This window comes from Janthinobacterium sp. SUN120, assembly GCF_030397735.1.
In the GTDB taxonomy this organism is placed as follows: Bacteria; Pseudomonadota; Gammaproteobacteria; order Burkholderiales; family Burkholderiaceae_D; genus Janthinobacterium; species Janthinobacterium kumbetense.
The window spans coordinates 284,533-342,203 of sequence record NZ_JAPUBW010000004.1; the positions used below are offsets into that span (position 1 = coordinate 284,533).

45 protein-coding genes (2 of these 45 only partly in view) are annotated in these 57,671 nt (G+C 62.8%); 18 read left to right on the top strand and 27 right to left on the bottom strand.

All coding sequences use genetic code 11. The features are described from left to right. Positions 1-925 carry the 3' portion of an iron-containing alcohol dehydrogenase gene (locus tag O0879_RS21915; RefSeq protein WP_289918722.1) on the top strand. The gene continues 233 nt to the left of window position 1, outside the view, so 925 of the gene's 1,158 nt are visible here — the last part of the coding sequence; its start codon lies beyond the left edge, outside the window; it ends in the stop codon at positions 923-925. Between the two features lie 65 nt (positions 926-990). Here O0879_RS21915 and O0879_RS21920 read toward each other — a convergent pair whose 3' ends face one another. The 7 genes from O0879_RS21920 to O0879_RS21950 all read right to left on the bottom strand — a co-directional run bounded on the left by O0879_RS21920 (position 991) and on the right by O0879_RS21950 (position 9,726). Further along, positions 991-3,051, bottom strand: a complete 2,061-nt coding sequence (locus O0879_RS21920) for a 3-hydroxybutyrate oligomer hydrolase family protein (RefSeq protein WP_289918724.1) — start codon at positions 3,049-3,051, stop codon at positions 991-993. 76 nt (positions 3,052-3,127) lie between these two features. Then, on the bottom strand, positions 3,128-4,108 hold the full coding sequence (locus tag O0879_RS21925; protein ID WP_099665951.1) for a branched-chain amino acid ABC transporter permease: 981 nt from the start codon (positions 4,106-4,108) through the stop codon (positions 3,128-3,130). 31 nt (positions 4,109-4,139) lie between these two features. After that, positions 4,140-5,024 carry a branched-chain amino acid ABC transporter permease gene (locus O0879_RS21930; protein ID WP_034752662.1) on the bottom strand — a complete coding sequence of 295 codons (885 nt, stop codon included), beginning with the start codon at positions 5,022-5,024 and terminating at the stop codon, positions 4,140-4,142. Positions 5,025-5,183: 159 nt separating this feature from the next. After that, positions 5,184-6,392, bottom strand: coding sequence for an ABC transporter substrate-binding protein (locus O0879_RS21935; protein ID WP_289905993.1), 1,209 nt, complete (start codon positions 6,390-6,392; stop codon positions 5,184-5,186). 76 nt (positions 6,393-6,468) lie between these two features. After that, positions 6,469-7,197: an ABC transporter ATP-binding protein gene (locus O0879_RS21940; protein ID WP_289918728.1), complete on the bottom strand. Its 729-nt coding sequence runs from the start codon at positions 7,195-7,197 to the stop codon at positions 6,469-6,471. Further along, positions 7,197-7,967: an ABC transporter ATP-binding protein gene (locus O0879_RS21945; RefSeq protein WP_034752653.1), complete on the bottom strand. Its 771-nt coding sequence runs from the start codon at positions 7,965-7,967 to the stop codon at positions 7,197-7,199. The genes O0879_RS21940 and O0879_RS21945 overlap by 1 nt, the downstream gene beginning before the upstream one ends. A gap of 133 nt (positions 7,968-8,100) precedes the next feature. Continuing rightward, positions 8,101-9,726, bottom strand: a complete 1,626-nt coding sequence (locus O0879_RS21950) for a GMC family oxidoreductase N-terminal domain-containing protein (protein ID WP_289918747.1) — start codon at positions 9,724-9,726, stop codon at positions 8,101-8,103. A 1,477-nt stretch (positions 9,727-11,203) separates the two neighbouring features. On the opposite strand from O0879_RS21950, the gene O0879_RS21955 reads away from it, so the two are divergent. Beyond that, positions 11,204-11,962 carry a 5'-methylthioadenosine/adenosylhomocysteine nucleosidase gene (locus tag O0879_RS21955; RefSeq protein ID WP_289918749.1) on the top strand — a complete coding sequence of 253 codons (759 nt, stop codon included), beginning with the start codon at positions 11,204-11,206 and terminating at the stop codon, positions 11,960-11,962. 164 nt (positions 11,963-12,126) lie between these two features. On the opposite strand, the gene putA is transcribed toward O0879_RS21955, so the two are convergent. Continuing rightward, positions 12,127-15,780 (bottom strand): trifunctional transcriptional regulator/proline dehydrogenase/L-glutamate gamma-semialdehyde dehydrogenase, encoded by a 3,654-nt coding sequence (gene putA, locus O0879_RS21960; RefSeq protein ID WP_289918751.1) that lies wholly within the window; start codon positions 15,778-15,780, stop codon positions 12,127-12,129. A gap of 206 nt (positions 15,781-15,986) precedes the next feature. On the opposite strand from putA, the gene O0879_RS21965 reads away from it, so the two are divergent. Beyond that, entirely contained in the window at positions 15,987-16,442 is a 456-nt protein-coding gene (locus O0879_RS21965) for an Lrp/AsnC ligand binding domain-containing protein (RefSeq protein ID WP_010393827.1), read from the top strand. Positions 16,443-16,646: 204 nt separating this feature from the next. Next, a complete protein-coding gene (locus O0879_RS21970; protein ID WP_289905999.1) occupies positions 16,647-18,206 on the top strand; it encodes a methyl-accepting chemotaxis protein in 1,560 nt (519 codons plus the stop codon). A 49-nt stretch (positions 18,207-18,255) separates the two neighbouring features. Here the strand turns inward: O0879_RS21970 and O0879_RS21975 are convergent, their stop codons facing one another. Then, complete coding sequence (locus O0879_RS21975) at positions 18,256-19,236, bottom strand: LysR family transcriptional regulator (protein WP_034783859.1); 981 nt, start codon at positions 19,234-19,236, stop codon at positions 18,256-18,258. Between the two features lie 192 nt (positions 19,237-19,428). On the opposite strand from O0879_RS21975, the gene O0879_RS21980 reads away from it, so the two are divergent. Continuing rightward, positions 19,429-19,734, top strand: a complete 306-nt coding sequence (locus O0879_RS21980; RefSeq protein ID WP_034752641.1) for a hypothetical protein — start codon at positions 19,429-19,431, stop codon at positions 19,732-19,734. 66 nt (positions 19,735-19,800) lie between these two features. Here O0879_RS21980 and O0879_RS21985 read toward each other — a convergent pair whose 3' ends face one another. The 5 genes from O0879_RS21985 to O0879_RS22005 all read right to left on the bottom strand — a co-directional run bounded on the left by O0879_RS21985 (position 19,801) and on the right by O0879_RS22005 (position 23,047). Continuing rightward, on the bottom strand, positions 19,801-20,409 hold the full coding sequence (locus O0879_RS21985; protein ID WP_289918753.1) for a chalcone isomerase family protein: 609 nt from the start codon (positions 20,407-20,409) through the stop codon (positions 19,801-19,803). Positions 20,410-20,521: 112 nt separating this feature from the next. Then, the gene (locus O0879_RS21990) at positions 20,522-20,788 is read right to left on the bottom strand and encodes a YfhL family 4Fe-4S dicluster ferredoxin (RefSeq protein WP_077398358.1); all 267 of its coding nucleotides are present in this window, start codon (positions 20,786-20,788) and stop codon (positions 20,522-20,524) included. 14 nt (positions 20,789-20,802) lie between these two features. Beyond that, positions 20,803-21,300, bottom strand: a complete 498-nt coding sequence (coaD, locus tag O0879_RS21995) for a pantetheine-phosphate adenylyltransferase (RefSeq protein WP_034752633.1) — start codon at positions 21,298-21,300, stop codon at positions 20,803-20,805. Between the two features lie 112 nt (positions 21,301-21,412). After that, positions 21,413-22,072, bottom strand: coding sequence for a 16S rRNA (guanine(966)-N(2))-methyltransferase RsmD (gene rsmD / locus O0879_RS22000; RefSeq protein ID WP_289906005.1), 660 nt, complete (start codon positions 22,070-22,072; stop codon positions 21,413-21,415). 69 nt (positions 22,073-22,141) lie between these two features. Continuing rightward, positions 22,142-23,047 carry a DUF6279 family lipoprotein gene (locus O0879_RS22005; RefSeq protein WP_289918755.1) on the bottom strand — a complete coding sequence of 302 codons (906 nt, stop codon included), beginning with the start codon at positions 23,045-23,047 and terminating at the stop codon, positions 22,142-22,144. Positions 23,048-23,072: 25 nt separating this feature from the next. Here O0879_RS22005 and glmU point away from each other — a divergent pair, with 25 nt between their 5' ends. Then, positions 23,073-24,449 carry a bifunctional UDP-N-acetylglucosamine diphosphorylase/glucosamine-1-phosphate N-acetyltransferase GlmU gene (gene glmU, locus O0879_RS22010; protein ID WP_289918757.1) on the top strand — a complete coding sequence of 459 codons (1,377 nt, stop codon included), beginning with the start codon at positions 23,073-23,075 and terminating at the stop codon, positions 24,447-24,449. A 433-nt stretch (positions 24,450-24,882) separates the two neighbouring features. On the opposite strand, the gene O0879_RS22015 is transcribed toward glmU, so the two are convergent. The 3 genes from O0879_RS22015 to O0879_RS22025 all read right to left on the bottom strand — a co-directional run bounded on the left by O0879_RS22015 (position 24,883) and on the right by O0879_RS22025 (position 34,413). Continuing rightward, a complete protein-coding gene (locus tag O0879_RS22015; RefSeq protein ID WP_289918759.1) occupies positions 24,883-26,553 on the bottom strand; it encodes a ShlB/FhaC/HecB family hemolysin secretion/activation protein in 1,671 nt (556 codons plus the stop codon). Between the two features lie 34 nt (positions 26,554-26,587). Next, complete coding sequence (locus O0879_RS22020; protein ID WP_289918760.1) at positions 26,588-32,071, bottom strand: YDG domain-containing protein; 5,484 nt, start codon at positions 32,069-32,071, stop codon at positions 26,588-26,590. A gap of 329 nt (positions 32,072-32,400) precedes the next feature. Continuing rightward, entirely contained in the window at positions 32,401-34,413 is a 2,013-nt protein-coding gene (locus tag O0879_RS22025; RefSeq protein WP_289918763.1) for a sensor histidine kinase, read from the bottom strand. A gap of 80 nt (positions 34,414-34,493) precedes the next feature. Here O0879_RS22025 and O0879_RS22030 point away from each other — a divergent pair, with 80 nt between their 5' ends. Beyond that, positions 34,494-35,192, top strand: coding sequence for a response regulator transcription factor (locus O0879_RS22030; RefSeq protein ID WP_289918766.1), 699 nt, complete (start codon positions 34,494-34,496; stop codon positions 35,190-35,192). Between the two features lie 315 nt (positions 35,193-35,507). On the opposite strand, the gene O0879_RS22035 is transcribed toward O0879_RS22030, so the two are convergent. Next, positions 35,508-35,981, bottom strand: a complete 474-nt coding sequence (locus tag O0879_RS22035; protein ID WP_289912580.1) for an Lrp/AsnC family transcriptional regulator — start codon at positions 35,979-35,981, stop codon at positions 35,508-35,510. A gap of 161 nt (positions 35,982-36,142) precedes the next feature. On the opposite strand from O0879_RS22035, the gene glmS reads away from it, so the two are divergent. Continuing rightward, on the top strand, positions 36,143-37,972 hold the full coding sequence (gene glmS, locus O0879_RS22040; RefSeq protein ID WP_099665965.1) for a glutamine--fructose-6-phosphate transaminase (isomerizing): 1,830 nt from the start codon (positions 36,143-36,145) through the stop codon (positions 37,970-37,972). 54 nt (positions 37,973-38,026) lie between these two features. Here the strand turns inward: glmS and O0879_RS22045 are convergent, their stop codons facing one another. Beyond that, a complete protein-coding gene (locus O0879_RS22045) occupies positions 38,027-38,911 on the bottom strand; it encodes a methylenetetrahydrofolate reductase (RefSeq protein WP_289918769.1) in 885 nt (294 codons plus the stop codon). Positions 38,912-38,924: 13 nt separating this feature from the next. Then, a complete protein-coding gene (locus O0879_RS22050) occupies positions 38,925-39,824 on the bottom strand; it encodes a LysR family transcriptional regulator (RefSeq protein ID WP_251349607.1) in 900 nt (299 codons plus the stop codon). 129 nt (positions 39,825-39,953) lie between these two features. Here O0879_RS22050 and msuE point away from each other — a divergent pair, with 129 nt between their 5' ends. The 3 genes from msuE to O0879_RS22065 all read left to right on the top strand — a co-directional run bounded on the left by msuE (position 39,954) and on the right by O0879_RS22065 (position 42,639). Then, positions 39,954-40,535, top strand: a complete 582-nt coding sequence (msuE, locus tag O0879_RS22055; protein ID WP_289918770.1) for an FMN reductase — start codon at positions 39,954-39,956, stop codon at positions 40,533-40,535. 70 nt (positions 40,536-40,605) lie between these two features. Then, positions 40,606-41,583 carry a DUF1852 domain-containing protein gene (locus tag O0879_RS22060; RefSeq protein WP_289906017.1) on the top strand — a complete coding sequence of 326 codons (978 nt, stop codon included), beginning with the start codon at positions 40,606-40,608 and terminating at the stop codon, positions 41,581-41,583. Positions 41,584-41,610: 27 nt separating this feature from the next. Continuing rightward, positions 41,611-42,639 (top strand): methionine synthase, encoded by a 1,029-nt coding sequence (locus O0879_RS22065; protein WP_289918773.1) that lies wholly within the window; start codon positions 41,611-41,613, stop codon positions 42,637-42,639. 112 nt (positions 42,640-42,751) lie between these two features. Here the strand turns inward: O0879_RS22065 and O0879_RS22070 are convergent, their stop codons facing one another. Next, positions 42,752-44,431 carry a methyl-accepting chemotaxis protein gene (locus tag O0879_RS22070; protein WP_289918774.1) on the bottom strand — a complete coding sequence of 560 codons (1,680 nt, stop codon included), beginning with the start codon at positions 44,429-44,431 and terminating at the stop codon, positions 42,752-42,754. Between the two features lie 268 nt (positions 44,432-44,699). On the opposite strand from O0879_RS22070, the gene O0879_RS22075 reads away from it, so the two are divergent. Continuing rightward, positions 44,700-47,129 carry a DUF3772 domain-containing protein gene (locus O0879_RS22075; protein ID WP_289918776.1) on the top strand — a complete coding sequence of 810 codons (2,430 nt, stop codon included), beginning with the start codon at positions 44,700-44,702 and terminating at the stop codon, positions 47,127-47,129. Here O0879_RS22075 and O0879_RS22080 read toward each other — a convergent pair. After that, positions 47,126-47,614: a DUF2938 domain-containing protein gene (locus O0879_RS22080; RefSeq protein ID WP_289918777.1), complete on the bottom strand. Its 489-nt coding sequence runs from the start codon at positions 47,612-47,614 to the stop codon at positions 47,126-47,128. The genes O0879_RS22075 and O0879_RS22080 overlap by 4 nt on opposite strands. 59 nt (positions 47,615-47,673) lie before the next feature. On the opposite strand from O0879_RS22080, the gene O0879_RS22085 reads away from it, so the two are divergent. The 4 genes from O0879_RS22085 (at position 47,674) to O0879_RS22100 (ending at position 51,693) form a co-directional block, all read left to right on the top strand. Beyond that, the gene (locus tag O0879_RS22085) at positions 47,674-48,318 is read left to right on the top strand and encodes a metalloregulator ArsR/SmtB family transcription factor (RefSeq protein ID WP_099665973.1); all 645 of its coding nucleotides are present in this window, start codon (positions 47,674-47,676) and stop codon (positions 48,316-48,318) included. After that, positions 48,318-48,830 carry a ClbS/DfsB family four-helix bundle protein gene (locus O0879_RS22090; RefSeq protein ID WP_289906023.1) on the top strand — a complete coding sequence of 171 codons (513 nt, stop codon included), beginning with the start codon at positions 48,318-48,320 and terminating at the stop codon, positions 48,828-48,830. The genes O0879_RS22085 and O0879_RS22090 overlap by 1 nt, the downstream gene beginning before the upstream one ends. Before the next feature lie 95 nt (positions 48,831-48,925). Further along, the gene (locus tag O0879_RS22095) at positions 48,926-50,641 is read left to right on the top strand and encodes an NAD+ synthase (RefSeq protein ID WP_289918780.1); all 1,716 of its coding nucleotides are present in this window, start codon (positions 48,926-48,928) and stop codon (positions 50,639-50,641) included. Further along, a complete protein-coding gene (locus tag O0879_RS22100; protein ID WP_289918781.1) occupies positions 50,638-51,693 on the top strand; it encodes a bifunctional nicotinamide-nucleotide adenylyltransferase/Nudix hydroxylase in 1,056 nt (351 codons plus the stop codon). Before O0879_RS22095 ends, O0879_RS22100 begins: the two co-directional genes overlap by 4 nt. Before the next feature lie 23 nt (positions 51,694-51,716). On the opposite strand, the gene O0879_RS22105 is transcribed toward O0879_RS22100, so the two are convergent. Then, positions 51,717-52,526 carry a hypothetical protein gene (locus O0879_RS22105; protein ID WP_289918782.1) on the bottom strand — a complete coding sequence of 270 codons (810 nt, stop codon included), beginning with the start codon at positions 52,524-52,526 and terminating at the stop codon, positions 51,717-51,719. A 139-nt stretch (positions 52,527-52,665) separates the two neighbouring features. Next, positions 52,666-53,568, bottom strand: a complete 903-nt coding sequence (locus O0879_RS22110; protein ID WP_251349621.1) for a LysR family transcriptional regulator — start codon at positions 53,566-53,568, stop codon at positions 52,666-52,668. Between the two features lie 127 nt (positions 53,569-53,695). Here O0879_RS22110 and O0879_RS22115 point away from each other — a divergent pair, with 127 nt between their 5' ends. Together O0879_RS22115 and O0879_RS22120 are read left to right on the top strand one after the other, a co-directional pair. After that, positions 53,696-55,117 (top strand): MFS transporter, encoded by a 1,422-nt coding sequence (locus tag O0879_RS22115; RefSeq protein ID WP_289918784.1) that lies wholly within the window; start codon positions 53,696-53,698, stop codon positions 55,115-55,117. Next, a complete protein-coding gene (locus O0879_RS22120) occupies positions 55,114-55,512 on the top strand; it encodes a DUF4440 domain-containing protein (RefSeq protein WP_289918785.1) in 399 nt (132 codons plus the stop codon). The genes O0879_RS22115 and O0879_RS22120 overlap by 4 nt, the downstream gene beginning before the upstream one ends. A 1-nt stretch (position 55,513) precedes the next feature. On the opposite strand, the gene O0879_RS22125 is transcribed toward O0879_RS22120, so the two are convergent. The 3 genes in view from O0879_RS22125 to O0879_RS22135 are tightly spaced (at most 25 nt apart) and all read right to left on the bottom strand, a layout consistent with a single transcriptional unit that may run on beyond the window. Then, entirely contained in the window at positions 55,514-56,089 is a 576-nt protein-coding gene (locus tag O0879_RS22125; RefSeq protein WP_289918787.1) for a DUF1349 domain-containing protein, read from the bottom strand. 25 nt (positions 56,090-56,114) lie between these two features. Then, complete coding sequence (locus tag O0879_RS22130) at positions 56,115-57,503, bottom strand: TolC family protein (protein WP_289918788.1); 1,389 nt, start codon at positions 57,501-57,503, stop codon at positions 56,115-56,117. Further along, positions 57,500-57,671, bottom strand: partial view of a MexW/MexI family multidrug efflux RND transporter permease subunit gene (locus O0879_RS22135; protein ID WP_289918789.1) — the 3' end only. Its footprint extends 2,927 nt past the window's final position; the window shows 172 of its 3,099 coding nt (coding positions 2,928-3,099); the start codon falls outside the window, past its right edge — the gene reads right to left on this strand; its stop codon occupies positions 57,500-57,502. Before O0879_RS22135 ends, O0879_RS22130 begins: the two co-directional genes overlap by 4 nt.

The window sequence follows — 57,671 nt, forward strand, 5'->3', positions numbered from 1 at the left end:
CGTGCTGGCAGGCGTGGCCCAGGCCCGGATGTTTCACGTGGAACTGATTATCGGCCTCGGTGGCGGCAGCTCGCTGGACGTGGCCAAGCTGATCGCCGTGCTGGTCCCCGGCCACCAGGAGCTGGCCCAACTGTACGGCATCGGCAATGTCCACGGCCAGCGCCTGCCCCTGGTGCAATTGCCGACCACGGCGGGCACGGGCTCGGAAGTGACGCACATCGCCATCGTCACCACGGGCGCCACCAGCAAGATGGGCGTGGTCGCGCCGCAACTGTATGCGGACCTGGCCATCCTCGACGCCCGCCTGACCCTGGGCTTGCCGCCCGCCGTGACGGCTGCCACCGGCATCGATGCCATGGTGCATGCGATCGAAGCGTACACCAGCCGCCTGCTGAAAAATCCCTTGTCCGACATGCTGGCCATCCAGGCGCTGTCGCTGCTGTCCGGCAATCTGCTCACGGCCTGCCGCGATGGCAGCCACTTGCCGGCGCGCCAAGCCATGCTGCTGGGCGCAATGCTGGCCGGCCAGGCGTTTGCCAACGCCCCCGTGGCCGCCGTGCATGCGCTCGCCTATCCCATCGGCGGCCTGTTCCACGTGCCACATGGCCTGTCGAATGCGCTGGTGCTGCCACACGTGCTGCGCTTTAATCTGTCCCACGCGGCGCCCCTGTACGCGCAACTGGCAGCCATCGTGCAGCCCGGCATTACGGGCAGCGACGAGGCGCGGGCGAATGCCTTGATCGACGCCATGCAGGAGATTGCCTCGGCCACGGGCATCGCCCGCACCCTGCGCGAGGTGGGCATCGCGGCCAGCGACCTGGACCGGCTGGCCGATGAAGCCATGCTGCAGACGCGCTTGCTGGGCAACAATCCCCGTCCCGTCACGCGCGGCGATGCGCGCGCCATCTATGCGGCCGCGCTGTAAAAACATACAAGACATAAAAAAAGCCACGCATGGCGCGTGGCTAGCCTTGCGACCACGAGCAGCCGCTAGTTGGGAATATCCACCACCGTGCCCGTCACGCTGATGACATTGCCGGCCGCCGGCGTTGCCGCAATGGCCGGCACGTTGACATTCGTGATCAGGGTCGACGCATCGGCGCGCGTCACCGTGCGCACCACCTGCGATGGCGGCAAGGCTTGCTTGGCGTTCAAGTGCGCATACATGGCGTCCAGCGCCCGGTTCAGGTACACGTGCAGGGGCACGATCAGGGTCGGCAAGGCGCTGCTGAAGGAATCGAAGTGGTTCGCGTTGGTCACCTCGATATAACGCAGGCGGCTATTCGTCCCTTCCACCGCTGCGTTCAGCCCCAGATAGGCGCGCGAGGCGTGATTGACGGGAATCAAGGTGTCGCTGCGGCCATGCACGATGAGGGCCGGTTTGCCATTGAGTTTGCCCGTCGCCTGCACCTCGGCCATGCCTGCCCGTACGCGCACGCTTTGCGCGGCCAGCGTACCCTGCAAGTTGGCGTTGCTGACGGCATCGCGTCCCGTCGCCAGGCTGCGCAGGCACAGGAAGCCGTCGAGCGACTGGTCCGCCAGGCTGCTCGACGGCGAGACGCCGGCCGTGTACACCCTGGCGCCGCCCACGCTGTTTTCGTACACGACATTGCCCACGATGCCGCTCTGCGCGGCAAAGCTGACAGCCTTTTGCGCCGTGGTAAACGCGATCGGATTGCCGCTGAGATCCGTCTGCGCAAACGTGAAACCGCACACTTTATCGGTCACGGAGAATTTGCCGTAGGCATACGCATACGTGACGGCCACGAGGATATTCGTGCCCGCGTGCGCCGCCTGCAGCGGATCGGAATCCGCTAACCAGCCATACGCGCGCAAGCGCTGCTTCGCGTCCGCCTGCTGCGCCGCCAGGTCGGCGCCGTTCAGCATGCCCTTGCTCACCAGCGCCGTGCAGCGGCCCGCATTGCCCACCACGGAAGCGATGCATGGCTGGTACAGGGCGGCATAGGTGGCGTAGTCGAACAGCGCGCGGCCGGGATTGGCCACCACCGCCCCGCCCTGGCGCACGCTGTAGGCAGTCGATGGCGCCGGCTGGACTTGCGGCTCGCTGGCCGCCACGCCGCCGATCAAGCCCTTGCTATCCTGTTCCGCCGCCAGCAAGGCCGAGCCGGCGCCGTTGGAAATGCTGGAGGCAATCGTGATCGTGTTCTTCGGCGTCAGCCGCACGACGCGCGAACTGCCGTCGCGGGCCAGCACCCCATAGCGCTCGTTCAACACGTAATACGCCATCTCGATGGCCTGCAGGGTGACCTTGCCCCAATCCTTTTCCGGATTCTGCTGCGAATGCGCGTGCTTGAAGGCGATGCGGTTCGGGTTGGCAGCGGCCCAGGCCAGCCGGTCGGCATCGCTCAAGTCCGGCGCGAAGAGCGCGTTCTTGCCGGCGGCCACCCTGCCCGCGCGCACGCCGTTCTGCAGGTTGACGCTGTCATCTTCAAACACATACAGACCCGTGCCGGAACCCTTGTCGGCATACGCCACGGCACAACCCTTTTTCAGCCCCCATTCGCCCGAGCTGCCGATGGCGCCGTAAATGCCGCGCGAGCCGCTGGACGTGCCCGTGACGATGCAGGCATGGTCCGGGTCGAAGCTGGCCGGCACCTGCACCATCAAGGTGACATTCCTCTTGCCCGTGCCATCGTCGGCATACGCGATGTATTCGCTGCCGGCGATCAGTCCTTCGCCCGTACCCACGGTCCCGGACGCATCCACGTTCGGTCCGTACAAGGTGCCGTAGCCGCTGTTGGCGGCAATGTCGAGCACGGCGCGGTAATTGGCGTAGATCGCATTGCGGCGCAATTCGACCGGCGTCGGCTGCTCCGCGTTCGCATACGCGGGAGTCGCTCCCGCCAGCCCCGTCTTGCCCAGGCCGGCCGTCAGCAGATCGTTCGTCTTGCCGTCGTAGTCGGTCCGCGTGATGGTGCCCAGGTAGCCCGGTATCTGGTTACGTTCTTCCGGTGCATGATTGCTGCCGCAGGCTGCCAACGCCAGCAGGGTGCACAGGCTGCTCCCCGCGCGCGTGATCGTCGTTTGCATGGTGGTTCTCTCCGTTAAGGTAACAGTGGACGCACAATGAAAAACGCCGGACGATCCGTCCGGCGTTGCTTGAAAATCAGACAGCGGCTTTGGCTGGCCTGCCGCCGAAGCGCGCGATGGCTTCGCCGACGATGCCGCGCCGGAACATCAGCACGCAGATGACGAAGATCACGCCGGTCACCATGCCCACCGATTCGCCCAGGGTGCCGAACCACTCGATGCCCGTGTGCGTGGCCAGGTAGGTGCCAACATCGCCCAGCTTGTTTTCCAGCGCGATGATCAACACGGCGCCGAGGATGGGGCCGGACAAGGTACCCATGCCGCCGACCAAGGTCATCAGCACGACCAGGCCCGACATGCCCCAGTACACGTCGGTGAGGGTTTCAAAGCCCAGCACCAGCGTCTTGGTGGCGCCGGCCAGTGCGGCCAGCGAAGCGGACAGCACGATGGCCATCAGCTTGTACTTGTTGACGTCATAGCCCAGCGAGATGGCGCGCGGTTCGTTTTCCTTGATCGCCTTGAGCACTTGTCCGAACGGCGAGTGGATGGTGCGCACGATCAGGGCGAAGCCGGCGACAAAAATGGCCAGCACGACGTAGTACAGGACGGTGTCATTGCCCAGGTCTATCGTGCCCAGCAAGGTTCCACGTGGAACACCCTGCAAGCCATCCTCTCCCCCCGTGAACGGCAGGCGCAAGGCCAGGAAGTACACCATCTGCGCCAGTGCCAGGGTGATCATCGTAAAGTAGATGCCCTGGCGGCGGATCGCCAGGCCGCCGATCACCAGGCCCAGCAAGGCGCCCGTGACGACGCCGGCCAGCAAGCCAAGCTCGGTCGGCCAACCCCAGGTGCGCAGCGCATAGCCGGTGACATAGCCGGCGCCGCCGAAGAAGGCCGCATGGCCGAACGACAGCAAGCCCGTATAGCCGATCAGCAAGTTGAAAGCGCAGGCAAACAGGGCAAAGCACAGCAACTTCATCAGGAAGACGGGATAGCCGTAAAACGGGGCCGCCAACGCCAGCAGCAAGGCAATGGCGTAGCCTACATTCTTATTCATCGTGGTAGCTCCAATACATGACTGATGAGGATTACTTTTCTTTGCCGAACAAGCCGGCGGGACGCAGCAGCAGCACGATGACCATCACCACGAACACCACGGTGGCCGAGCCTTCCGGGTAGAACACGCGGGTCAGGCCCTCGATCACGCCCAGGCCCAGGCCCGTCAGGATGGAGCCCATGATGGAACCCATGCCGCCAATCACCACCACGGCAAACACGACGATGATCAGGTTCGAGCCCATCAGCGGCGAGACCTGGATGATGGGCGCCGCCAGCACGCCGGCGAAACCGGCCAGGGCCACGCCGAAGCCGAACGTCAACGTCACCATCAGCGGCACGTTGATGCCGAACGCTTCCACCAGTTTCGGGTTTTCCGTCCCGGCCCGCAGGTAGGCGCCCAGCTTGGTTTTTTCGATGACGAACCAGGTCGCCAGGCAGACGGAGAGCGAGGCGATGACCACCCAGGCGCGGTAGTTCGGCAAGATCATGAAACCGAGGTCCGTCGCGCCGGCCAGTGCTTCGGGCACGGCATACGGCTGGCCCGACACGCCGTAGAAGGAGCGGAACACGCCTTCCATGATCAGGGTGATGCCGAAGGTCAGCAGCAAGCCATACAGGTGGTCGAGTTTATACAGCCAGCGCAGCATGGTCTTTTCGATCAGGATGCCGACCAGGCCGACGAGGATCGGGGCGATGACCAGCATGGCCCAGTAATTAATGTCGAAATAGCTGAGGCCCATCCAGGCCAGGAAGGCGCCCATCATGTACATGGCGCCGTGCGAGAAATTAATCACATTAAGCAAGCCGAAGATGACGGCCAGACCGAGGGACAACATGGCATAGAACGAGCCGTTGACGAGACCCAGCAGCAGCTGACTCATCATCGCTTGTATTGGAACGCCGAAAATTTCCATGGCATCACAGTATAAAAAGCACCGCCGGGTAGCGGTGTGGTATCAAGGGAAACGCGTCACCGCAAACGGGAGCGGCGGCGCAAGGCGAACCCTGCGGGCGAAGCGTGCAGGACAGAGCACCCGCGCAGCGGCGGGCACTCTGTAGAGATTGCTACAGCATTACTTCCACAGCGAACACTTCGACTCGGCCTTGGTCACATACGCTTGCGCGCCGGGCACGGTGGCGATCACCTTGTAGTAATCCCATGGGTACTTCGACTCGGACGGTTTCTTGACTTCCATTAAATACATATCGTGCACCATGCGGCCATCGGGGCGCACTTCGCCATTCTGGGTAAACATGTCGTTGATCTTGGTCTTTTTCAGATAAGCCATGACCTTTTCCGTGTCGTCCGTGCCCAGCGCCTTGACGGCCTTCAGGTAGTTCGCCGCGGCCGAATAGTCGGCCGCCTGCAGCATCGACGGTTCCTTCTTCATCTTGGCGAAATAGCGTTTCGACCAGGCGCGCGTCTCCGCATTCAAGTCCCAGTACCAGCCGTCCGTCAGGTACATGCCCTGCGTCAAGTTCAAGCCCAGCGAATGGATGTCATTGATGAAGATCAGCAAACCGGCCAGCTTCATCGATTTCGTCAGGCCGAACTCGTTGGCGGCCTTGATGCTGTTGATGGCGTCACCGCCGGCATTGGCCAGGCCGAGGATTTGCGGTTTTGCCGCTTGCGCCTGCAGCAGGAAGGAAGAGAAATCGGAAGCGCCCAGCGGATGCTTGACGCTGCCCAGCACCTTGCCGCCGGCCGCCTTGACGACCTCGGCCGTGTCTTTTTCCAGCGAATGGCCAAACGCATAGTCGGCCGTCATGAAATACCAGTTCTTGCCGCCCTGCTTGACGATGGTGCCGCCCGTGCCGCGCGCCAGCGCCACCGTGTCATACGCGTAATGCACGGTGTACGGCGTGCATTCCTCATTCGTCAGGCGCGACGAACCGGCGCCGATGGCAATGAAAATTTTCTTCTTTTCCGCCGCCACCTTGGCCATGGCCAGGCTGGCGCCGGAATTGGTGCCGCCGATCAGCATGTCGACGCCCTGCTGGTCGAACCATTCGCGCGCCTTCGAGGCGGCGATGTCGGCCTTGTTTTGATGGTCGGCGGAAATGAATTCCACCTTTTTACCGGCCAGCACCACGCCGGCATCGGCGATCGCCATCTTGATGGCTTCCGCGCCACCGAGGCCGTCGACGTCGGAATACACGCCCGACATGTCGGAAATAAAACCGATCTTGATGGTGTCGCCCGATACCTGGGCGTGCGCGGCGCTGGACAAGCCCAGGGCGCAAAGAGTGGCGGTGGCAATGGCGATAGCGTTACGTTTCATAGTGTCTCCGTTGGGATTATTGTTTGCTATTCAGTCGATTGCTGGACGATGACGAGTACAACAGACTACATGGGGACTACACGCCAAGCAGCTCGGTCAATACCGGCATCTTGGCCTCCAGTTCGGATGCAGCAAAAGTCTCGACGATCTGACCGTGCTCCATCACATAAAACCGGTCCGCCAGCGGCGCGGCAAACCGGAAATTCTGTTCCACCATGACGATGGTGTAACCCTTCGCTTTCAGGGTGGTGATCATGCGCGCCAAGCCTTGCACGATGACGGGCGCCAGGCCTTCGGAAATTTCATCGAGCAGCAGCAAACGCGCGCCCGTGCGCAGGATGCGCGCCACGGCCAGCATCTGCTGTTCCCCGCCCGACAGGCGCGTGCCCTGGCTGTGGCGGCGTTCCTGCAAGTTCGGGAACATGGCGTAGATTTCCTCCACCGACATGCCCTTCTCGCCGCTGGCCAGGGTAGGCGGCAGCAACAGGTTTTCCTCCGTCGACAGCGAGGAAAAAATGCCGCGCTCTTCAGGACAATACCCGATGCCCAGGTGGGCGATTTTGTGCGTGGCCAAACCTATCGCTTCGACGCCGTTGACTTTGATGGAGCCCGTGCGTGCGCCCGTCAGCCCCATGATGGCGCGCAAGGTGGTGGTACGGCCGGCGCCGTTGCGGCCCAGCAAGGTCACCACTTCGCCCTGCTCCACTTTCAGGTTCACGTCGTGCAGGATGTGCGATTCGCCATACCAGGTGTGCAGTTGTGCAATTTCCAGCGCGGGTGCGCCGCCATTCGCTCGTGTCGCCATCAATGCGCCCCTTCCAGTTCCGCGTGGGTGGTGCCCATGTACGCTTCCATCACTTGCGGATTGCGCGACACTTCCGCGTAACTGCCTTCGGCCAGCATGGCGCCACGCTGCAGGACGGAAATCTTGTCGCAGATGCCGGACACCACGCTCATATTGTGTTCCACCATCAAAATCGTGCGGCCAGCCGACACTTTTTTGATCAGTTCCGTCACGCGGTGCACGTCTTCATGACCCATGCCTTGCGTCGGTTCGTCGAGCAGCATCATTTCCGGCTCCATCGCCAGGGTGGTGGCAATTTCCAGCGCCCGCTTGCGGCCATACGGCATGTCGACCGTGATGGTGTCGGCAAACTCCGTCAGGTCGACTTCGGCCAGCAAGGCCATGGCGCGGTCGTTGAGCTGGTTCAATGCCCGTTCGCTTTGCCAGAAGTGAAACGAGGTGCCGAGCTGGCGCTGCAAGCCGATGCGTACATTTTGCAGCACGGATAAATGCGGGAAGACGGCGGAAATCTGGAAGGAACGGATCACGCCCATGCGCGCGATCTGGGCCGGCTTGGCGGCCGTGATATCTTTCCCATTGAACAGGATCTGTCCGGAAGTGGGGACCAGGAATTTGGTGAGCAAGTTGAAACACGTGGTCTTGCCGGCGCCGTTCGGACCGATCAAGGCGTGGATATGGCCCCGCTCTACCTTCAGGTTCACGTCGCTCACAGCGGTGAATCCCTTGAATTCCTTGGTCAAATTTCTTGTTTCCAAGATTACGTTTGACATCGTGTCTCCTAGTTGTACTTTTTGTACTACTTAGTCATTTTTATAATACACAACTTAAATTTAACGCACAATACAGTATAACTACGGGGATTTTTCGCCGGCCCGAATGGCGCAAACTCGCACGCTTGCCCAGCTATTTCCAGGCCGCGTGTATCATTTGCGCCGCTTTTTCCGCGATCATCACGGTGGGCGAGTTCGTATTACCAGAAGTAATGTACGGCATGATGGAAGCATCGACGACGCGCAAACCAGCCACGCCGAGCACGCGCAGCTGGCTGTCGACCACGCTCAAGGGATCGCTGGCCAGGCCCATGCGGCAGGTACCGACCGGGTGAAAGATGGTGGTGCCGATCTGGCTGGCCGCCTGCGCCAGTTCTTCCTGGCTCTGGAATTGCACGCCGGGCTTGTATTCCTGTGGCGCAAACTTACTTAACGCCGGCGCGGCAGCGATGGCCCGCGTCAGGCGCAAGGCGTCGGCCGCCACGGCGCGGTCTTGCTCGGTACTCAGGTAATTGGGCACGATCTTCGGCGCCGCATAACTGTCGCCCGACGCGATATGCACGTGGCCGCGCGAGGTGGGGCGCAGATTGCACACGCTGGCCGTAAACGCGGGAAAAGAGTGCAACGGTTCGCCGAATTTATCCAGCGACAGCGGCTGCACGTGATATTGCAGGTTCGGCGTGGCTTGCTGCGGATCGGACTTGGCGAACGCTCCCAGCTGCGACGGCGCCATCGACATGGGCCCGCTCTGGAACAGCGCATATTGCAAGCCGATCTGCATTTTTCCCACGATATTGCTGGCCATCACATTCAAGGTTTTCACGCCCTGCACCTTGTAAACCATGCGCAGCTGCAAATGATCCTGCAAATTGCCACCCACGCCAGCCGCATCGAGCACCGGCACAATCCCATGCTGCTGCAGCAAGGCGGCCGGGCCGATGCCGGACAATTGCAGCAATTGCGGCGAACCGATGGCGCCCGCCGTCAGCAGGGTTTCCCGCCGGGCCGTCGCCTGCCACTGCGTGCCGCCGCCCGTAAACACGATGCCCGCGCAGCGCGGTCCCGCGTCCGTCGTTTCCAGCAGCAGACGTTCCACGTGGCAACCCGTCATGATGGTCAGGTTCGGGCGGCGCGATGCCGGTTTCAAGAACGCTTTCGAGGTATTCCAGCGGATGCCGCGGCGCTGGTTGACGTCGAAATATGCGCTGCCGCTATTGTCGCCGCCATTGAAATCGCTGGTTTTCGGGATGCCGACCTGCTGCGCCGCATCGCGGAATGCATTCAGGATATCCCAGGACAGGCGCTGTTTTTCCACGCGCCACTCGCCGCCCACGCCGTGGTTTTCCGAGGCGCCGCCGTAGTAATCCTCGCTTTGTTTAAAGAGCGGCAAGACCTTGTCCCAGCGCCAGGAAGCGTCGTCCGTCAGGTCGGCCCAGTGGTCGTAATCGCCGGCCTGGCCGCGCATGTAGATCATGCCGTTGATGGAAGAGCTGCCGCCCAGCACTTTTCCGCGTGGATAGATCAGGCTGCGCCCGCCCAGGCCCGCATCCGCCTGCGTGGAATACAGCCAGTCCGTGCGGGGATTGCCGATGCAATGCAGATAGCCGACGGGGATGTGGATCCACACGTAATCGTCCTTGCCGCCCGCTTCCACGAGCAAAACGTTGGCGTCCTTGTCGCGCGTGAGCCGGTTGGCCAGCACGCAACCTGCCGTGCCGCCGCCCACGATGATGTAGTCGTATTCGCCTGCCGATTCCAATGAAGCTCCTTTCGGTATGCCATCAAGCTGTCGCGCGGCGTGTCTCCCCGCCGCGTCCCTGTACCAGAGTCTGTCTTTCTTCATGCATGCATGGCTGCTGAGCCGCCTTGAGATTACCACCAGTGCCGGGCCAGGGCGACATTAATCGTGGCCCGCGATACGGCCGAGCATCACGGCAAGCTCAAAAACAGGGTCGCCAAGCTGTGGATAACCGTATGGATATCCACAGGTACGATATGTGCGTAAACGAAAATTTTTTTGGACGCCTTTTTTTTATCCCAAAACCATCCCCGGCAGATACAACCCTTACTCAGCGTTTATCCGTACGCCAAGCGATTGTTTACAAGGATAAATCCGGACTTATCCACAGAAGATGTCGCCGTTAACTACTATTACTATTCTTGTATACGAACTTGTTAAGGTAAACCCGACAACGCGCGCTTTGCCTACCCTTCGCCGTCAAGAAGCTACGCCAGGCTGTCTGCAAAAAAAAAACCGGCAAGCTGCTTTGACTGACAAAAAAAAAATGGCGCCAACAACTGCGCGACGAAAACCGGCACGGCCGGCATCACGCGCACAGCACTGCCAAACCGTTTTGCAAAATGGAAACGTCAACAGGCTTGAGCAGGCACAGTGCCAGCAAGCGGTTCGATGTGAAAAAGAGGGGGAATTTGAGACGATTGTGGATAAGTCACTTGATATCCACAGGATGACTTGTGCGTAAACACGAACTTTTGCGCAGGCCCGCATTTTATACAATTTTGCTCCTCGCGTGATACAGCGATTATGCACGCTTTATTTTTCGCGTAAACGATTGATCCTGTTGAAAAAAAGCGACTTATCCACAGAAAAAAACGCGTTTACTATTACTACTATTTTTATATATAGATCTATTGTAAACCGATAAAAAAAGCGAAAGTCCGGGGATATTTCCAAAAAGCATGCAAAAACCGCCAAAAAAAAAGCCAACGGCGACAGTCAAAGCCACTGCCAAACCGTCTTCCAGGAATCGCTTGAACGCATACGTCCATGCAAGAACCGCGCTCGTGGCTGCTCAAAATGGATTGCCGGACAACAACAGCGGTATGCAAAGCACGTCAACCATGTCACGACAGCAAGAAAATCCGTGATTTCTGCTTGCTGCTGTGGATAAGTGCCTGCATATCCACAGGATGAGATGTGGGAAAAGTCGATCTTTGTCCACAGCCCGATTTTTATCCCAAACAAGTCCTCCGTAGATACAATGCTTGTGCGCCTACTTTTTTGTGCGCCAAGTCGATGATTTTTATACGGTATACCGACTTATCCACAAAAAAATGGCCGTTTACTATCACTACTATTTTTATGTATACATCTTTATTTAAAACACAGAGACAAACGCGAACGATGGAAAAGTCACCGAAATAGCTGTTTTCACCCTGTAAACCGTTTGGCAATCCAAAAAACCTGTAAAAACAGCATGAATTCACACAAAAAAATGCGTTTAGGCATCATCAGTGCCTTGCACGAAGAACAGCAAGGGCTGGTAGAAGCCATGCAAGGCCCCCAGAGGCGTTCGCACGGCATGCGCGACTACACCCTGGGAACCCTGTGGAATATTGACGCTGTGTGCGTCCTGTCGCGTCTGGGCAAGGTTGCCGCCGCCATGACAGCTTCTATCCTTGTGGAAAAGTACGGAGTTACCCACATCGTCTTCACCGGCGTGGCCGGCAGTGGGGATAAACACGTGAAAGTCGGCGATATCGTCGTGGCCGAAGCGCTGTTGCAGCACGATATGGATGCCCGTCCTTTGTTTCCCCGCTTCGAAGTGCCGCTGACGGGACTGCAGCGCTTTGCCACGGACATGCAACTGAGCACGCAACTGGCTGCCGCCGCGGAAGATTTCCTGCGTGACGATGTGTCCAGCGTGCTCAAGGCGGCGGATATTGCGCAATTCAGCCTGCAGCACGCGCAAGTGCATCGCGGCCTGATCGCCAGCGGCGACCAGTTCATCAGCAGCGCCGCGCATATGAACCAGCTGAAAGAAGATATCCCCGACCTGCTGGCCGTCGAAATGGAAGGCGCGGCCGTGGCGCAAGTGTGTTTTGAACTGGGCGTGCCGTTTACCGTCATGCGCACCATTTCCGACAACGCCAACGAAGAGGCTGCCGTCGACTTCATGCGCTTCGTGCAAACCGTCGCTTCGCCGTACGCGTTGACGGTGATCCAGCAGCTGTGCCAGCGCCTGGCTAACTGATTTTTCAGCTAGCGTGCATAAAAAAAGGGCAGAACCACTGGTTCCGCCCTTCTTATTTCAATAAAGGAGCCTGAAAAATGTTCAGGGCTAGGCGCCTTGCCGCAGGCAGTACGAATGTACGGCCAGGCAAGGCAACAATGCCATGGACTTTTTCTCGGGTTCCTTTAGACGCTGAGCATCATCAGACTGGCGTTACCGCCGGCCGCCGTCGTATTCACGCACAGCGCCCGCTCAGCGACCAGGCGCCACAGGGGGATGACACCCTCTTGCGTGGTGGCGATGGTGCCCACCAAGGCCCCTTCCCGTGCCGCCAGCAGCGGCTTGAGCTGGCCATCGAGGCAAGGCTCGATCATGGCGATCTGGAAATCATGCTTGACGGACGCCAGGCTGCTGACGACCTGGATGCGGTCCTTCAGCGCGGCCGGCAAGTCGCCGGGGATCAGATCCGGCGCTTGCGCCAGCACGAGGGCCTGGTTACCGGTGGCCAGCACGGCCGCCAGCTGGTTCATCAAGGTGCCGGAGGTGGCGGCCGCGCACAGAATCGTGCCGCGCGCGGCAAAACTCAGGGTATTGCGCTCCCCCGTCGGGCCTGGCAAGACGGTGGTGCTGCCCAGCAAGGTGGTGCGTGCATAGTCCTGCGCCAGTTGCTGCACCTGGTCGTGGCCATGCATCTTCGCCCACACGGTGAGCGCATCCAGGGCCGGCGGCGCCTGGCGCTGGTGCTGCGCGCCGGTCGGCGCATTGCGCTGCAAGCGTTTCAGGTACAGGGGGCCGCCCGCCTTGGGGCCGGTGCCGGACTTGCCTTCGCCGCCGAACGGTTGCACGCCGACGACGGCGCCCACGATGTTGCGGTTCACATAAATATTGCCCACGTGCGCGCGCTTGGTGATGAAATCGATGGTTTCATCGATGCGCGTATGGATGCCCAGGGTCAAGCCGTAACCGCTGTCATTGATCGATTGCACCAGTTGCGGCAGTTCGGACCGCTTGTAGCGGATCACGTGCAGCACGGGGCCGAAGACTTCCTGCGTCAATTGCGCCAGCGACTTGATTTCCAGCACGGTCGGGGCGACAAACGTGCCTTTGACGGTCGGCAAATCGAGCGAATAATGGTCGATGGCCATGGTTTTCATCTTGTTGATGTGCGCCAGCAAGTTACCTTGCGCTTCCGCATCGATGACGGGACCGATATCCGTGGCCAGGCGGTCAGGGTTGCCAACGCGCAATTCCTGCATGGCGCCCTTGAGCATGTGGATGGTCTTGTCGGCGATTTCCGCTTGCAGGAACAGCACGCGCAAGGCCGAGCAGCGCTGGCCGGCGCTGTCGAAAGCGGACGACATGACGTCCTGCACCACTTGCTCCGGCAAGGCGGACGAATCGACGATCAAGGCATTCTGGCCACCCGTTTCGGCGATAAGGGGAATGTCGATGCCTTCGGCCACGGCACGCGCGGTCAGGTTGCGGTTGATCAATTGCGCCACTTCCGTCGAGCCCGTGAAAATCACGCCTTTGACGCGCGTGTCATTGCACAGGCCGGCGCCGACGATCTCGCCGCTGCCGGGCAAGAATTGCAGCGCGCCGCGCGGCACGCCCGCCGCATGCAGCAATTGCACGGCGCGGTGGGCGATCAGCGGCGTTTGCTCGGCCGGCTTGGCCAGCACCACGTTGCCCGCCGCCAGGGCAGCGGCCAGCTGGCCCGTAAAGATGGCCAATGGGAAATTCCACGGGCTGATGCAGGTGACGGGCCCCAGCGCCAGGGTATTCGGCGCGTGTTCCACCTGCGCCGCGTAGTAACGCAGGAAGTCGACGGCTTCGCGGATTTCCGCGATCGCGTTCGGCAGGGACTTGCCCGCTTCGCGCACGGCCAGGGCCATCAGCTCGATATGGTGTTCCTCGAACAGGTCGGCCGCACGCAGTAACGCTTGCGCACGGAGCGACGGTTCCGTGGTTTGCCAATCCATGGCAAAGGCGCTGGCGCTGGCCAGGGCCGTTTCCACGTCGGCCTGACCGGCTTCCATGACCTTGCCCACGACGTCGTCGTGCTGGGCCGGGTTGTGCAGCATGTGCGTGGGGCCGTTCAGGCTGACGGCGCCATCGATCAGCGGTGCCGCCTGCCACGTCTGCTGCTGCGCCAGGCCCGTGGCCAGGGTGCGCAAGGTGTCTTCATTCGACAGGTCCAGGCCGGCCGAGTTCCTGCGTTCGCTGCCAAACATGTCCAGCGGCAATGGAATCGACGGGTGCGGCAAGCCGCCCTGCAGGCGCGCCTGTTCCAGCGGATCGCGGATCAGGCTATCGATGGCCACGCTTTCGTCGACGATCTGGTTGACGAAGGACGAGTTGGCGCCGTTTTCCAGCAGGCGGCGCACCAGGTAGGCCAGCAGGGTTTCATGCGAGCCGACGGGGGCGTAGATGCGGCACGGCTTGTCGAGGTTGTCGGGGCCGACGACCTGGTCGTACAAGGTTTCGCCCATGCCGTGCAGGCACTGGAATTCGTAGTCGGTAATGCCGTCGCGTTTCGCCCACGTGTAGATGGTCGACAGGGTTTGCGCGTTATGCGTGGCAAACTGTGGATAGATCAGGCTGCTGGCCGCCAGCAGTTTTTGCGCGCACACGAGGTAAGAGACGTCCGTGTAGACCTTGCGCGTGTAGACGGGATAGCCTTCCTGGCCGTCGACTTGCGCGCGTTTGACTTCCGCATCCCAATACGCGCCCTTCACCAGGCGCACCATGAACTTGCGGCCGCTGCGGTGCGCCAGGTCGATCAGGAAATCGATGGCGAACGGGCAACGCTTCTGATACGCCTGCACCACGTAGCCGATGCCGTCGAAGCCGGCCAAATCTGTATCAAAGGCCAGTGCTTCCATCAGGTCGAGCGACAGTTCCAGGCGGTCCGTCTCTTCCGCATCGATGTTGAAGCCGATGTTGTACTGTTTGGCCAGCAACAGCAGCGCTTTGACTTTCGGCAACAATTCTTCCAGGACGCGGGCACGCTGGGCGCGGCTGTAGCGCGCGTGCAGGGCCGACAGTTTCACGGAAATGCCGGGGCCGTTGCGGATGCCGCGGCCGTTCGAGGCCTTGCCGATGGCATGGATCGCCGTTTCGTACGAGGCGTAGTAGTTGGCTGCGTCCTGCTGCGTCAGGGCCGCCTCGCCCAGCATGTCGTACGAGTAGCGGTAGCCGCGCGTTTCGTTGTCGCGGCTGTTCTTCAACGCTTCCTCGATGGTCTGGCCAGTCACGAACTGGTTGCCCAGCATGCGCATGGCCAGGTCGACGCCCTTGCGGATCAGCGGTTCGCCGCCTTTGGCGATGAGCTTGGTCATGGCCGAACCGAGGCCCGATTCGCTGCTGGTACTGACCAGTTTGCCCGTGATCAGCAAGCCCCAGGTGGCCGCGTTGACGAACAGCGACGGCGATTCGCCCAGATGTTTCTTCCAGTCGCCCTTGCTGATTTTGTCGGCGATCAGACGGTCGGCCGTTTGACTGTCGGGTATACGCAACAGCGCTTCAGCCAGACACATCAATGCAACACCCTCTTCCGACGATAGCGAGAACTCGTGCATCAGTGCATCGACGCCGGAGGCGCGTGTGCGTTTTTGGCGCACGTTCGAGACCAGGCGGTGCGCCAGGGCTTGCCCTTCGGCTATCGTTTCGGTGCTGCTGGGGCGCACTTGTTGCAACAGCCACTGCACGGCGGAAACCTCATCGCGCCTATAGGCGGCGGTGACGGCGGCGCGTTGTGGTGTCGCTTCGGGCAGGATTTCTGCCTGGAACGCAGCAAAAGGAATCGGGGTAAAAGCCGAGGGGCCTGCAGGGTGCATAAGTGCTCTTTACAAGGAAAAGGGGACGAAAACTGACGTAATTCTTGCTCTTTTTTGGTGCAAAAAAATACAGAAAGTCGGACGTTAAGATGATTCGATTGTAAAGGGGATTCTTATGGATTAATTCTGGTAATACAGGGGACTAGCAATAGATAGTTTTTGATGCGACAATTTAACCAAATAATATTAATTTGGGGGTGATGGTAATGCTGGACAAGATCAGTAAGAAAATCTTGATGGAATTGCAGAGCGATGGACGCATCAGCAATGTGGAGCTGGCCGCGCGCGTGAACCTGTCGCCGGCCGCCTGCCTGGAGCGCGTGCGCAAGTTGCACGAATCCGGTTACATCATGGGCTATACGGCCCAGTTGAACCCGCAGCTGCTCGACGTGTCGCTGCTGGTGTTCATCGAAGTGGTGCTCGATCGCACGACACCGGAAGTGTTCGACGCCTTCAAGCATAGCGTACAAATCATTCCAGAGGTACTGGAATGTCACATGGTGGCCGGCGGTTTCGATTACCTGGTCAAGGCGCGCGTCAAGGACATGGCCGCCTACCGCGAATTCCTGGGCAAGACGCTGTTGCAGAAAGGTGTGCGGGAAACCCACACTTATGCCGTCATGGAAGAGGTCAAAAACACGACCAAATTGCCAATTAAGTGACCCTGGTGTAGCCGCCCCACTTTTCTGATTGAGCTATCGGAACAAATGTTGTAGGGTAGAACTACAATTCTGCTATCCGGTAGCCGCCTGAAACGCCGCGCAGACGGTCACTTCAGGGTGCAAAGTGGGCAATCGTGCCCACCCGCATACGGTTACGGCACGTCCCTTTCGCGGGACGTGACGGGTTCGCGCAGCGGGGGACAAATGAAGCAGTTGCAGCATCAGCTGGTGCGTTTCTTTGTATTCACGATCCTGGCCATGGCCGTCGCCTGTTGCCTGGCCTATCTGTTGTTGCTCTCGGGCGGCGACCATCCCTATCTGATTGCTTGCGTGGCCGCCGCCATCGGCGCCGCGCTGCTGGCGTTTGCCGGCCGTCCGCGCGGCGAGCCGGGCTTGCACCAGTTCGCCGACACGGTGGGCAACGCCATCGATGCCATCATGATCGGCGCGGCGGAAACCTCGTATTTTGTCGATTCCGTCAAACAGAAGGTGGAACTCGATGTCCGCACGGCCAGCGACATCGCCGACAGTTCCGTACAAAATGCCGCGATGACGGAAAAGATCGCCGCCAATGCGGAACGGGCCGCCAAGGTGGCCGCCGGCGTGCGCGTGGAAAGCGTGGCGGCGCGCGCCGAAGTGGACCAGGGCTTGCAGCGCATCAATAACGCACGCGAGGAAGCGCAAGGCGCTTCCAGCAACATGCTGAGCTTGCAGGAAAAATCCAAACGCATCACGGGCTTTACGGAAGCCATTTCCGATATTTCCGCGCGCACCAACTTGCTGGCGCTGAACGCCGCCATCGAAGCGGCGCGCGCCGGCGAACACGGGCGCGGTTTTGCCGTGGTGGCCGGGGAAGTGCGGCAATTGGCGCAGCGCACCAAGGAAGCCTCCGATGAAATCAGCGTGATGGTGCGCGAAATCAATGAACAGTCGGAAAAAGCCGCACGTGGCATGAGTTCGCTGGCGGCCGGCGTCACGGAAGCGGCGCGCAATGTGCAAAGCGTGCACGCCTCGCTCAGCCATATCGAGCAGTCATCGGGCGAGTCCGAGGACGAGATCGGGCAAATCGCCCGCGCCTCGCGCGAACACGTCGAGACGACGCAAGTGATCGCCGACGCCATCGGGCAAATCCGCGACAGCATGCTGTCGACGAATGCCGAATTGCCGCGCGCCACGCAATCGGCCATGGCCCTGGCCGAGCGGGCCGAAGTGATCGCCGGCGCCCTGGGCGAATCGAGCGTGGCCACGCCGCACGACGAGATCCGCGAGGCGGCCCAGCGCGCCGCGCGCGACGTGGGCAAACTCTTCGAGCAAGCGATCGCCTCGGGGCGCATCACGCGCGACGCCCTGTTCGACCGCCATTACCGCCCCATCCCGAATACCGATCCGCCCAAGCACAACACGAAATTCGACGCGTTCACGGACAAGGTGCTGCCCGACTTGCAGGAAGGCGTGCTGGCGGCATTGCCCCACCTGGCGTATGCGGGCGCCGTCGACAACAATGGATATTTTCCAACGCACAACAAGAAGTTTTCTCAGCCGCTGACGGGCGATTACGCCACCGATATCGTAAATAACCGCACCAAGCGCATCTTCAGCGACCGCACGGGCAAGCGCTGCGGCAGCAACACCAAGGCGTTCCTGTTGCAGACCTATAAACGCGACACGGGCGAAGTCATGCACGATTTATCCGTGCCCATCCACGTCGAGGGCAAGCACTGGGGCGGTTTTAGAATCGGTTACAGGTCCAGCAGCCACGCATAAAAAAAACGCCTGATGAGATATCAGGCGTTTTTTTGTCCTGTCGCAAGTCTTACTCGACGTGCGGCTTGGGCGCCACGCCGCCGCCGGCCGCCGTGGCCGTGCGCAGGGTGGGCGTGTTCATGCTTTCCAGGTGGTTGCGCAGCCATTTGTGGGCGGGGCTGCGGGCGTCGCGCTCGTGCCACAGCATGTCCAGGTGGACGGCTGGCAAGGTCAACGGCAAATCCTTGTACAGCAGCGATTCCGTCATGCCCGTCGAGGCGATCAAATGGCGCGGCAAGACCGTGATCAGGTCGGAATTGGCGACGACTCTTCCGGCCGTGAAGAACTGGTTGACCGTCAACAAGATGCGCCGTTCGCGGTGGATCTGCGACAGCGCCTCGTCGATCAAGCCATGCGCGCGGCCGGAAAAGCTCACCAATAAATGGTTCGCCGCGCAGTAGTTATCCAGGGTCAATTCCTTGTCGGCCAGCGGATGGCCGCGCCGCATCACGCACACATACTTGCCGGAATACAGGCGCTCGTGGCGGATGGGCGAACCCGTTTCACTCGACAATTGTGCCGCCACGCCGGGAAAAAAGCCCACGGCCAGGTCGATGTCGCCGCGCAGCAGCATGGGACGCGGTTCGCGCGTGGTCAGCGGCATCATGCGTACGTTGACGCCGGGCGCTTCCCGTTCGATCGAGCGCATCAGCGAAGGCAGCCAGAACGCGGCCGTCGCATCGGCCATGGCCATGCGGAAAGTGGCATGTGTTTTCGATACGTCGAAGGTTTCCGGCGTGACAGCCGCTTCCAGGCTGGCCAGGGCCGAGCGCACGGACGGCCACAGCGCTTCGGCGCGGGGCGTGGGTTTCACGCCATAGGCCGTGCGGATCAGCAATTCATCACCGAGGCTCTCGCGCAGGCGTTTGATGGCGTTCGATACCGCCGGCTGCGTCATCGCCAGGTGGCCGGCTGCGCGCGTCAGGTTTTGTTCCGTCATGACGGCGTCGAAAACACGCAGCAAGTTCAGATCCAGCGTCAGAAAACTCATGGAAAGCCCAAGATAAAAGTTGAATTGATTACTTAAGAGTGTAAACCGCGCCGGGCACGAATATTTTCACTCGTAAAAAAATATTACAGTTTTCCATTCACGATTCATATAATTGGTATCAAGAAATGGAATTAGATTTATATGTTGCACTGCACTATAGTACTGGCAAATTCTATAATGCACTGGAACACTATGTCTACCTTCGCCTCCGCCCTGTACGCAGTATCCGCACCCGTGCTGGAGATTTCCCTGCTGAACGCCCTGCAACTCGTGCTGGTGATCGTCGCCGTGGGCGCCTTCGCCCTGCTGTTCAAGCCTTTGCTGGTCGGCATCGCCCGCGCCATGATGCTGGTGGTGCGTCCCAAGCTGAGCCGCGAAGAGCGCCTGGCGCGCCAGCAGATGCGCGAAGCGCAAGCCTTGAAACGCACGCTCGGCAAGATGGATGGCGTATCGCCAAGCAATGCCGCCGAATTGCGCGCCCTGTCGACGCGTGCGTGAGCGAGCAACTGTTGCAGAATGACAAGCCGGCCTGCGCCGGCTTTTTTTACGCCAGCCGCCAGCCGATTACGCCATGTCGCCCAGCAAATGCGCGCGCAACATGGTGTCGGCCGGATGGGCACCTATCCAGATTTTCAGCAGCGCATTATAGAAAGCCAGGTCCGGCACCGTGTCGCCCACCTGCTTGCCGTTCAGCTTGCACAACGTTCCCTCTTCCGGCAGCCAGTCCACGGTGAGGATGTCGCCCTTCTTCAGGCCGGGCACCATTTCGAACATGGCGCCGAACTGCATCGTTTGGCTCAGCAGGCGCGTGCGGTCGGCCTGGTCGGAACTGCGCTTCAAGCCTTGCATGAAGGCTTGCCCCAGCTCGTCGGAAGTGATGTCGCGCAGCATGACGATTTCCAGGCGGCGCGGTCCGGGCAGCGCCAGGATGTCGGCCAGCTGGGTTTTCTTTTCCGGCAGGTACAGCGCGATCGTGTACACCTTGAAGATGACCTTGTAGCGCACACCGGCGCCGTTGAGTTTTAATTCGCGGCTGGCCAGCTGCACCGTGTCGTCCAGCTTGACGCCGCCCACCTCGACGGCGAGCGCTGGTCGTGCCACGGCGGTGCACAGGCTGGCGCACAGGCAGGCGGTGGCCAGGGAGCGGCCCAAACGGGATGTGCTTATTTGCATCTTCTACCTCCGTGGAAACCATGGGCTGTGGATAAGTCAGCACACAGTGTAGAACAGTTGGCAGAAGCTGGCGCCACGCAGACGTGGCCCGGGAGTGGCGCGGAAGAAAAGCTCAGGCTTTGGCGGCGGGCAGTTCCGCCTGCAGGCGTTCGTACTTGGCCATCAATTGCTCCGGGCTTTCGCGCCAGGCGGGATTGAAGGGGATGCAGCTGACGGGGCACACTTGCTGACATTGCGGCTCGTCAAAGTGGCCCACGCATTCGGTGCACTTGTTAGGATCGATTTCGTAGATTTCCGCGCCCATGTAGATCGCGTCATTCGGGCACTCGGGCTCGCAAATGTCGCAATTGATGCATTCGTCGGTGATCAGTAATGCCATGATTTCACTCTTACTTATTGCGATGAGGCAGCGTTGGCGGCAATCTTGTTTTGCAGCCAGCGGTTCACCGAGGGGAAGACAAACTTGGAGACGTCGCCGCCCAGCGCCGCGATTTCGCGCACGATGGTGCCCGAAATGAACTGGTACTGGTCGGATGGCGTCAGGAACATGGTTTCGACATCGGGCAGCAGGTAGCGGTTCATGCCCGCCATCTGGAATTCGTATTCGAAGTCGGAGACGGCGCGCAAGCCGCGCACGATGACCCGCGCTTCATGCTTGCGCACGAAATCCTTGAGCAAGCCGGAAAAGCTTTCCACTTGCACATTCGGATAGTGGCCGAGCACTTCGTTGGCGATTTCCAGGCGTTCGTCGAGCGAGAAAAACGGTTGCTTGTTCTTGCTGTCGGCCACACCGACGATCAGCTTGTCAAACAGACCCGATGCGCGGCGCACCAAATCTTCATGACCGCGCGTGAGCGGATCGAATGTTCCTGGATAAACGGCTACAACCATTGCGGCTCCCTGACGATGCACCAATATAGACGCGCATTATGCCTGAAATTGGTGACCACCTTGGTGTTGCGCCTCGGGCCAGGGAGCTTTTTTGCCTCATTTATAGGCAGATTCAGGCAGTAGCCGGCACTTTGTTGTAAGTTAGCAAATGATAATAAACGGTGCCCGCCTTGTCGGCGCGGATGACTTCCCACGGCGCCATCCACTCCGGTTTTTCCAGAGCGCTGGTTGCATCGAAGACGAGCGGCAAGCCCGATTCCGCATACACCATGCCGCCTTCCTTGAGCAGGTTGGCGCACAGCGGCAACACTTTCGCCAGGAAATCCTGCTGGTAGGGCGGATCGAGGAAGATCAGGTCGAAACGCTGGCCGCGCGATGCCAGGCCTTGCGCCGTCAGCAAGGCGTCGCCGCGCAGCAGCTGGACATTGTCGGCGCGCAATTTCGTCTTGTTTTCTTCCAGCTGGCGGATCACGGGCGTATGGGTGTCGACCATGGTGACGGCGGCGGCGCCGCGGCTGGCCGCCTCGAAGCCGAGTGCGCCGCTGCCGGCGAACAGGTCCAGCACCTGGGCATCGGTCCAGTCGCCGTCGCGCAAGTGGTTGATCCAGTTAAACACGGTTTCGCGCACGCGGTCCGGTGTCGGGCGCAAGCCCAGTGCCTGCAAAACAGGCAGCACGGAGCGCTTCCACTGGCCGCCGATGATGCGCACCTGGTTCGGTGGCGGCGCGTGGTGGACGGGGACTTTGGCGGGTTTCTTTATTTTCTTTTGCATGGGTATTTCTTCAATTCGATGGGGGCCACTATAGCATATGGCCCCCTCCCCCCTGCTGGCGCTGCCTGGCTATTTGGCTTGCGTGGCGAGGGAATTGAAATCGTCGATCCAGCCCTGCATGCGCTTGACGGCATGGGCTTTTTGCGCCGGCGTGGCGATCTTGATCACCGTCATGACCATCTGCGCCGTGCTGCTTTCGTAGGCATCGAAGAAGGCCTTGCGCTCGGAATGCTCGAGGCGCTCGAAACTGTCCTTGATCAGGGTGTTGATCAAGGTCACGGTGGCTTCCTTGCCGAGTTTTTCCTGGTGAACTTTCTTGACCAGGCTCAACACGTTCTGCTGGCGCCGCATGCGTTCGTCGAGCCAGATCTCGTTGTTCAGCGGACGCGCATCGGACGCCTTGCGGATGAGGGCTTCCTGCTCGCTGCTGAAGCTGCCGAACCACAGTTCGAATTGCTCCATGGCTTTCTTGTAGCGCAGTTTCTGGCGTTTCTCCTGGTCGCCGCTCAGGTATTTCTTGCGGTAATCCTCATTGTTCGACTTGAACTTCTTTTCCATCTGCGCGATCTGCTCGGGCTTGAGCGAGCGCGCCAGGTCGGCCAGCTCGGGCGCCGCCTTCAGCAACAGCGCCTGGGTGCGCTGCTTGATCTCGCTGTAATCCGCCAGCAGGTCCGCCTGCGTGGCATTGCCTTGCAACTGCTTCTGGCCCGTGCGCAGGATTTCCACGTAATCCTTCAATTGCGTCTTGCGGTGCCAGTCGAACAGCTTGTCGATATCGTCGCGCACCCAGCCCTTCTGGTCGCGGTCCAGGTCGACATACGCGTTCAGCCACCAGTACAGCACGGTATCGCCATTGTTGTAGGCCAGGCGCAAGCCGCTGCAACCGGCCATGACGACGAGCAGGATGGCCAGTAAGGCATACATCAAGCGGCTGGAAGACGTGGAAGACGGGGCCTGCGTGTTAAACTTTTTCATATTCTTAACTTATAAAAGACGGTCTATGAACGTTGTCATTCTCGCTGCCGGTATGGGCAAACGCATGCAGTCGGCACTGCCCAAGGTATTGCACCCGCTGGCGGGCAAGCCGCTGTTGTCGCACGTCATCGACACGGCGCGCGGCCTGGCGCCGTCCCGATTATGCGTGATTTACGGGCATGGGGGCGCAGCGGTGCTGAAGTTGCTCGACGGCTACAAGGTGAACCATGGCGTGCAGATCGACGCCGCCGAGCAGGCGCAGCAGCTGGGCACCGGCCATGCCGTGCAGCAAGCGCTGCCTTTGCTGGATGACAGCGTGCCGACCCTGATCCTGTACGGCGACGTGCCGCTGACCAGCGCCGCTTCCCTGCAGCAACTGGTGCAGGCGGCCGGCAAGGACAAGCTGGCGATCCTGACCGTGGAACAGGACGAGCCGTTTGGCCTGGGCCGCATCGTGCGCGAGCACGGCGCCATCGTGCGCATCGTCGAGGAAAAGGATGCCACGCCCGCCGAGCGCGCCATCCGCGAGATCAACAGCGGCATCATGGTCGCGCCCACCGTGCAGCTCAAGCAATGGCTGTCGGCCTTGTCGAATGACAATGCCCAAGGGGAATACTATCTGACCGATATCGTCGCCCAGGCCGTCGCCGATGGCGTGGCCGTCACTTCGGCCCATCCGGCCGCCGTGTGGGAAGTGGCGGGCGTCAACAGCAAGGTGCAGCTGGCCCAGCTGGAACGCATCCACCAGAACAATATCGCGCAAGCGCTGCTGGAACGGGGCGTGACCCTGCTCGATCCGGCCCGCATCGACGTGCGCGGCGAACTCATTTGCGGCCGCGATGTCACCATCGACGTGGGCTGCGTGTTCGAAGGCCGTGTGGAACTGGGCGACGGCGTGCGCGTAGGCGCCAACAACGTCTTCATCAACGCCACGGTGGCCGCTGGCGCGCACATCAAGCCCTTCTGCCATATCGAGGACGCCATCGTCGGCGCCGCTTCCATCATCGGCCCCTACGCGCGCCTGCGCCCGGGCACGGTCCTGGCGGAAGACGTGCATATCGGTAACTTCGTCGAAGTGAAAAACAGCCAGATTGCCGCGCACAGCAAGGCCAATCACCTGGCCTATATCGGCGACGCCACCATCGGTTCGAAGGTCAACATCGGCGCCGGCACGATTACCTGCAACTACGATGGCGTGAACAAGTTCCGCACGGTCATTGAAGACGACGCCTTCATCGGCAGCGACAGCCAGCTGATCGCGCCCGTCACCGTCGGCAAGGGCGCCACCCTGGGCGCGGGCACGACCTTGTCGAAAGATGCACCGGCCGGCAAGCTGACCGTGTCGCGCGCGCGCCAGGTGACCATCGACGGCTGGACGCGTCCCGTGAAAATCAAGAAGTAAGCGGCGCAGTCAGCCCTTGCACACAGGCAGGCCGCATGGCCTGCCTTTTTTGTATGTGGATAACTCTGTGGGCAAGCCGCTGCACAAGTGGCGCATAAGCCTGTGTGCAAGCCTGCGTATAAGCTGTAGGCAAGTTTTTCAATCTGGCCCGCCATGCGCGTGTCGCTGCCTTTTCCGCTGATTCCAGCGGCTTGCCAGCGATGCAATCGCCTTTTCCTGCGGATTGTGGATAACTCTGTGTGTAAGCCTGCGGATAAGCGCTGGATAGCGTTGGTACAAGTGGGGATAACTGCAGTTTTGTCACCTGCTTCCCACATATTGCTGTGGGTAAGCCTGTGGAAAAGCCGTGCACAGACGGTGGATAGCTGGTGGGTAAGTCTTGCGTTGGATCAAGCAACAGCCGAAAGTCGGGCTTCCGGCTGTTGCCGCCGCATCAGAAGCGGCGATTGAGTTCGACCCACAGGCGGGCCGAACTGCGCGCCGCCAGCAGGACGGGCGTGCCGCCGATGGGCTTGGCGACGTACGCGCGGGCATTCCACTGCTGCCCGTCCGCCCAGTTCACGCCCAGTCCGGCGCCGTGCAGGCGTGCGCTGTTCGGTCCCGGCGTCCAGCGCTGCTGGTTCACCGTCACGCGTGCGCTGTCGACGAAGGCCACGGCTTGCCATTGTCCCGCGTCGCTGGCGCTCAGTTCATGCCGCCATTCGGCGCTGCCGAAATAGCCGAGGTCGCCAGCTGCCGCGCCCACGTCATACGCGCGTACCGTGTACGGGCCTCCCACGCTCATCTTTTCGGAGGAATCGAGGTTGCTGTCCGCCCACTGTCCCGCGAAGGCCAGGTACACGGCGTTGCGCTGGTCCAGGTTTTGCAGGCGCGACAGGTTGACGTTCCATTTCGCAAAATTGCCATGGCTGCGGGCGCTGAAGGCATCGTTCAGGCGCGTCAGCGGGTCGCTGATGTCGAGCTTGCCAGCCGTCGCGGCCACGCTCCAGCTGGTGATGGCGCCAGCGAAGGCGGCATCGTGCACGTCGCCGCCCAGGGTGGCGCTCAGGTTGTCCAGGCGGCGGTCGCTGCGCATGGCGCTGGCGTCGATGCGGTCGCGCAAGTGCACCTGGTCATATTGCAGCTGGATCGACATGTTCGCATCGCGGCTGCGCAGCAGCGGATGGCGCAGCCAGGCACTGGCGACCTGGGCCGTGCCATGTGCGTGCAGCGGGCGCATGGCGCCTTCCAGGCGGTAGCGCAGGGCGGACATGGCCACCCCGGCGCGCGTGCCGGCGCCGTTCAGCAGCAGGTCATAGCCGAGCCGCGCATACGACATGCCCGTGCCCGAGCTGAGCACGCTGGCGCTGGCCACGTCGCCCTGGTGCAGCTGGTTGTACAGGTACACGGTGGCGCCAAGGCGGGCGCGGCCCGTGTAGCGGTTGCCATTGTTGTCGAGGAAGGCAGCGCCAGCCATGCGAGGACCGGACCAGGCATCGACCAGCAGGTCGGAGCCGCCCACTTCGGCGCCGGGCGTGAGCGTGGCCGTGATGGCGACATTCGGTATGTCGGACAGCAACAGCAAGCTGCGGTCGAGTTCCGCCTGGCTGATGGTCTGGCCCGTTTGCAGCGGCGCCAGCGTGGCGTGCAGCAAGGCGTCGCTGACGTCGCTGCGGTTGTCGATGCCCACCTTGCCGTAGCGCGCCTCGAGCACGTCGATGCGCACGATGCCCTGGCGGATGGTCTGGGCGGGCACGATGGCGCGCGCCAGCGGATAGCCATGGGCGCGGTAGTAACTGGTGATGCGGGCCGCCAGTTCTCCCAGTTGCTCAAGGGACAAGGTCGTGCCATGGGCGCTGGCGACGAGCGCCTGCAAGGTGGCCGCATCGAACGCACTGTTGCCGGCGATGTCGATCTGCGTGACGAGAAAGGGCGCGCTGGCGGGCAGCGGCGCGCCCTCTTTCTGTTCGATGCGCAGCGCCGGCGCGCCGGGAGCAACATTGGCGGGCGTGGCTGGCTGCAACTGGCGCAGGATGGCGCCCGCATCGGGCACGACCGGGGTGGTTTGTGCTATGGCGCATGGCGCAAAGGCCAGCAGCAGCAGGGACAGCAACGGTTGTTGCATCAGGTGTCGCGGAGTCAAGGAATGAGTCATGGTGTTATTGATTTACGTTAAGCATGTTGGCGGGCAGCTTGACGCCGCCCAGGACGACTTGCAGGGCCGGGCCGCGGCTGCCGATCTGCATGCTGGTGTTTGGCAAGGCATTGCTGGCGGCGGCAGTGCCGGCCGGGGCATCCGTCTGCGTGACGGTAATGGTGGGTGCGGCGGCCAGCGTGCCGGGACGCGTGTCGGCAAAGCTGCCCAGCACTTGCGCCTGCAGTTGCACCACGGCTGCCTGGGCTGGTGGTGGCAGGCTGGCCGACTTCAAGGTCAGGGCGCCGGCATTGCCCTCGGCTTGCACGAAGGCATAGTCGTTTGAAGCCAGGCCGCTACCCGTGATGGCGTAGGTGCCGGCCGGACTGCGGGCCGTGGCCGGGCTGATCCAGGCCAGGGTGCCGCTGGTGGCGTCCCCCAGGGTGTCGCTGCCCAGCAGGCCGCTGACCTTGCCGCTTAACTGTTCTGGCGTGCGGCCACCCGTCAGGCTGGTGGCCGTGGCCGTCAACAGCAAGCTGGCCTTGGCAATATCGGCGGTGATGTTGCCCGGTTGCACGAGTGCATAGTTGCCCGCATCCGCACCCTGCAAGGTGTAGCCGTCGACGATGACGTTTTTCCCTGTTCCGGCGTGCTTGTCGGCAAAGCGGGCAGTGCCGCCGGCCACGCTCAATTGGTCGTCGCCCAGCGCCAGCACGCTGGCCGTGCCTGTCAGCGTGGCGCCCGTGGTGGCGTCATACACTTTATTTGCCGCACCCACGCCGCTCACGCTGGCAGTAGCTTTACTGATGTCGGCCGTGACCTTGCCCGGCTGCACGAGGTCATAGTTGGCCGCATCGGCGCCTTGCAAGGCAAAGCCGCTCAGGGTGACGGTCTTGCCCATGCCCGCGTTCTTGTCGGCAAAGCGGGCCACGCCGCCGGTCACGCTCAACTGGTCACCGCCCAGCGCCTGCACGCTGGCCTTGCCCGTCAGGGTGGCGCCCGTGGTGGCGTCATACACTTTGTTTGCCGCACCCACGCCGCTCACGCTGACAGTAGCTTTACTGATGTCGGCCGTGACCTTGCCCGGTTGCACGAGGTCATAGTTGGCCGCATCCGCGCCTTGCAGGGCAAAGCCGTCGAGGGTAACGGTCTTGTCCATGCCCGCGTTCTTGTCGGCAAAACGGGCGGTGCCTCCGCTTACGTTCAGCTGGTCATCGCCCAGCGCCTGCACGCTGGCTTTGCCTGTCAAAGTGGCGCCCGTGGTGGCGTCATACACTTTATTTGCCGCACCCACGCCGGCGACGACCACGCTGGCCTTGCCGATGTCGGCCGTGATGTTGTTCGGCTGCACCAGCACATAGTTGCCCGCATCCGCACCTTGCAGGCTGTAGCCATCGACGATGACGGCCTTGCCCTTGCCTGCGTTCTTGTCGGCAAAGCGGGCCACGCCGCCGGCCACGCTCAACTGGTCGCCGCCCAGCGCCTGCACCTTGGCCTTGCCCGTCAGGATGACGCCGGTGGTGGCGTCATACACCTTGTTCGCCGCACCCACGCCGGCGACGACCACGCTGGCCTTGCCGATGTCGGCCGTGATGTTGTTCGGCTGCACCAGCACATAGTTGGCCGCATCCGCGCCCTGCAAGGTAAATCCGTCGAGAGTGACGGCCTTGCCCATGCCGGCGTTCTTGTCGGCAAAACGGGCGGTGCCTCCGCTTACGTTCAGCTGGTCGTCGCCCAGCGCCTGCACGCTGGCCTTGCCCGTCAAGGTGGCGCCCGTGCTGGCGTCATAGACTTTATTGGCCGCCCCCACGCCCTGCACATTCAGCGTGGCGCGGTTGACGGTGGCGCTGTGCCTGCCGCCTTCCAAGGTGTAGTTGCTGGCCTGGCCCGTGCTGCCGTCAGCCAGCGTCAGCGTGCCGTTGGCCATGGTCTTTTTTCCACCCGCGTTTTTGTTGTCGAGGATACCGTTACCCGACAGCAACAGGCTCTCGCCTTGCACCAAGCCGTTCAGTGTCAGCAGACCGGCCGCCATGCTGGCGCTGCCGTCATAGGTGCGCGTGCCGTTCAGACTGATGACGGCCCGGTTGATCGTCAGGGCGCCCGCCTGCAGGTCGATGTCATACCCTTGTTGGCCGGAATACAGGTAGGTGCCGGCGGCGTTGTAGAGACCGGCATCGCGAATGGCGCCGTACACGCTGTTGCTTGAGGAAAAGACTTGCCCGGAGTCGGCAGCGCCAGCGATCGAGTAACGGGCATTGGACAGGCCCCCCGCATAGCTTTGGCCATCGTAAGTCTTGCTGACCGCATCCGAGGTGACGGTCAGGGCGGTCAGGAAACTGCGCAGCAACGGCGCCGTCTGGCCTTCATAGATGCGCCAGATGGCGCCGCTGCCGGCGTTCGTGGCCATGTCCCAGCCACCGAAACTCGATTTCGAGTGCAGTTGCGCATCGCTCAAGGCGTGCACGTTCGACTGTGAGCCGCCACCGCTGCCGATGCCCGAGACGCCGTCAGTACTGGTCCAGAAGCTGTTGTTTACCTGGCTGAAGTTGGTGCCGATCAACGCGCCCTTGCTGGTTTCGCCCTTGACCATGCCCGTCGCGTACGTGTTTTCGACGATACCGCTCATGTTGAGGCCGATCAAGCCGCCCACGGACGTGCTGCCGCTGACGGCGCCGCTGGCGTAGCTGTTGTTGATATTGCCGTCGTTCGTGCCGAGCAAGCCGCCAACGGACTCGCGGCCATTGACCGTTGCGCTACTGTAGCTGTTGGAAATGAGGCCCCTGCCGTAGCCTGCCAGGGCGCCGACGTGGATGACGCCGCTGATGCTGCCGCCCAGTAAGCCGATATTGCTGATGACGGAGGAGCTATCCGCATAGCCGAACAAGCCGACGATATCGAAGTCGGACGCGATGGTCAGTCCGCTGATGGTATGGCTCTGGCCGTTCAAGCTGCCGGTGAAGATATTTTCTATGCCGCCGCCCAGGCCGTTTGCCATGCCGACAGGAATGAATCCATTCCTGCCCCAGACGCCCTTGCCGCCCGCCGTGGCGCTGGCATCGATGTTGGCGCCCAGCACGTAGCTGCCATTGAGTGCCATGGACATCAATTGCAGCTGGTGCGCATTGTAGATCGTTGTGGAATACTCGGATGCCAGCATGGGATAGGTCCCGCCTTCGCCATGGCCGGCATTATTCAAGTTGCCGTCCACGTTGACCAGCACCCAGTTATTGCCCTGCGCGCCAGGCGTGGTGGTGAAATTGAATCCCGTAAAACTGCTGGCCGTGCGCATCTGCGTGTCCGTCAGGCCGGTGCCGCCCTTGGAGGTCGCCTGGCCCGTACCGTCGATAGACCAGAAACTGTTGCTGATTTGCTGGGGCGCGCTGTTGCTGCCGATCAAACCGCCGAAGTTGGTGCCGCCGTCGGCGATGAGCAGGCGCCCCGCCGCGTAGCTGGTATTGACGGATCCAGCTCCCCAGTTGGTGCCCACCAGGCCGCCGATCTCGGTCTTGCCCGCCACGCTGCCCGTGGCATAGCTGTTGCTGATCGTTCCCTGGTTGATGCCGACCAGGCCGCCGCTCTGGGTATTGCTGCTGACGGCGCCCGAGGCGTAGCTGTTGACGATGGTGCCGCTGTTGCGCGCCACCAAGCCGCCGCTGATGAAGCCATCGGCGATGACGTCGAGCGCCGCATAGCTATTCTTGATCGTGCCCTTATTGTCGCCCACCAGGCCACCGGCGTAATAGTGGGTCTTGATGCGGCCGCCATTCAAGCCCACATTCTGGATCAGGGCATCCTTGGTGGTAATGGAAAACAAGCCGCTGCCGCCGCCGGACCCGGACATCATGCTGAGCTGATTGATGGAATGGCCGAGACCGTCGAAGATGCCGCCAAAGGCCGCATCCCTGCCCAGCGGCACGAAGCCCGCATCCCACCAATTGGGGTTCCAGGCGGCCGAGGCGGTGGCCGAGGCGTCGATGTCGGCGCCGAGCACAAAATTGCCGTTCAGTTTGCCATTGATCCCTTGCAAGTCGGTGCCCGTGACACTGCGGTAAGCGCCCAGCTGGGTAATCACCGTGTAGCCGGTGCGCACGCCGTCCGCGCCCAGCTTGGTGCTGAAGTTTTGCCCGGCGGGCAAACTCACCTGTGCGCCGTTGCCCAGCTGATACACGGCCGTGTTGCCGGCAGCGGCGGCGCCCTGGCCGTATTCCAGCGCCAGGCTGGCCGTGCCGGAACCGTTCAGGTTGGCGTTGATATTGATGTTGCGCTGCGCATTCAAGGTCAGTTCATTGGCCGACCAGCTGACCTGGTCGTTGACGTGCACGTCGCCGGCCGTGCCGTGGCTGCCTTGCGTGCTCTGGATCACGACATTGCCGTTGCGCAAATTGGCCGTCAGGGCGGCGCCGCTGATATCGCCGCCGCTGGCGGCGATGGTGAAGTCGACGGGGTCGATCAGCCAGGTGCCGGCGCGGCCCTGGGCAGCGGCCGTGCTGATGCGGGTATCGTTGCCGATCTTCACGTGGGCGGCGCTCGTTTCGATGAAGCCGCCATTGCCGCCCGCGGGGGCGCTGGCGTCCAGGGTGCCGCTCACATGGGTGGTGCCGGCGGCCATGCCGCCGAGCAAGATGATGCTGCCATCGCGCTGCTCCACGCTGCGCGCCTCGATGACGCCCGTGTGGTTGACGACGCTGGCCAGCAGCGAATCGCGGGCGCCTGCGCTCATCAGCACCTGGCCGCCATCGGCGCGGATCAGTCCGCCGTTCTCGGCCAGGTTGTTCAGGGTGCTTTGCTCGATGCGCAGTTGCAGCAGGCGCGCGCCGTCAAAGCTCAGGGTGGCGGCGCTGCCGGCGCCCAGGGCGACCGTGCCCAGGCGGGCCGAGATGGCGCCCTGGTTGCTCACTTGCCGGCCCAGCAGGGCGACATAGCCGCCATCGGCCGCGCGCAGCGTGCCTTCGTTGACGACCTTGCCAGTACCTTGGCCGCCGAACGCGTGTTTCGAACCGCCCAGGCTGGCGCTGTCGACGTCGAGCGTCGAAGCCACCAGGCCGCCCACGTTGACTTGCGCGCCGCGGCCGAACAGCACGCCGTTCGGATTGATCAGGTACACCTGGCCATTCGCGTTGACTCTGCCGAGGATCTGCGTGCCGTTGCTGTCGAAGATGCGGTTGACGGCCAGTGCGCTCGCCGAAGGCTGGACGAAGTTGACGGTTTCCTTGGCGCCCACGTTAAAACTGTTCCAGTTCAGCGCGGCCTGCGCGCTGAACTGATGGATGGTGGTGGTGCCGCCTTGCTGGCTGATGCTGGCCGTGCCGCTCACCACCTGCCCGCCCGTGGGCGCGGCCTGTGCCGGCCCTCCCAGCGCCAGCGCCGTCATGGCGGCCGCTGCCGCGGCCAGTTTGCGGCGGCTGCCCTTGCCGCGTCCGCGCGAGGTTTCCGCGACGGCGACCCAGGCGTTCAAGACGTGGCTCCAGACGAGGCGGTAGATGTGGTTCAACGATCCGTGACGGTGCATGCGATGTCCTTGTTGAGATGAATAGGGAGACGCCCGCGCGCCTGCGGACCTGGCCGGGCTGGCGCGAGCGGGAAATGGGGAAAGAACGGGTCAGGAAAGCGGCGCGAACAAGGAGGGGCCGGTGAGGTGGCTGGCGAGTTGGTTGCGGTGCATGTTTTCCCTGTGCTGTGCGTGGACGGCGTCCGTTGCGGCTTTTGTTGCTTTTTTAAATATAAACGTTATAAAAAGCTACAAAGATTTCTGAACGGAAAGATATCAGAACGGGGAAATTTAAAATTGAGCAAACCTGAGCGATTCCCGACTGATTTAGTCGGGAATGCGCGCGGGCGTCAGACGGGCAGGCGCAGGGCGAAGCTGATGGTGCCGTTGTTGCCGGCGCTGGCCAGTATCACCTGGCCGCCGTGCAATTCGGCGATGCGCTGCACCAGGTACAGGCCCAGGCCGGCGCCAGGCTTGTGCTGGGCGATGCGGCCACGGAAGTATTTCTGGAACAGGCGCGGGATTTCATCGGCGGGCAGCGGCTCGCCTTCGTTGCTGACGGCGATCTGCACGCGGCCGTCCTCGAGCGTGCCGGCCTGCACGCGGATCGCCAGGGCTTGCGGCGCGTGCCGGTCGGCATTGCTGAGCAAGTTGCGCAGGGCCACGCGCAGCAGGCTGGCGTCCACCACGGCGCTGGCGGGCAGCGCCTGCACGCTCGCTTCGATGCGGCCCGGCGGCCATTCGGCCAGCACTGCCGTCAGCAGCGCGGGCAAGTCGCATGGCAGGGGCCGGAAGGTTGCCGCGCTCGTTTCCATGCGGTCGGCGCTCAGGTATTCATCCACCAGCGCCGTCATGCGGCCGCTCGCTTCGCGCAGGTTCTGGCAGCGCTGCAGGGTTTTTTCCCGCGGCGCGTCCGTGTTGCGGGCAATTTGCTGGGCCGTGGTATTGATGATGGCCAAGGGCGTGTGGAATTCATGCGACACCATGGCAACGAAATCCTGCTGCTCTTCGCGGGTGCGGGTTTCCACTTCCAGCGCGGCGCGCAATTCGCCTTCGAGCACGGCGCGCCGGCCGATTTCCTGCCGCAGCGCCACGGTGCGCAGCGCCACCTGCTCTTCCAGGCGTTCATTCAGGGCGCGCACGGCGCTGACGGCCTCCGCCTGTGCCCGGTCCTTGGCGCGGCGCAATTCGGCGTAGCGGCGGTTGAGGCGCAGGCTCATCAGCATCATGTGCACGAAGGCGCCCAGGGTGGCCGCATGGTTGGTCCAGAAGTTCGGCGGCACGATGGCCATATTGCGCAGGAAACTGATCACCACGCCCGCGTAAAAGATGCCGAAGATAAACAGGAAAGCGTGCGCCGGACGATGCCCGCGCAGCGCCAGCCAGCTGGCCAGGGCGATGAACAGCACGATCAATGGCAAGGCCGTCATTTGCACGACGAGCACGCCGGCGGCATAGTCGCCGTGCAGCACCAGCAACGCCCCGCACAGCGCGGCAGCGGCCGTCAAACCCACCACGACGCGGCTGAAACGGGGATACAGGGCGGGCAGTTCCAGTTGCAATGTGGAAAAACGCGCGCCGACGGCGATGGACATCGCCATCGACACGCCCAGCATGGGATCGGACAGCCAGTTCGGCATGGTGAAGATTTGCTGGGGAATGGCGATCGTCAGCGCTTCCGTCGTGGCATTCGTCAGCACGTACAGCAGATACCAGCCGCTGTGGGCTTCGCGCGTCATGCGCCAGAAAAAGATATGGAACAGGATCAAGAGCAAATAACTGCCGAACTGCAAGCCGTAGTACAGGTATTCGCGGCGCGAAGCGTTGTCGAAGGCATCGCTGGGCAGCAAGGTCAGCTCCGTCGACATGGCTTTTTTGCTGTGCAGGCGCACCAGCCAGCGCTGTAGCGTGTCGGCTTGCAGGCGCAGCGGAAACACCACCTGGCGCGCATCGATGGGCCAGTTGCCGCGCGCCACGTCGGCGCCCGCTTCCTGCAAGACCCAGTGGCCTGCCGCGTCCCAGCGGTACAGCCGCACGTCGTCGAGCACGGCGTTGCTGAAACGCACGACCCATTCATCGGGGGAGCCTGCCGCGCGCGTCACGTCCAGGCGCAGCCAGACGGCGTCCTGCGTGTAACCGGCGCTGACGGCGCCGGGCAAGGTGCGCCAGCCTGGCGCCGCCAATGCCGCATCGGGCCCCAGCCGGCCCGTGGCATCGCGCAGCATCTGCAGGTGGCCGCTGGCGGACACGGGCTGCCCGCTGGCCGGCAGCAGCAGCGGCGCAGGCACGGGCGCGGCAACTGCAAGTGCAGCATGGGGGAACAGGGCGGTGAATAACAGGCAAAGGGCGAGCAGGATTTTCATGGCGAGGCAGCTTACCACGGCCAGTGTGGGAGTCAGAAAGACAACTTCCCGGCCCCACGGCGATCGGTTATCCTTGCGCCATGTTGAACCTCATCCTGCTTGAAGACGAAGCCGTGCTGCGCCACGAGTTGACCGAGTTTCTCGGCGACTGCGGCTACCGCGTCAGCGCCGTGGCCGACCTGGCCGCCTTCCACGCCTGCTACGCGCCGGCCGTGCACCGCATTGCCATCATCGACCTGGGCTTGCCCGATGGCGAAGGCATGGTGCTGGTGCGCGCCTTGCGCGCGCAGGGGCAGCCCATCGGCATCGTCGTGTTTACGGCGCGCGGGGCCACGCAGGATAAGGTCAACGGACTGGGCGGTGGTGCCGACTATTACCTGCCGAAGAGCGCCGACCTCGATGAGCTGGCCGCCACCCTGGGCGCGCTGGCGCGGCGCCTGGGTGCGCCGCCTGCCGACGCGCCGCCGCCCGCCACGGCCTGGGTGCTGGAACTGGGACCGCGCCGCCTCTTGCCGCCCGGCTGCGGCGCTATTGCGCTGTCGCAACAGGACGTCACCGTGCTGCACGTGCTGATGGCCGAGCCGGAACGCATCGTCAGCCGCCAGCAGATCGTGCAATCGCTGGGCGAGGATTTTCTCACCTACGACCAGCGCCGCCTGGACACCCAGATCAGCCGCTTGCGCCGCAAGGCGGAACAGGCGGCGGGCCTGGCCTTGCCCATCAATACCGCCCGCAACGCCGGCTACCGCTTCTATGCCGAAGCGGAAGTGCGCCCCTGAGTTTTCCCGTCTGCCGCCGCGGACAGGCTGTGGATAAGCCTGTCGATAACTGGACTACTAACTTGTTGGCAAGCTGTGTGCAGCCGGTGAACAAGTCAAGCTGGCAGTAGCTTGTCTACTCTTTCCATCCCGGTGCGGCGCCATCGCGGGCCGCCTGACGCTGCTTCCCCGCGCATCCCTTGCTCTGCTGCCATGGCTTGCCCGCATCATGCTTGTGTATAAGCCTGTGGGCAAGTTCGGCATAAGCGGTGGAAAAGCACCGTATAAGTGTGTGGGCAAGCGGTGTGCAAGCAGTGGATAAATGAAAGTAAAAAATCACACGGCGATGCGCGTCTCGAATTTGCTGCGGAACGTGGAAAAATAGCTCTTCACGTTCCGCACATTCGCGTGCGCGGCAAACAGGCGGTGCGCCAGCGCGTGGTAGGCGGGCATGTCGGCCACCTGCACCATCAGCACGAAGTCGGGGCCGGGCGAGACGCGGTAGCATTGCAGCACGGCGGACTCGCCCGCCACGAGTTGCTCGAATTCCGCCATGCGTTCCGCCGCCTGCACGTCGAGCGTGATTTCCACGATGGCCGTCAGGCGCGCGCCCACCAGTTGCGGCGCGACGATGGCCACTTGCCGTTCGATGACGCCGCTTTCCCGCAAATGCTTGACCCGCCGCAAACAGGTGGGCGCCGAAACGTGCACCGCTTGCGCCAGCTCACTGTTGGTTTGCGATGCATCAATTTGCAAGGCGTTCAGGATGCGACGATCGATCTCGTCGAGGGTAATGTTGCTATCGCTCATGGTTTTGATGAATTGGAAAATAAATTGATTCTAAATGAAATAATATTTCATCACAAAATGAGTATGAAATATTCGGTCAAAAATGCACAGATTTAGAAAGCATATTTCATTCACTCTGCATTAGCATGCTTGCATTGATTAAATTTTAGACAGAGGTTTCCATGTGCGGCATCGTCGGCGCGGTAGCGCAACGTAATATCACTCCCATCCTGCTCGAAGGCTTGAAGCGCCTGGAGTACCGCGGCTACGATTCCTGCGGCATCGCCCTGCATGCGGATGGCCGCTTGCAGCGTTCGCGCTCCACCTCGCGCGTGGCGGAATTGGAAAAGCAGATCGCGGAAGAAGGCTTGAGCGGTTTCACGGGCATCGCCCACACGCGCTGGGCCACGCATGGCGCCCCTGTCTCCTTCAATGCCCACCCGCACTTCTCCCCGACGGAAGAGAACGCCCGCGTGGCGCTGGTGCACAACGGCATCATCGAAAACCACGACGAATTGCGTGCCGAACTGACGGCCTTGGGTTACGTCTTCCAGAGCCAGACGGACACGGAAGTGATCGCCCACCTGGTCGAGCACATGTACAACGGCGATTTGTTTGAAACCGTGCAGCAGGCCGTGAAACGCCTGGACGGCGCGTATGCGATCGCCGTCTTTTGCCGCGACGAGCCGCACCGCGTGGTCGCCGCGCGCCAGGGCTCGCCCCTGATCGTCGGCCTGGGCAATGGTGAAAACTTTGTCGCGTCCGACGCCATGGCGCTGGCCGGCACGACGGACCAGATCATTTACCTGGAAGAAGGCGACGTGGTCGACCTGCAACTGTCACGTTGCTGGATCGTCGACGTGGATGGCAAGCCCGTCGAGCGCGAAGTGAAGACCGTGCACGCCCACACGGGCGCGGCCGAGCTGGGTCCGTACCGCCACTACATGCAAAAGGAAATCTTTGAGCAGCCGCGCGCCATCGGCGACACGCTCGAAGGCGTGACGGGCATCATGCCGGAATTGTTCGGCGACAACGCTTATGCCATCTTCAAGCAGATCGACCGCGTGCTGATCCTCGCCTGCGGCACCAGCTCGTATGCGGGCATGACGGCCAAGTACTGGATCGAAGCCATCGCCAAGGTGCCCGTCAGCGTGGAAGTGGCCAGCGAATACCGCTACCGCGACAGCGTGCCACACCCGAACACGCTGGTGGTGACGATTTCGCAAAGCGGTGAAACGGCCGACACCCTGGCCGCGCTGAAACATGCGCGCAGCCTGGGCATGCAGCACACCTTGACCATCTGCAACGTGGCCACCAGCGCCATGGTGCGCGAATGCGCCTTGGCCTACATCACGCGCGCCGGCGTGGAAGTGGGTGTGGCTTCCACCAAGGCGTTTACGACGCAGCTGGCCGGCCTGTTCCTGCTGACCCTGTGCCTGGCGCAAGTCAATGGCCGCTTGAGCGAAGAACAGGAAGCGGCGCACCTGAAAGCCATGCGTCACTTGCCCGTCGCCATCGCGTCTGTGCTGGCGCTGGAGCCGCAAATCATCGCCTGGTCGGAAGAATTTGCGCGCAAGGAAAACGCCCTCTTCCTGGGCCGCGGCATGCACTACCCGATCGCCCTGGAAGGCGCCTTGAAGCTGAAGGAAATTTCGTATATCCACGCCGAAGCGTATCCGGCCGGCGAACTGAAACACGGCCCGCTGGCCCTGGTGACGAATGAAATGCCGGTCGTCACCATCGCGCCGAACGACGCCCTGATCGAAAAGCTGAAATCGAACATGCAGGAAGTGCGCGCCCGTGGCGGCCAGCTGTACGTCTTCGCCGACGTCGATTCGCGCATCAGCTCCGGCGAAGGCTTGCACGTGATCCGCCTGCCCGAGCACTACGGCGATTTGTCGCCGATCCTGCACGTGGTCGCGCTGCAATTGCTGGCCTACCACACGGCGCTGGCGCGCGGCACGGATGTGGACAAGCCACGCAATCTGGCCAAATCGGTGACGGTGGAGTAAACCGGACGGATGGCGCCTGTCGCTGGCGGCGCGCTGCCGCCGGCGGGGCGCTCGTCAGCCAGGGGCCGGGTGGGCGCGGGAACGGTACTGCTCTATCCACTTGACGGACTGTGCGATGCCGCCGAAGGGAAAGAAATGCAGGCTGACCTCGCCGTGTGCCGCTGTCAGCCCGGCGGCCAGGCGCTCGACAAACAGGTCCGGCCCCGCCGTGCCGAACAGCTTGCCGATGGACACGCCGTACTTGGACCACATCGATGCGCAGGCGCTCACCCCGCACAATGCGGCATAGCGGGCCAGCACCGCGATGCTCGCGGGACCCGGCACGCCCACGCGCACGGGATGGTCAATGCCCCGCTCGCGCAGCGCTTTGAGCCACGTCAACACGATGTCGGCATCAAACGCAAACTGCGTGACGATCAAGGGCGTCATGCCGCGCTGCGCGATGCTGCGGCACTTGCGTTCGAGCACATCCCACTGCTCGGCCTTGCTCATGACCGGATGGCCTTCCGGATGACCACCCACGCCGATCACCTTCATGCCTGCGCGCTCGAACACGCCTGTGTCGATCAGCGCGGCACTGTCGGAAAACGGCCCCATCGCGGTGGATGGATCGCCGGCGATCACGAAGCAGCGCTCGACGCCCGCTTCGGCGACGGCGCGCTGGATGAATGACTCAAATTCGGCGAACGAAGCAATACGGCGGGCGGACAAGTGCGGCATGGGTTCGAAGCCGAGCGTGCGCACGGTGCGGGCCGCGGCCAGCCGCGCGGCGTCGTCCTCGCGCGGCAGGTAGGGAATGGCAATGGTGGACGCGGGCGCTATCCGCGGCGCCGCCGCGCTCAACGCCGGCATGTCCTTGGCACTGACTTCCAGGGAATAGGCGTGCGTGATGTGGCCGGCGGACCCGAGCTGAGCGGGATGCATCAAGAGATGACCCATGGCGTCGCTGCGGTCACTGCGCACTGGCGCTGGCCGGCTGGCGCGCCAGTGCGATGAAGGCGCGCACGTAGTCGATGGCGGTGTCCGTCTCGCGTGCCCCCAGGAAAATCTGCTTGGCGATGCCGCGCTCGCCCAGCCGCACAGGCACCACGTCCATCTTGGCTGCGTACTCCTCGACCAGCCAGCGCGGCAGGGCGGCCACGCCGCGGCCGCTGGCTACCATCTGCAGCATGATGTCGGTGGTTTCGATGGCTTTGTGGCGCTTGGGCGTGACACCAGCCGGCAAGAGGAATTGATTGTAAATATCCAGGCGCTCGATGTCCACGGGGTAGCTGATCAGCACTTCCTGCGTCAGTTGCTGGGGCTGCACATAGGCTGCCGCCGCCAGCGCATGGCCCTTGGCCACGACGAGCACTTGCTCATAGTCGAACACGGGTTCGAACGTCAGCCCCGGCTTGTACAGCGGGTCGGGCGTGACGAGCAAGTCGATCTCGTAGCCGAAGAGCGCGCCGATTCCGCCGAACTGGAACTTCTGCTTGACGTCCACATCCACGTCGGGCCATGCGGCCAGATACGGCGACACCACCTTCAGCAGCCACTGGTAGCACGGGTGGCATTCCATGCCGATGCGCAGTGCGCCGCGCTCGCCCTGCGCGAACTGGCCCAGGCGTTCTTCGGCCAGGTCCAGTTGCGGCAGCACCCGGTTCGCCACCGCCAGCAGATACTGGCCGGCTTGCGTCAGGCGCAGGTTGCGCCCTTCGCGCAGCCAGACGTCGGTGCCCAGTTGCTGCTCCAGCTTCTTCATGCTGTGGCTCAGGGCCGACTGGGTCAGGTGCAGCACGCCTGCGGCGGCCGTCAGCGACCCTTGTTTCTCGACCTGCTGGACGATGCTGAGGTGGATGCGTTCAAGCATTGAGATGAGCCATGTTCATGGATGTATGAAATAAGACCATTATACTTCATCGATTCCCGCCGCTATCATCGATCCCCTTGTTGCCTGCACTTTTACGGCCCTGGCGCATCCATCCACATGAAAGCAAACATGACACGTCCACTTCGTTTAGTCGCGGTTTCCGGCGGGCTGCAACGCCCTTCCAAGGCGGCCGCCCTGGCAGAGCACCTGATGGACCTGATCGCCGAGGAAGTGCTGTGCGAACAACGCCTGGTCGAACTGGGCCAGCTCGCACCACAGCTGGCCGGCGCGGTCTGGCGCTCCCACCTGCCCGAGACGGTGGAACAGGAACTTGTTGCCGTCGAGCAAGCCGACATCCTGGTGGTGACAACGCCCGTCTACCGTGGCTCCTACACGGGACTGTTCAAGCATTTCTTCGACTTCATTCATCAGGATGCCCTGATCGACAAGCCCGTCCTGCTGGCGGCCACCGGCGGCAGCGAGCGCCATGCCCTGATGATCGACCACCAGTTGCGTCCGCTGTTCAGCTTTTTCCAGGCGCGCACATTGCCGCTGGGCGTGTATGCCACCGACAAGGATTTCGTCGACTACCGCGTGCAGGACGAGGCCCTGATCCAGCGGGCCGCGCTGGCCGTGCAACGGGCATTGCCATTGATCGCATTGACGCGCCATGCGAGCCCGGTCACCGCTGAAGAGGTGGTCGCAGCCTGAAACGCATCGCCACGGTCACCAAGCAATTACCCCATTCATCCTTTCGCAGAATTCAGGACACCAGATCACCATGAGCAAAGATTTTGCATTCAGCATCAAAAGCATTATTTTCGATGAAAACTATCATCCATCGGACAATACCCGCCTGACGACCAACTTTGCCAATTTGGCCAGGGGAACGAGCCGCCAGGAGAACTTGCGCAACACCCTGAAAATGATCGACAGCCGTTTCAACAGCCTGGCGCATTGGGATAATCCGAAGGCGGACCGCTATTCTGTCGAGCTTGAAATCATTTCCGTCGAATTGAATATTGACGTCAAAGGCGGCAATATCCCCTTGATCGAGATATTAAAGCCGACCATCATCGACAAAAAAACCGGCGAACGCATCGCCGGCATTGCAGGAAATAACTTTTCCTCTTACGTCCGCGATTACGACTTCAGCGTGTTGCTGCCAGAGCACAACAACAATCAATCTGCATTCAGCGCACCGGAGGATTTCGGCGATTTTCATGGCAAGCTGTTCAAGCACTTTGTCAGGTCAAATACTTACAAGGAACACTTCAACAAGGCGCCCGTTATCTGCATCAGCGCCTCGAGCAGCAAGACCTACCAGCGCACTGAAAATCAGCACCCCATCCTGGGCGTCGAGTATCAACAGAATGAATTTTCGTCGACGGATGAATATTTCGAAAAAATGGGGATGCAAGTTCGCTATTTCATGCCGCCAAACAGTGCTGCACCCCTGGCTTTCTATTTTATCGGCGACCTGCTGGGTGACTACAGCAATCTTGAGCTGATCGGCACCATCAGCACGATGGAAACGTTTCAAAAGATTTATCGGCCCGAAATTTACAATGCCAATTCAGCGGCGGGAAAAGTTTATCAGCCTAGCCTGAAGAATCAGGATTACTCGCTGACGCAAATTGTCTATGACCGCGAAGAGCGCAGCCAGCTGGCCGTCAAGCAGGGCAAATATACGGAAGAGCATTTCATCAAGCCGTACAAGCATATTCTGGAACAATGGGCTGCCAATTACGCTCTCTGATTAATCAAATACACGACATCAATCATCATGAAAAAATTATTGCCTACTTCAACTGCCGGCAGCTTGCCCAAACCTTCCTGGCTGGCGCAGCCTGAAAAGCTGTGGTCGCCCTGGAAATTACAGGACGAGGAATTAATCGAAGGCAAACAGGATGCCTTGCGTTTGTCGCTGCAGGAACAACAGCAGGCCGGCATCGATATCGTCAGTGATGGCGAGCAAACCCGCCAGCATTTCGTCACCACGTTCATCGAGCATCTCGACGGCGTCGATTTTGACAAACGCGAGACCGTCAGAATCCGCGACCGCTACGATGCGAGCGTGCCGACCGTCGTTGGCGCCGTGAGCCGCCCGAAACCGGTGTTTGTCGACGACGCCAGGTTTTTACGCCAGCAAACCACGCAGCCGATCAAATGGGCGCTGCCAGGCCCGATGACGATGATCGATACGCTGTATGACAGCCACTACAAGAGCCGCGAAAAACTGGCCTGGGAATTCGCCAAGATCCTCAATCAGGAAGCCAGGGAACTGGAGGCGGCCGGCGTCGACATCATCCAGTTTGACGAACCGGCATTCAATGTCTTTTTTGATGAGGTGAATGATTGGGGGATTGCCACCCTGGAGCGGGCGATCGAAGGGCTCAAATGCGAAACGGCCGTGCATATTTGCTATGGTTACGGCATCAAGGCCAATACGGACTGGAAAAATACGCTGGGCTCCGAATGGCGTCAATATGAGGAATCGTTCCCCAAGCTGCAGCAATCGAATATCGACATCATCTCGCTGGAATGCCACAACTCGCGTGTGCCCATCGATCTGATTGAACTCATACGCGGCAAAAAAGTGATGGTCGGCGCCATCGACGTGGCAAACAATGCCATTGAAACGCCGGAAGAAGTGGCCGACACCCTGCGCAAGGCGCTGCGGTTTGTCGATGCCGACAAACTCTATCCAAGCACCAACTGCGGCATGGCGCCCTTGTCGCGTCACGTAGCCAGAGGCAAGCTCAATGCGCTCAGTGCCGGCGCGGAGATCATCCGCAGAGAACTCTCGGCCTAGCCGCACCGTGTCAAACTGGATTGTTGATTGACATGGATCAGGTCACGTAACAGGAAGCAGCCCATGCTGCATGACGCCACAGGCGCCGAGAGGCACCTGTGGCGTTGCTGTCTTAGAACTCTTCCCAGTCGGATGATGCCGTTGCTGCCGGTGCAGCTTTGCTGGCGGCCGGCACGCGCCGGGCGACGGCTTGCTGGCGCGGTACGGTTGTCGCGGCGATTGCCGGCTTGCTTGCCGGTGCGCCGGCTTCCAGCTTAAAGGCGCTCACCACCTGTGCCAGGGTAGCCGCCTGCTCCTGCATGGCCGCCGCCGCGGCCGCCGATTCTTCTACCAGGGCCGCGTTTTGCTGGGTGACGTTGTCCATCTCGCTGATGGCCTGGTTGATTTGCTCGATGCCGGCCGTCTGTTCCGCGCTGGCGGACGTGATTTCTTCCATGATGTCGGTGACGCGGCGCACGCTGTCGACCAGGTCGCTCATGGTGTCGCCCGCTTGGTGCACGAGCTCGCTGCCGGCCGCCACGGTTTGGGTCGAGTCGTCGATCAGGGTCTTGATTTCCTTGGCCGCGGCGGCCGAGCGGTGCGCCAGGCTGCGTACTTCCGTCGCCACGACGGCAAATCCGCGGCCCTGTTCGCCCGCGCGCGCCGCTTCCACGGCCGCGTTCAAGGCCAGAATGTTGGTCTGGAAGGCGATGCCGTCGATGACGCCGATGATGTCGGCGATCTTGTTCGACGAGGCGTCGATTTGCCGCATGGTCGCCACCACTTGCGCGATGACGGCGCCACCGCGCTGCGCCACGCCGGAAGCGGTGTCGGCCAGCACGTGCGCCTGGCGCGCATTGTCGGCATTCTGCTTGACGGTCGACGTCAGCTCTTCCATCGACGACGCCGTCTCTTCCAGTGAGCTGGCTTGCTGCTCCGTACGCGCAGACAGGTCCAGGCTGCCCGCCGCCACTTCGGACGAGGCCGAGGCGATCGTTTCCGTGCCGGCGCGCACCGTGCCCACCGTTTGCGCCAGGTTGTCGTTCATGCGCTTGAGCGCCTGCAACAGTTGCCCCATTTCATCGCGCGATTGCACGGTGATCTGGCTGCGCAAATCGCCTGCGGCCACCGTGTTGGCCACCTGCAGCGCCGTGGTGACGGGGCCGGTGATCGAGCGCGTGATGCCATACGCCAATGCCGCCGCGATGGCCAGCGCCGCCAGCGACATGCCGATCAGCAAGGTACGTGTGTTGGCATAGGTGGCATTGGCGTTGTCGCCCGCTGTGTTGGCCAGGGTGTTTTGCAAGCTGATCTGTTCAGCAATCAATTGTTTATAGACGAGCAATACGGGGCGCAGCTGGCCGTACAGGTAGGCGCTGCTGTCGTCCGGCGTGCCGCTCCTGATCAGTTCAAGCAAGGCTTCTTGCCCCTGCGCATAGCGCGTGTTGGCGTCGTTCATCTTGGCCAGCAAGGCGCGTTCGCGGTCGGAATCGAGCATGCGGGCGAGCTTGCCGAGATTGCTGGCCGCCGCCTGGCGCGCGGCCAGGATGGCGTCCGTTTGCTTGCGCTGGTCGGCCGGATCGGCGCTGAGCATCATATTGCGCAGCGCGATGGCGATGTCGTTGATGTTGGCCGACACGCTGTTGGCGAGCTCGATCTTCGGCATGCTGTCATGCACGATATGGCCGGTGCCCTGGTTGATCTTGCCCAGCATGGCGATGCCCAGGCAAGAGATGATGATCAGCATGGCGCCGATGGCGCCAAAGCCTGTGGCGAGGCGTGTGCCGATGGTCAGGTTGGATAAAAACTTCATGGCTGTCTCAATACGGAGGGAATGGTGAAAAGGTCGGCGGCGTGCAGATGGGTGCCGCGCCGCCAAGCGGACGACGATCCTAGACCTTTTTGAGTGACATTTCCATAGGGCAATATGCCTAGTCGCGCCTGGAGGCACACGCCAGTTCCGCTGATCCTGCGGCTTGCCGGTGTTTTCAGCTATATTGGCAGGCACCCGCCGGGCGGCACGCCATGACCGGCGCCGCCGCCAGTCCGGCAGTTTTTCTCATTTTCAGGCATAGGTCCGCATGACTTCTTTCCGTCTCCGTTTCTTCCCTTTCCTGCTGGCATTGTTGCTGGCGTGCTCGCTATCCGCGCCGCCCGCCTGGTCGCAGCCCGTCGATGACGCCGCCACGGCCGACCAGCGCCTCGACGGCTTGCGCAAGCAGATTACCGGCATCCAGAAGGCGCTCGATGGCGAGGCGGAACTCGATGACGCGACCCTGTCGCAGATGCGCGCCGATGCGCTGGCGGCCAGCACCGAAGCGGACAAGGTGGCCGACGCGCTTGCGCCGACATTGTCGAGCGTGCAGGCGCGGCTGGCCGAGCTGGGCAAGCCGGCGGCGGGGGTAAAAGATGCGCCCGACGTGGCGGCGCAGCGCAGCCAGCTGGACCGCACCAGCAGCGCGCTCGATGCGCAGGTGAAACTGGCGCGCTTGCTGGCCGTGGAAGCGGCGCAGGCCTCGGAGCAAGTGTCGACCGTGCGCCGCGCGCAGTTGCAGGCGCGCCTGGGTGAACGCACGGCGTCGATTTTGGCTGGTTCTTTCTGGAAACAGCTGCATGCGGAATTGCCGCAGAACTTGCAGCGCCTGCGGGCGCTGGAGCTGGAGTTGGCGAACGCGGCCAGCGCCACGCCATGGTCGGCCTGGGGCGGCTTGCTGGCCGCCATCGTGGCCGTGATCGGCGCCAGCGTCTGGGCTTCGCGCTACTTGCTGGTGGTGACGGCCACGCGCGTGCCGCATGGCCGCTTGCGCCGCTCGCTGCATGCGCTGGCCGTGCTGGTGCTGGCGCTGGCCACGCCGGGACTGGTGGCGGAATTGCTGGCCATGGGCTTGCGCTGGGAGGGCGGCCTGTCGGACAAAACCTCGACTTTTCTCAGCAGCTTGATCGGCATCATCTGTTTTGCCGGTTTTACGGCGGGACTGGGCCACGCGCTGCTGTCGCCACGTCGCGTGTCGTGGCGTTTGCTGCCCCTGCCCGACGCGCTGGCGCACCGCATGCGCAATTTCCCGTCGATGTTTTCCTTCATCGTCGTGCTCGTGTGGGCGACGGAACGGGTCACCATCGTCATCAATGCGGGTCTGTCGACGGCCGTGGCCGTCAACTGCATCGTCGCCCTGGTGATGAGCACGACCATCGCCTACGGCTTGATGCGCGCCGAGCGCTGCTGGCGCCAGTTGCGCGAGGCCGATCCCGCCACCCTGGTCACGCCGCTGTGGCTGCGCTGCGTCACGGTGCTGTTGTGGCTGGCGCTGGCGTCCAGCGTCATCAGCTTGCTGGTCGGCTATGTGGCGTTCGGCAGCTTTGTCGCCAAGCAAATCGCCTGGGTCATCGTGGTGCTGTGCAGCACCTATCTGCTGACGGTGCTGGTCGACGATATCTGCATGCTGCTGGCTTCCACCCCGCCGCCGCCGGATGTGGCCAACCCCGTGCTGGCCACGCCCAAGGCGCGCGACCAGGCGGCCGTGTTGCTGTCGGGCATAGGCCGCGCCATCGTCGTGCTGCTGGCCCTGATGCTGCTGCTGGCGCCGTTCGGCGAAGGGCCGGGCGAGCTGTTCCAGCGGGTCGGCAAGCTGCAGGATGGCCTGGCCATCGGCGAGGTGGCGATCCGCCCTGCCGCGCTGATCCAGGCCCTGCTGGTGCTGCTCGCCGGTTTTGTTGCGCTGGGCTTGTTCAAGCGCTGGCTGCAAAACAGTTATTTGCCAACCACCAACCTTGATTCCGGCATGCAAGTGTCGTTCATCACGCTGTTTGGCTACATCGGCGGCGTGCTGGCCGTGGCGCTGGCCCTGTCGGCCGCCGGCATCGGCCTGGAACGCATCGCGTGGGTGGCGTCGGCCTTGTCGGTGGGTATCGGTTTTGGCTTGCAGGCGGTGGTGCAGAACTTCGTCTCCGGCCTGATTTTATTGGCCGAACGTCCGGTGAAAGTGGGCGACTGGGTGTCACTCGGCGGTGTGGAGGGCGACATTCGCCGCATCAACGTGCGCGCCACGGAAATTCAACTGAGCGACCGCTCGACGGTGATCGTGCCGAACTCGGAATTCATCACCAAGACGGTGCGCAACGTCACCCTGGCCAATCCGCTGGGCCTGGTGCAAGTCAAGCTGCCGTTGCCGCTGGGCACGGATGCGCAAGCGGCGCGCGCGCTGATCCTGTCCACTTTTGTCGACAATCCCGACGTGCTCGACACGCCGGCGCCCAGCGTACAGCTCGACGGCATCGACAATGGCTTGTTGCTGTTCAACGCCACCGGCTATGCCTCGTCGCCGCGTCTGACCTCGGGCATCCGCAGCGCGCTGCTGTTCGAACTGCTCAAGCGCCTGGACGCGGCGCATATCGCGATCGCCAAGCCCAGCACGATGGTGCTGAGCACGGTGCCGGCCCAGCCCGAGGCACCGGCCATGTCGGCGGTGGCAGCCGCGCCGGCGCCCGCACCCGTGCCGCCGCTGACGTCCTAGCGGACTGTCGACCACAGCAGCGCTGCCAGGTACAGGCCGATGCCGAACGCCGTGTGGGCCATCAGGCTGCGCAGGCGGGCGGCCGTCGGATGCGGCGTCTTGCTGGCGGCCAGGCCGGCGCCCATGCCCGGCTGCAAGATGCAAAACGGCGCGGCCACGCTGACGAGGCCCGCCAGCAGGGCCGGCGCGAAGGTCGGCGCTTGCACCCACTTCTCGCCCTCCAGCGCCAGCAGCACGGCCGCAAACAGCACGCCGATCGCATAGTGAGCCGTCCAGCCCAGGATGGCTTCATCGTGTACGGGCGCCGCCTGGGCGATGTTGGCGTGGGTGAAGGTGCCGCGCGGCAGATGGCCCAGCCAGCGTCCCACCATCGCAAAGTTCAGCGAGGGAATGCACCAGAAGCGTTTTAACGCCACCGCCCACACATCCATGACTGCCGTCGCGCCCACGCCGATCGCCAGCGCATCGAGCCAGAGTATTTGCATTGCTGTTCCTAACATTCAATTGATTGCTTGAATGTTATAAGGGTGCTAGCATCGTGTCAATGAAAAATGCCGATATCGAACTTCTCACCGGTTCCGCCGGGTTTGCCCATATTTTAGGCAGCGCGCCGCGCCTGCGCCTGCTCGAGCAGATTGTGCACGGCGAGTATGCGGTGGAGCAATTGGTGGAGTTGACGGGCCTGTCCGTGGCGAATACCTCCCAGCATTTGCAGCAGTTGCGGCGCGCCGGTTTCGTGCTGGCGCGGCGCGACGGCAAGCGCGTGCTGTACCGGCTGGGCAGCGGCCCCATCGTGCAACTGCTGGCCGCGCTGGACGTGTATGCGCAGCACCAGCGCAGCGAATTGCAGGCGCTGGGCCGGGGCGACCACGTGGAAGCGATCACGGGCGACGAGTTGCTGGAACGCATGCGCGAAGCCAGCATCACCGTGCTCGACGTGCGGCCGGCGCAGGAATTCGCCGCTGGCCACTTGCCCGGTGCGGTCAATATTCCCTTTGATGACTTGCAGCGCCGCCTGGGCGAATTACCGGAGAATGCAGAAATCGCCGCGTATTGCCGCGGCCCGTATTGCGTGCTGTCCGTGCAGGCCGTGGCGGCCCTGCGCCAGCACGGCTTGCACGCGCGCCGTCTCGGCAGCGGCTACGACGATTGGCAGGCGGCCGGCTTGCCGGTGGTGAAGGCGGCCTGATGGCGATCCCGGACAGCAAGCAGGCACTGATAGCCGCCATCGACAGCACGTATGCGAAGTTGATGCAGGAACTGGCGCGCGTGCCGCCTACACTGGCGCGGGAACCCGTGCTGGAAGGGCAAGTGGCGGGCACGCGCATGAGCGTGTGCGACCTGCTCGCCTACCTGGTTGGCTGGAATGAGCTGGTCTTGCACTGGCACGCGCAGCTGCGCGACGGCAAACGCATCGAGGACATCGCCTTTCCCGCCGAAGGTTTCACGTGGAACGCTCTGGGAAAACTGGCGCAGCGCTTCTATGCCGACTATGCTGACTTGAATATGGACGACTTGCTGCAGCGCCTGGCACAGGCGAAAGATCAGCTGCTGGCGCTGATTGAAAGCCATGACGATGCGCAATTGTATGGCCAGCCCTGGTACACGCATTACACGATGGGACGCATGATCCAGTTCAATACGGCGTCGCCCTATACGAATGCGCGCACGCGCTTGCGGGCCTGGCTCAAGACCTTGTAGTACCCTGATCGGCAGGCTTGCACGATTGCATCAGTACGCTCAGAAAATTTTTCAGGCAGGATAGTGGTTTCAAGCGTAACCAATGAAGGATCGCCATGCTGACCATCGCCCTCGCCCAGATGAATCCCACCGTGGGCGATTTCGACGCCAATTGTGCCGCCATCATCGCGCGCATGGGCCGCGCCAGCAGCGATGGCGCCGACCTGCTCGTGTGCCCCGAGTTATCGCTGTGTGCGTACTATCCGGGCGACCTGTTCGAGGACGCCGCCTTCCTGCGCGACATGCAGCAGGCGCTGGATCAGCTGCTGGAAGCGTCCACGCGCTGGCCGGCGCTGGTCACCGTCATCGGCACGGCGCGGCCCAATCCCGGCGTCGGCAAGCCCCTGTACAACGCCTTGCTGGCGATGCGCGACGGGCGCATCGTGGCCGAATACTACAAGCAGCTGCTGCCGACGTATGGCATCTTCGACGAGGGGCGCCATTTCGAGCCGGGTCCGCCCGGCGCCTGCACCCTCGATATCGCCGGCTGTAGAGTCGGTTTCATGATTTGCGAGGATGGCTGGAACGACGATGGCCGCGCCTACGCCGTCAACCCGTTCGACGCCCTGCACGCGGCGCGGCCCGACCTGGTCGTCAGCATCAACGCCAGCCCGTCCGACATCGGCAAGCGCGCGCAGCGCCATGCCGTGTTCGGCGCCGCCTGCGCGCGCGTGAACTTGCCTTTGCTCTTCGTCAACCAGGTGGGTGGCCAGGATCAACTCGTGTTCGACGGCGCCTCGTTCGCCATGTCCCCCACCCTCGGCGTGCAATTCGAGGCGGCCCGCTTCGTCGAGGATGATGCATTGCTGCGCTTTGCCGACGGCGGTTTTACGTGCACGGACGGCGCGGCGTTTCCCGTGCCCGACCCGGACGGCATCCCCGCCGTGGAATTTGCGCGCCGCCAGATCGTGCTCGGTTTGCGCGACTATGCGCGCCGCTGCCGCTTTACGAAAGTCGTCGTCGGCTGCTCGGGCGGCATCGATTCGGCGCTGACCCTGGCCCTGGCCGTGGAAGCCCTGGGCGCGGACAACGTGGTAGGCATCACCATGCCTTCCGTGTTTTCCAGCGCCGGCTCCGTCACCGATTCCGTCGCCCTGTGCGCCAACCTGGGCATCGTCCTGCACACGCATGCCATCCGCGACATCGTGGCGCAATACGAAGCGGGCTATGCCCAAGCCTTCGACGGCAAGCTGCAGGGACTGCCGCTGGAAAACCTGCAGGCGCGGGTGCGCGGCACCATCCTGATGGAATACTCGAACGCCTTCGGCGCCCTGCTGCTCACCACCGGCAACAAGAGCGAAATCTCGGTGGGCTACTGCACCCTGTATGGCGACACGAACGGGGGACTGGGATTGATCGGCGACCTGTATAAAACGGAGGTGTTCGCCCTGTCGCGCCACCTCAACGCCAGTGCCGGGCGCGCACTGATCCCCGTCGCCGTGCTCGACAAGCCCCCGTCGGCGGAACTGGCGCCGGGCCAGCGCGACACCGACAGTTTGCCGCCCTATCCCGTGCTCGATGAAATCTTGAAATGGCATATCGAGGGACGCCGCCTGCCGGCGCAAGAAGGCGCGCAAGCCTTGACCCTGGTCGACCAGCTGCGCGAGACGGACGAGGGGCGCGCACTGGTGACGCGCATCCTCGGCATGGTCGCCCGCAATGAATACAAACGGCGCCAGGCGGCGCCCATCATCCGCGTGCGTTCGCGCGCCTTTGGCAGCGGGCGTCAATTGCCGATCGCCGCCCACTACCCCACCGGAGACGACGCATGAGCTCATCCTATCCTGCCGACGCGGCCATCCTGATCGGCCGCTTCCAGCCTTTTCACAATGGCCATGCGGGCTTGCTGCAAAAGGCGCTGGCCACCGCCGCCAGCGTCGTGGTGGTGCTTGGTTCCGCCTTCCATGCGCGCAGCCCGAAGAACCCGTTTACGTGGCAGGAGCGGGCCGCCATGATCGCCGCCACCCTGCCCGAGGCGCAGCGCGCGCGCGTGCATTACGTGGCCGTGCGCGATTACTACGACGATGGCCTGTGGGCCGATGCCGTGCGGCGCGCCGTGGCGGGCGCCGTGCCCGCGGTGCAGCGCGTCACCCTGGTGGCCTGTTTCAAGGATGCCACCAGTTATTACCTGCACCACTTCCCGCACTGGCAGCTGCTCAACCTGGAGATCGATCCCGGTGCGCCCATCGGCGCGACGGCGATCCGCAACGTGCTGTTCGAGGCGGAAGACGTGGACGTGTCGCTGAGCGCCGTGGCGCAGCTGCTGCCGGCGGCCATCGGCCAGTATCTGAAGGCGTGGACCTTGTTGCCGTGGTACGCGCCGCTGGTGCAGGAATACCGCGCCATCGAAGCGTACAAGGCGCGCTGGCGCGTGGCGCCGTATCCGCCCATCTTCACCACCGTGGACGCGCTGGTGCAGACGGGCGGCCACGTCTTGCTGGTGCGCCGCGGCGGCTATCCGGGCAAGGGCTTGTGGGCGCTGCCCGGCGGCTTTCTGGAGCCGCGCGAACGCCTGCTGCAGGGTGCCCTGCGCGAACTGGCGGAAGAAACCCAGCTGGGCGTGCTGGCGCCCACCCTGGTCGAGGCGCTGGTCGGCGTGGCCGTGTTCGACCATCCGGACCGCAGCCAGCGGGGGCGCACCATCACGCATGCGCATTATTTTGACTTGAAGACGCGCCAGCTGCCGGCCGTGACGGCGGCCGACGATGCGGCGCTGGCGCAGTGGGTGCCGGTGAGTGCCCTGCCGGCCATGGAAGAGCAATTCTTCGAAGACCACTTCCACATCCTGAACCACTTCCTCAAGCTCACGCACGAGGGGCGCTGACAGAGCCATCCCCTCGCCGCGCGTCAGGACGTGATGCGCTCCCAGCCATGTTTGATGGCCGCCTTGAAGTTGTCCCACGCCGATTGCGGATACGTGTGCTCCCACGTGGAACGCAGCTCCGCTTCCACCTCATCCCACGGGCGGCCCCGGTAGCTGTCGCTGTTCGCCATCGAATGGCCATAGCGGTAGGCGGGATCGTAGTCCTCGAAGCGCGCGCCGGTGGCGACGTAGGTGGCGCTCCAGTGGTTGCGGTAGTACTGTTCGTCGTCGTAGCTGGTGCCAGGCAGGTTGTCGGCGCTGGGGTAGCGGCGCGCGTTGGCGCCCGCGCCGGATGACGGCGGCGCCATGCCGCCCGCAAATTGCTGCGATGCTGCCGTCTCGTTCAGGTTGCCGGCGGACGCGCCCTGCTGCATGCTGGCGCCCTGGCGCCGCGCGCCGTCGTCTTGCGGCGCGCCCTGCCAGCCGCCTGTGCGCCAGTGCTCGGCGTGCGCATCGATGTCGAGCGGCGCATAGCGCTCGACGAGGTCGGTGGCGCGCTGGATATCGGCGTCGCTCGCCCCTTCCAGTGTCAGCACGACATGCCCGCGCCGCACGGCTTCCGCATAGATGTGGCGGTCGGCGTGGCTGCCGAACAGGTCCGTGAAGAAATGCTTGACGCTGTCGAGCAGGCTGTCGCTGTCGTCGCGGCGGATGTTTTCCGTGGCGGAAAAGTCGTCACTGCCCGCATCGTGCAGGCGGATGTTGGCGCCGGGAAAGCCCGCCGTGATCAGGTCGTGCCGGGCGCGCTCGGCCATGTCGCGCACGGCGAAAACTGCTGCCAATGTATGTGCCATGATGGTCTCCAATCGGTGAACAACGTCCTTCCAGTGTAGGCCGTGAAAAGCGAAATGGGCGCTCGTTTGCCCTTTGGAAATCGTTGTATTCAACAAGTATTGACGACGTGACATGGGCGCCGTGGCGCCACGTGAAACCTCAGGCGGGCGTGCCCACGAAGGCGCGCAAGAAGTCGATAAACGCGCGTACTTTTTCCGCAATATGCTGGGTGTTCGGATACACGGCATACACGCCCTGTTCCGGGAAGACGACGTCGGGCAGCAGGCGGCGCAGGCGTCCCGCGCGCACGTCCCCTTCCACCTGCCATTGCGGCAGCAGGGCCACGCCGCAGCCGCCCAGGGCAAAGCCCAGCAGGGCCGAGGCGGAGTCGGAATGGATGGCGGCATCGTCCTGCGCGACGAAGACGGCGGCACCGTCGGGCGTCTGCACGTCCCAGCGCAGGGGCGTAGCGAGGCGGCTGTGCGCCAGCCAGCGCGCGCGCTGCAGGTCGGGCAAGGTGGCGATGTCCCGGCCGGGCAGACTGGCCAGGTAGGCGGGCGAGGCGACGGGCCAGATCGCATACGGCTCGATCAGCGCGGCGCGGTAGCTCGAATCGTTGAGGGAACCCATGCGGATGGCCAGGTCGTAGCCGCCCGAGATCAGGTCTTCATGCGAGGACGACGAGGAATGCTGGATCTGCAGCTGCGGATGGGCGGCGGCAAAGGCGATCAGCGCGGGGATCACCGTGCGGCTGCCGTATTCGACGGTGGTGGTCAGGCGCAGGGTGCCGCGCAAGCCCTGGTGCCCCTGGCGCGCCGTCTCGATGGCGCCCTGGGCTTCGCTCAGCACGCGCTGGCAATCCTCGTAAAAGCGCCGTCCCACATCGGTCAGCGCCAGGCTGCGCGTGCTGCGCGTCAGCAGCGACACGCCCAGCTCCGCTTCCAGCTGTTTCAAGTTAAAACTGACGACGGCCTTGCTCTGGCCCAGCACGGCGGCGGCAGCCGTGAGCGAGCCGGCGTCGACGATGGCGATAAAAATACCCAAACGGTCAAGACTGATCATAAATAAATATGAGGATACATGCGGGTTGCGGGAGTTTGTCAAAATTTCTTTGACAGTGTAATCGGGGCTGGCCCGTTACGCAAATGGCGATGAAAGCTTAAGCTGGCCGTTTGCCATTCGGAGCACCATGGACTATCGCAAAAAGGTCGCGGCCATCTATCTGCTGGGGTTTTTCGTCGACCTGATCAACATGTTCATCACCAGCGTCGCCTATCCCGACATCGGCCATGCCCTGCACGCCTCGGTGGCGCAGCTGGCCTGGATCAGCACGGCCTACATCCTTGGCCTGACCATCGTCATCCCCGCCAGCGCCTGGCTGGCTGCCTATTATGGCAGCAAAACCGTGTTCATGGCATCGTTGCTAACTTTTTTATGCGCCAGCATCGGCGCCGGCCTGGCGCCTTCGATCGAGGCGCTGATCGCCTGGCGCTGCGTGCAGGGCCTGGGCGGCGGCTTGTTGATCCCGCTGGGGCAAAGCATGACTTACCAGCTGTATCAGCCTGCCGAGCGTCCCGGCCTGTCGTCCGTCATCATGCTGGTGGGCTTGCTGGCGCCCGCCCTGTCGCCCGCCTTGGGCGGCGTGATCGTCGACAGCCTGTCGTGGTGCTGGATTTTTTATCTGAACGTGCCGTTCGCCGCGCTGGCGCTGCTGCTGGCCGCCTGCTGGCTGCGTCCCGACCCGCCGCGCGCGCAAGTGCCCCGCCTCGACACGGGCGGCCTTGTGGCGGGCAGCACAGCCATCCTTTTGCTGTTGCTGGGCTTGACGATGCTCGGTACGCCGGGCGAGCTGCTTGCCGGCGCCGGCGTGCTGGCGCTGGGCGCCGCGTGCGCCTGGATCTACGTGCGCGGCGCGCTGCGCAAATCGACGCCGCTGCTCAACCTGCGCCTGGCCGCCGAACCGCTGCTGCGCATCGCCATGCTGATGTACCTGCTGGTGCCGGGCGTCTTCATGGGCGTGAGCCTGCTGGCCATGCTGTATTTGCAGGGCGTGCTGGGCATGTCGGCATCGACGGCGGGCGCGCTGATGCTGCCGTGGGCGCTGGCCTCGTTTGCGGCCATCTCGCTCACGGGGAAAAGCTATCGCCGCGTGGGGCCGCAACCCTTGTTCATCGCTGGTGCGTTGCTGCAGGCGGCGGGCATGCTGATGCTGCTGCGCGTGGATGCGGCGGGCCAGTTGTTCTGGCTGGCCGGCGCGTATGCCGTGATGGGCTTTGGCGGCGGCTTGTGCAGCAGCACGGCGCAAAGCACGGCCTTCCTGCGCACGCCGGATGGGCAGCTGAGCCAGGCCAGCGCCGTGTGGAATATCAACCGCCAGCTGGGCTTTTGCCTGGGCGTGGCGCTGCTCAGCGTACTGCTGAATGGCTTGCTGGCGGCGCAGGGAATTACGTCGCTGGACGACCCCGCCCAGCACCTGCGCGCGGCGCAGGTTTTTCACTGGTGTTTTGCGCTGGCCGCCAGCGCGTGCGTGCTGCCTTTGGCGCTGTGCGCGCGCATCGATAACCGCGCCGTTCTCGACCTTTTACATCACCATGGAGCAGCAAAAAAATGAAGACAACGAACCCCTGTTTTGACGACGTGTTATCCACGCATGTGCTGATCCGCGAGTGGCTCTCCGGCGTAGCCACGGCGCCCGAACATTGCGCCGATTTGCTCGCGCGTTTTTCGCCCGGTTTCACGATGGTGTCACCCGGCGGCAAGCAGCTCGACCATGCCGGCTTGACGGCATTTTTCCAGGGCGCCGGCGGCAGCCGTCCGGGCCTCATCATGCGTATTTCCGACCTGGCATTGATCCAGGACAACGCGGCCGGCGCCACCGTGTCCTACCGTGAGTTCCAGTCGCTGCCGGGGGGAGAAAATACGGAGCGGCTGTCGACCGTCGTGTATGAGAAGACACCGGCTGGAACGCTGCTGTGGCGCCATTTGCACGAGACGTGGACCGCTTGATCTAACTCAAATCGTGCAAGTCTTTTTGCTGCGCCGGGCCGATGGAAAACCGGGAAAACACCACCTCCAGGCCAGCGCGTTCCGGCGTGCAGCACATGGGGCCGACGCGGTAGCTGCCGGCCTCGGGAAATGGCGCCAGGCGCAGCAGCGGCCAGCGCTGGCCATCGGTCGAATACTGCACGCGGATCGCGCCTTGCGCCACCGTCACGCGCAGCCAGAAACCGTCCGGCATGGCGGGAGCGCTGCTGACGGCCCAGTCGGATTTGTCCTGCGTCAATACCGTGCTCAATAAGAGCTGGCCGTCGGAAAATTCGACGCCGCACTTGATCCAGTTTTGCTCGTCGATGCGCACCATCATGCCGGCCTGGTCGTACAGCGCGGCGTACTGCGCCGCCACGTGCAGCTGCGCCGTGAAATCGCCGTCGATTTGCGTGCCGAAAAAATGGCCACTGTCGCGGATAAATCCATAGTGAGTCTTGCGCCAGAAATCCGTATTTGTGTCCGTCGTCACGCGCAATTGCGCGCCGTCGGCGGACCAGTTTTCCGGTGGATTGAGCCAACTGCCTTGCGTGAACATCGCGTGCCTTTCCGAGCTAAAAAGATCACATAGTGTGCCCCCATCCCAGCGCCTTGTACAGGGCAATCGCATCGACGTAGGACGCCGTTTCCGCCAGCAGCGCTTCGCGCCGGATATCGTACAAGGCGCGCTGGTTTTCCAGCACGGCCTGGTAGCTGCCGGCACCGCCCGCATAGCGCGTGCTGGCGATGCCGAGGGCCGCGTTGCCGTGGCGCGCCGATTCCAGCAGCGAGGCCAATCGCGTCTGGTTTTCCGCCAGCTGCGTAACGGCGTTTTCCACCTCTTCCTGCGCCAACAGCATCGTTTGCGCATAGCGCGCCTGCGCGCCTTGCGCTTCGGCCTGCGTGCCGCGCAAGCGCGCCTTGACGCTGCCCAGGCGGAAGGCCGGATGGCTGACGGAAGGCGCCACTTCGAAGGCGCGCGCGCCGCCGTCGAATACGCCGCTGCCGCGCAGCGCAAAGAAGCCCAAAAAGCCGCCCAGGCTCAGGCGCGGATACAGGTCCGCTGTTGCCGCCCCCACGTCTTCGCTGGAAGCGGCCAGCAGGCGCTCGGCGCGCACCACGTCGGGACGCTGCTTGATCAGGCGGTTCACGTCGCCCAGCGGCAGCTGGCCCGCCAGCGGCGCCTGCTGCCGCGGTGCTGTCGCCAGCGCGATGGCGCCCGGCGCTTGGCCGCTCAGCACATCGAGCCGGTACTGTGCCTGGCGCAAGCCCGCCTGCAACGGCGGCAAGGCCGCCTCGCTGCGCGCCAGGTTGGCCAGCGCGTTGTGGCGCTCTTCCGGCAAGCCGCTGCCGGCGCGGATGCGCGCGTCGATCAGGGCGATGGTATCGCGCCAGCTTTGCACTTGCGCCTGCGTCAGCGCCAGGTTTTGCTGGTAGCCCAGCGCCTCGTAATAATTGCGCGCCACTTCGGCGGCGATCGTCAGCTGCACTTGCCGCAAATCGGCCTGCGCCGCGTCGGCGCGCGCCTGCGCCGAGCGGCTGATATGCGCGAGGCGGCCGAACAGGTCGATCTCCCACTGCGCATCGAAACCCACGCGCGTGCTGGTGCCGGCGGCGCGACTATCGGGGGTGTCTTGCTGCACGCTGCGCTGCCACCCCGCCTGGCCCGTGACGGCGGGCAGTTCGTCGAGGCGGCGCTCGTCGAAGGTGGCGCGCGCGGCCAGCAGATTGGCTTGCGCCTGCGCGATATCGAGGTTGTGCGTCAACGCGCTGGCGATCAGCCGCGACAGGCGCGCATCGTCGAAAAACGTCCACCAGGCGGCTTCGCTGGCAGCCGTTTGACCTGGCGCAAACCGCGCCTGCTGCGGGCTGGCCAGGGCGATGGCGGGCGTGCCCGGCGTGACGTAGGCGGGGCTGACGGCGCAGCCGGCCAGCAGGGGGAAAAGGGAGACGAGATAGCGGTAATTTTTCATGGGGATTCCTTCAGCGCGTGCGACAAATCGCGCGCGCGCGGCGTGGCATGGTCGGCCGTGTGGCGGCGGGCCAGAAAGGTGTACACGGTGGGCAGCACGAACAGGGTAAAGAAGGTGCCGATCAACATGCCCGAAACGATCACCACGCCCAGGCCGAAACGGCTGTTG

What these genes read in the sequence shown, in the direction of transcription:
- O0879_RS21920 (WP_289918724.1), bottom strand. Translation starts at nt 3,051, where the DNA reads ATGCAAACGACGATCACGCGCGCGGGGAGCAGCCTGTGCACCCTGCTG.
- O0879_RS21925 (WP_099665951.1), bottom strand. Translation starts at nt 4,108, where the DNA reads ATGAATAAGAATGTAGGCTACGCCATTGCCTTGCTGCTGGCGTTGGCG.
- O0879_RS21930 (WP_034752662.1), bottom strand. Translation starts at nt 5,024, where the DNA reads ATGGAAATTTTCGGCGTTCCAATACAAGCGATGATGAGTCAGCTGCTG.
- O0879_RS21935 (WP_289905993.1), bottom strand. Translation starts at nt 6,392, where the DNA reads ATGAAACGTAACGCTATCGCCATTGCCACCGCCACTCTTTGCGCCCTG.
- O0879_RS21940 (WP_289918728.1), bottom strand. Translation starts at nt 7,197, where the DNA reads ATGGCGACACGAGCGAATGGCGGCGCACCCGCGCTGGAAATTGCACAA.
- O0879_RS21945 (WP_034752653.1), bottom strand. Translation starts at nt 7,967, where the DNA reads ATGTCAAACGTAATCTTGGAAACAAGAAATTTGACCAAGGAATTCAAG.
- O0879_RS21955 (WP_289918749.1), top strand. Translation starts at nt 11,204, where the DNA reads ATGCGTTTAGGCATCATCAGTGCCTTGCACGAAGAACAGCAAGGGCTG.
- putA (WP_289918751.1), bottom strand. Translation starts at nt 15,780, where the DNA reads ATGCACCCTGCAGGCCCCTCGGCTTTTACCCCGATTCCTTTTGCTGCG.
- O0879_RS21965 (WP_010393827.1), top strand. Translation starts at nt 15,987, where the DNA reads ATGCTGGACAAGATCAGTAAGAAAATCTTGATGGAATTGCAGAGCGAT.
- O0879_RS21970 (WP_289905999.1), top strand. Translation starts at nt 16,647, where the DNA reads ATGAAGCAGTTGCAGCATCAGCTGGTGCGTTTCTTTGTATTCACGATC.
- O0879_RS21975 (WP_034783859.1), bottom strand. Translation starts at nt 19,236, where the DNA reads ATGAGTTTTCTGACGCTGGATCTGAACTTGCTGCGTGTTTTCGACGCC.
- O0879_RS21980 (WP_034752641.1), top strand. Translation starts at nt 19,429, where the DNA reads ATGTCTACCTTCGCCTCCGCCCTGTACGCAGTATCCGCACCCGTGCTG.
- O0879_RS21985 (WP_289918753.1), bottom strand. Translation starts at nt 20,409, where the DNA reads ATGCAAATAAGCACATCCCGTTTGGGCCGCTCCCTGGCCACCGCCTGC.
- O0879_RS21990 (WP_077398358.1), bottom strand. Translation starts at nt 20,788, where the DNA reads ATGGCATTACTGATCACCGACGAATGCATCAATTGCGACATTTGCGAG.
- coaD (WP_034752633.1), bottom strand. Translation starts at nt 21,300, where the DNA reads ATGGTTGTAGCCGTTTATCCAGGAACATTCGATCCGCTCACGCGCGGT.
- rsmD (WP_289906005.1), bottom strand. Translation starts at nt 22,072, where the DNA reads ATGCAAAAGAAAATAAAGAAACCCGCCAAAGTCCCCGTCCACCACGCG.
- O0879_RS22005 (WP_289918755.1), bottom strand. Translation starts at nt 23,047, where the DNA reads ATGAAAAAGTTTAACACGCAGGCCCCGTCTTCCACGTCTTCCAGCCGC.
- glmU (WP_289918757.1), top strand. Translation starts at nt 23,073, where the DNA reads ATGAACGTTGTCATTCTCGCTGCCGGTATGGGCAAACGCATGCAGTCG.
- O0879_RS22015 (WP_289918759.1), bottom strand. Translation starts at nt 26,553, where the DNA reads ATGCAACAACCGTTGCTGTCCCTGCTGCTGCTGGCCTTTGCGCCATGC.
- O0879_RS22020 (WP_289918760.1), bottom strand. Translation starts at nt 32,071, where the DNA reads ATGCACCGTCACGGATCGTTGAACCACATCTACCGCCTCGTCTGGAGC.
- O0879_RS22025 (WP_289918763.1), bottom strand. Translation starts at nt 34,413, where the DNA reads ATGAAAATCCTGCTCGCCCTTTGCCTGTTATTCACCGCCCTGTTCCCC.
- O0879_RS22030 (WP_289918766.1), top strand. Translation starts at nt 34,494, where the DNA reads ATGTTGAACCTCATCCTGCTTGAAGACGAAGCCGTGCTGCGCCACGAG.
- O0879_RS22035 (WP_289912580.1), bottom strand. Translation starts at nt 35,981, where the DNA reads ATGAGCGATAGCAACATTACCCTCGACGAGATCGATCGTCGCATCCTG.
- glmS (WP_099665965.1), top strand. Translation starts at nt 36,143, where the DNA reads ATGTGCGGCATCGTCGGCGCGGTAGCGCAACGTAATATCACTCCCATC.
- O0879_RS22045 (WP_289918769.1), bottom strand. Translation starts at nt 38,911, where the DNA reads ATGGGTCATCTCTTGATGCATCCCGCTCAGCTCGGGTCCGCCGGCCAC.
- O0879_RS22050 (WP_251349607.1), bottom strand. Translation starts at nt 39,824, where the DNA reads ATGCTTGAACGCATCCACCTCAGCATCGTCCAGCAGGTCGAGAAACAA.
- msuE (WP_289918770.1), top strand. Translation starts at nt 39,954, where the DNA reads ATGACACGTCCACTTCGTTTAGTCGCGGTTTCCGGCGGGCTGCAACGC.
- O0879_RS22060 (WP_289906017.1), top strand. Translation starts at nt 40,606, where the DNA reads ATGAGCAAAGATTTTGCATTCAGCATCAAAAGCATTATTTTCGATGAA.
- O0879_RS22065 (WP_289918773.1), top strand. Translation starts at nt 41,611, where the DNA reads ATGAAAAAATTATTGCCTACTTCAACTGCCGGCAGCTTGCCCAAACCT.
- O0879_RS22070 (WP_289918774.1), bottom strand. Translation starts at nt 44,431, where the DNA reads ATGAAGTTTTTATCCAACCTGACCATCGGCACACGCCTCGCCACAGGC.
- O0879_RS22075 (WP_289918776.1), top strand. Translation starts at nt 44,700, where the DNA reads ATGACTTCTTTCCGTCTCCGTTTCTTCCCTTTCCTGCTGGCATTGTTG.
- O0879_RS22080 (WP_289918777.1), bottom strand. Translation starts at nt 47,614, where the DNA reads ATGCAAATACTCTGGCTCGATGCGCTGGCGATCGGCGTGGGCGCGACG.
- O0879_RS22085 (WP_099665973.1), top strand. Translation starts at nt 47,674, where the DNA reads ATGAAAAATGCCGATATCGAACTTCTCACCGGTTCCGCCGGGTTTGCC.
- O0879_RS22090 (WP_289906023.1), top strand. Translation starts at nt 48,318, where the DNA reads ATGGCGATCCCGGACAGCAAGCAGGCACTGATAGCCGCCATCGACAGC.
- O0879_RS22095 (WP_289918780.1), top strand. Translation starts at nt 48,926, where the DNA reads ATGCTGACCATCGCCCTCGCCCAGATGAATCCCACCGTGGGCGATTTC.
- O0879_RS22100 (WP_289918781.1), top strand. Translation starts at nt 50,638, where the DNA reads ATGAGCTCATCCTATCCTGCCGACGCGGCCATCCTGATCGGCCGCTTC.
- O0879_RS22105 (WP_289918782.1), bottom strand. Translation starts at nt 52,526, where the DNA reads ATGGCACATACATTGGCAGCAGTTTTCGCCGTGCGCGACATGGCCGAG.
- O0879_RS22110 (WP_251349621.1), bottom strand. Translation starts at nt 53,568, where the DNA reads ATGATCAGTCTTGACCGTTTGGGTATTTTTATCGCCATCGTCGACGCC.
- O0879_RS22115 (WP_289918784.1), top strand. Translation starts at nt 53,696, where the DNA reads ATGGACTATCGCAAAAAGGTCGCGGCCATCTATCTGCTGGGGTTTTTC.
- O0879_RS22120 (WP_289918785.1), top strand. Translation starts at nt 55,114, where the DNA reads ATGAAGACAACGAACCCCTGTTTTGACGACGTGTTATCCACGCATGTG.
- O0879_RS22125 (WP_289918787.1), bottom strand. Translation starts at nt 56,089, where the DNA reads ATGTTCACGCAAGGCAGTTGGCTCAATCCACCGGAAAACTGGTCCGCC.
- O0879_RS22130 (WP_289918788.1), bottom strand. Translation starts at nt 57,503, where the DNA reads ATGAAAAATTACCGCTATCTCGTCTCCCTTTTCCCCCTGCTGGCCGGC.